The sequence below is a fragment of the Kitasatospora sp. NPDC034023 genome (assembly GCF_055575795.1).
The window spans coordinates 1-57182 of sequence record NZ_JBVIRY010000046.1; the positions used below are offsets into that span (position 1 = coordinate 1).

Annotated in this window: 49 protein-coding genes, 5 tRNA genes and 1 pseudogene (1 of these 55 running past the window's edge); 42 read left to right on the forward strand and 13 right to left on the reverse strand. The window is 72.7% G+C overall.

Annotated features, from left to right (window positions below; genetic code table 11):
• The 4 genes and pseudogenes from ACZ52R_RS38165 to ACZ52R_RS38180 form a co-directional block, all read right to left on the reverse strand.
• Positions 1-140: pseudogene (locus ACZ52R_RS38165) on the reverse strand (ATP-binding protein); the annotation flags it as partial.
• Positions 121-546, reverse strand: coding sequence for a DUF742 domain-containing protein (locus ACZ52R_RS38170; RefSeq protein WP_360510186.1), 426 nt, complete (start codon positions 544-546; stop codon positions 121-123). The pseudogene ACZ52R_RS38165 and the gene ACZ52R_RS38170, both read right to left, overlap by 20 nt.
• A gap of 164 nt (positions 547-710) precedes the next feature.
• Positions 711-1124: a roadblock/LC7 domain-containing protein gene (locus tag ACZ52R_RS38175; RefSeq protein ID WP_030248297.1), complete on the reverse strand. Its 414-nt coding sequence runs from the start codon at positions 1122-1124 to the stop codon at positions 711-713.
• A 10-nt stretch (positions 1125-1134) separates the two neighbouring features.
• The gene (locus ACZ52R_RS38180; RefSeq protein WP_465661080.1) at positions 1135-4902 is read right to left on the reverse strand and encodes a nitrate- and nitrite sensing domain-containing protein; all 3768 of its coding nucleotides are present in this window, start codon (positions 4900-4902) and stop codon (positions 1135-1137) included.
• Positions 4903-5542: 640 nt separating this feature from the next.
• Here ACZ52R_RS38180 and ACZ52R_RS38185 point away from each other — a divergent pair.
• The 8 genes from ACZ52R_RS38185 to ACZ52R_RS38220 all read left to right on the forward strand — a co-directional run bounded on the left by ACZ52R_RS38185 (position 5543) and on the right by ACZ52R_RS38220 (position 9017).
• Positions 5543-5761 (forward strand): hypothetical protein, encoded by a 219-nt coding sequence (locus tag ACZ52R_RS38185; RefSeq protein ID WP_360509523.1) that lies wholly within the window; start codon positions 5543-5545, stop codon positions 5759-5761.
• Between the two features lie 220 nt (positions 5762-5981).
• Positions 5982-6782 (forward strand): fumarylacetoacetate hydrolase family protein, encoded by an 801-nt coding sequence (locus tag ACZ52R_RS38190; RefSeq protein ID WP_465626528.1) that lies wholly within the window; start codon positions 5982-5984, stop codon positions 6780-6782.
• Complete coding sequence (gltX, locus tag ACZ52R_RS38195; RefSeq protein WP_465626526.1) at positions 6775-8274, forward strand: glutamate--tRNA ligase; 1500 nt, start codon at positions 6775-6777, stop codon at positions 8272-8274. Before ACZ52R_RS38190 ends, gltX begins: the two co-directional genes overlap by 8 nt.
• 238 nt (positions 8275-8512) lie before the next feature.
• A tRNA-Gln gene (locus ACZ52R_RS38200) sits at positions 8513-8584 on the forward strand.
• A 37-nt stretch (positions 8585-8621) separates the two neighbouring features.
• A tRNA-Glu gene (locus tag ACZ52R_RS38205) sits at positions 8622-8694 on the forward strand.
• A 27-nt stretch (positions 8695-8721) separates the two neighbouring features.
• Positions 8722-8794, forward strand: a tRNA-Glu gene (locus ACZ52R_RS38210).
• A 26-nt stretch (positions 8795-8820) separates the two neighbouring features.
• A tRNA-Glu gene (locus ACZ52R_RS38215) sits at positions 8821-8893 on the forward strand.
• Between the two features lie 49 nt (positions 8894-8942).
• Positions 8943-9017, forward strand: a tRNA-Gln gene (locus tag ACZ52R_RS38220).
• Between the two features lie 155 nt (positions 9018-9172).
• Here ACZ52R_RS38220 and ACZ52R_RS38225 read toward each other — a convergent pair.
• The gene (locus ACZ52R_RS38225) at positions 9173-9886 is read right to left on the reverse strand and encodes an IclR family transcriptional regulator (RefSeq protein WP_030246527.1); all 714 of its coding nucleotides are present in this window, start codon (positions 9884-9886) and stop codon (positions 9173-9175) included.
• Between the two features lie 233 nt (positions 9887-10119).
• Between ACZ52R_RS38225 and leuC the strand changes: the two genes are divergently transcribed.
• The 4 genes from leuC to ACZ52R_RS38245 all read left to right on the forward strand — a co-directional run bounded on the left by leuC (position 10120) and on the right by ACZ52R_RS38245 (position 13551).
• Positions 10120-11559, forward strand: a complete 1440-nt coding sequence (gene leuC / locus ACZ52R_RS38230) for a 3-isopropylmalate dehydratase large subunit (RefSeq protein WP_465626524.1) — start codon at positions 10120-10122, stop codon at positions 11557-11559.
• A gap of 3 nt (positions 11560-11562) precedes the next feature.
• Positions 11563-12159: a 3-isopropylmalate dehydratase small subunit gene (gene leuD / locus ACZ52R_RS38235; RefSeq protein ID WP_465626522.1), complete on the forward strand. Its 597-nt coding sequence runs from the start codon at positions 11563-11565 to the stop codon at positions 12157-12159.
• Positions 12160-12341: 182 nt separating this feature from the next.
• Positions 12342-12689: an SCO5555 family protein gene (locus ACZ52R_RS38240; RefSeq protein ID WP_396289940.1), complete on the forward strand. Its 348-nt coding sequence runs from the start codon at positions 12342-12344 to the stop codon at positions 12687-12689.
• 133 nt (positions 12690-12822) lie between these two features.
• Complete coding sequence (locus ACZ52R_RS38245; RefSeq protein WP_360509533.1) at positions 12823-13551, forward strand: HU family DNA-binding protein; 729 nt, start codon at positions 12823-12825, stop codon at positions 13549-13551.
• Between the two features lie 184 nt (positions 13552-13735).
• On the opposite strand, the gene ACZ52R_RS38250 is transcribed toward ACZ52R_RS38245, so the two are convergent.
• Positions 13736-13957, reverse strand: coding sequence for a hypothetical protein (locus ACZ52R_RS38250; protein WP_030257846.1), 222 nt, complete (start codon positions 13955-13957; stop codon positions 13736-13738).
• 73 nt (positions 13958-14030) lie between these two features.
• On the reverse strand, positions 14031-14723 hold the full coding sequence (cofC, locus tag ACZ52R_RS38255; RefSeq protein ID WP_465755053.1) for a 2-phospho-L-lactate guanylyltransferase: 693 nt from the start codon (positions 14721-14723) through the stop codon (positions 14031-14033).
• A 230-nt stretch (positions 14724-14953) separates the two neighbouring features.
• On the opposite strand from cofC, the gene ACZ52R_RS38260 reads away from it, so the two are divergent.
• The 3 genes from ACZ52R_RS38260 to ACZ52R_RS38270 all read left to right on the forward strand — a co-directional run bounded on the left by ACZ52R_RS38260 (position 14954) and on the right by ACZ52R_RS38270 (position 18004).
• Positions 14954-15784: a lysophospholipid acyltransferase family protein gene (locus tag ACZ52R_RS38260; RefSeq protein WP_465626519.1), complete on the forward strand. Its 831-nt coding sequence runs from the start codon at positions 14954-14956 to the stop codon at positions 15782-15784.
• Positions 15781-16785 carry an NAD(P)H-dependent glycerol-3-phosphate dehydrogenase gene (locus ACZ52R_RS38265; RefSeq protein ID WP_360262030.1) on the forward strand — a complete coding sequence of 335 codons (1005 nt, stop codon included), beginning with the start codon at positions 15781-15783 and terminating at the stop codon, positions 16783-16785. The genes ACZ52R_RS38260 and ACZ52R_RS38265 overlap by 4 nt, the downstream gene beginning before the upstream one ends.
• Before the next feature lie 73 nt (positions 16786-16858).
• Positions 16859-18004 (forward strand): D-alanine--D-alanine ligase family protein, encoded by a 1146-nt coding sequence (locus tag ACZ52R_RS38270; RefSeq protein WP_465626517.1) that lies wholly within the window; start codon positions 16859-16861, stop codon positions 18002-18004.
• 60 nt (positions 18005-18064) lie between these two features.
• Here the strand turns inward: ACZ52R_RS38270 and ACZ52R_RS38275 are convergent, their stop codons facing one another.
• Together ACZ52R_RS38275 and ACZ52R_RS38280 are read right to left on the reverse strand one after the other, a co-directional pair.
• Complete coding sequence (locus ACZ52R_RS38275; protein ID WP_465755054.1) at positions 18065-18583, reverse strand: DUF3515 family protein; 519 nt, start codon at positions 18581-18583, stop codon at positions 18065-18067.
• A gap of 115 nt (positions 18584-18698) precedes the next feature.
• A complete protein-coding gene (locus ACZ52R_RS38280) occupies positions 18699-18932 on the reverse strand; it encodes an Lrp/AsnC family transcriptional regulator (RefSeq protein ID WP_465626513.1) in 234 nt (77 codons plus the stop codon).
• Between the two features lie 209 nt (positions 18933-19141).
• Here ACZ52R_RS38280 and ACZ52R_RS38285 point away from each other — a divergent pair, with 209 nt between their 5' ends.
• From ACZ52R_RS38285 to thiD, 3 genes are all read left to right on the forward strand, one after another.
• On the forward strand, positions 19142-20107 hold the full coding sequence (locus ACZ52R_RS38285; RefSeq protein ID WP_360509545.1) for a thiamine-phosphate kinase: 966 nt from the start codon (positions 19142-19144) through the stop codon (positions 20105-20107).
• A gap of 179 nt (positions 20108-20286) precedes the next feature.
• Positions 20287-21312, forward strand: coding sequence for an ATP-dependent 6-phosphofructokinase (locus ACZ52R_RS38290; protein WP_465626512.1), 1026 nt, complete (start codon positions 20287-20289; stop codon positions 21310-21312).
• A 23-nt stretch (positions 21313-21335) separates the two neighbouring features.
• Positions 21336-22151, forward strand: coding sequence for a bifunctional hydroxymethylpyrimidine kinase/phosphomethylpyrimidine kinase (thiD, locus tag ACZ52R_RS38295; RefSeq protein WP_465626510.1), 816 nt, complete (start codon positions 21336-21338; stop codon positions 22149-22151).
• Positions 22152-22334: 183 nt separating this feature from the next.
• On the opposite strand, the gene rpmB is transcribed toward thiD, so the two are convergent.
• Entirely contained in the window at positions 22335-22520 is a 186-nt protein-coding gene (gene rpmB, locus ACZ52R_RS38300; RefSeq protein WP_014138233.1) for a 50S ribosomal protein L28, read from the reverse strand.
• A 300-nt stretch (positions 22521-22820) separates the two neighbouring features.
• Here rpmB and ACZ52R_RS38305 point away from each other — a divergent pair, with 300 nt between their 5' ends.
• The 10 genes from ACZ52R_RS38305 (at position 22821) to mutM (ending at position 32790) form a co-directional block, all read left to right on the forward strand.
• Complete coding sequence (locus ACZ52R_RS38305) at positions 22821-24452, forward strand: DAK2 domain-containing protein (protein ID WP_465661078.1); 1632 nt, start codon at positions 22821-22823, stop codon at positions 24450-24452.
• Positions 24453-24491: 39 nt separating this feature from the next.
• Positions 24492-26708 carry an ATP-dependent DNA helicase RecG gene (recG, locus tag ACZ52R_RS38310; RefSeq protein ID WP_465661076.1) on the forward strand — a complete coding sequence of 739 codons (2217 nt, stop codon included), beginning with the start codon at positions 24492-24494 and terminating at the stop codon, positions 26706-26708.
• A gap of 103 nt (positions 26709-26811) precedes the next feature.
• On the forward strand, positions 26812-27345 hold the full coding sequence (locus ACZ52R_RS38315) for a hypothetical protein (RefSeq protein WP_360504608.1): 534 nt from the start codon (positions 26812-26814) through the stop codon (positions 27343-27345).
• A 210-nt stretch (positions 27346-27555) separates the two neighbouring features.
• Entirely contained in the window at positions 27556-28137 is a 582-nt protein-coding gene (rsmD, locus tag ACZ52R_RS38320) for a 16S rRNA (guanine(966)-N(2))-methyltransferase RsmD (RefSeq protein WP_360504610.1), read from the forward strand.
• 50 nt (positions 28138-28187) lie between these two features.
• The gene (coaD, locus tag ACZ52R_RS38325; protein WP_360504612.1) at positions 28188-28679 is read left to right on the forward strand and encodes a pantetheine-phosphate adenylyltransferase; all 492 of its coding nucleotides are present in this window, start codon (positions 28188-28190) and stop codon (positions 28677-28679) included.
• 188 nt (positions 28680-28867) lie between these two features.
• Positions 28868-30043, forward strand: a complete 1176-nt coding sequence (locus ACZ52R_RS38330; protein ID WP_465622269.1) for an ATP synthase F0 subunit B — start codon at positions 28868-28870, stop codon at positions 30041-30043.
• 143 nt (positions 30044-30186) lie between these two features.
• The gene (locus ACZ52R_RS38335; protein WP_360504616.1) at positions 30187-30873 is read left to right on the forward strand and encodes a YceD family protein; all 687 of its coding nucleotides are present in this window, start codon (positions 30187-30189) and stop codon (positions 30871-30873) included.
• Positions 30874-30875: 2 nt separating this feature from the next.
• Positions 30876-31049: a 50S ribosomal protein L32 gene (gene rpmF, locus ACZ52R_RS38340; RefSeq protein ID WP_350641993.1), complete on the forward strand. Its 174-nt coding sequence runs from the start codon at positions 30876-30878 to the stop codon at positions 31047-31049.
• A gap of 20 nt (positions 31050-31069) precedes the next feature.
• Positions 31070-31861 (forward strand): ribonuclease III, encoded by a 792-nt coding sequence (rnc, locus tag ACZ52R_RS38345; protein WP_189923506.1) that lies wholly within the window; start codon positions 31070-31072, stop codon positions 31859-31861.
• Between the two features lie 50 nt (positions 31862-31911).
• Entirely contained in the window at positions 31912-32790 is an 879-nt protein-coding gene (mutM, locus tag ACZ52R_RS38350) for a bifunctional DNA-formamidopyrimidine glycosylase/DNA-(apurinic or apyrimidinic site) lyase (RefSeq protein ID WP_465622266.1), read from the forward strand.
• Between the two features lie 13 nt (positions 32791-32803).
• On the opposite strand, the gene ACZ52R_RS38355 is transcribed toward mutM, so the two are convergent.
• Positions 32804-33727: a DMT family protein gene (locus ACZ52R_RS38355; protein WP_360504620.1), complete on the reverse strand. Its 924-nt coding sequence runs from the start codon at positions 33725-33727 to the stop codon at positions 32804-32806.
• Between the two features lie 305 nt (positions 33728-34032).
• Here ACZ52R_RS38355 and ACZ52R_RS38360 point away from each other — a divergent pair, with 305 nt between their 5' ends.
• The 5 genes from ACZ52R_RS38360 to ftsY all read left to right on the forward strand — a co-directional run bounded on the left by ACZ52R_RS38360 (position 34033) and on the right by ftsY (position 41525).
• Positions 34033-35397: a hypothetical protein gene (locus ACZ52R_RS38360; protein WP_465622265.1), complete on the forward strand. Its 1365-nt coding sequence runs from the start codon at positions 34033-34035 to the stop codon at positions 35395-35397.
• A gap of 155 nt (positions 35398-35552) precedes the next feature.
• On the forward strand, positions 35553-35852 hold the full coding sequence (locus ACZ52R_RS38365; protein WP_360504624.1) for an acylphosphatase: 300 nt from the start codon (positions 35553-35555) through the stop codon (positions 35850-35852).
• A gap of 425 nt (positions 35853-36277) precedes the next feature.
• A complete protein-coding gene (locus ACZ52R_RS38370; protein ID WP_360504626.1) occupies positions 36278-36481 on the forward strand; it encodes a hypothetical protein in 204 nt (67 codons plus the stop codon).
• Between the two features lie 161 nt (positions 36482-36642).
• Positions 36643-40251, forward strand: a complete 3609-nt coding sequence (smc, locus tag ACZ52R_RS38375) for a chromosome segregation protein SMC (RefSeq protein ID WP_465755055.1) — start codon at positions 36643-36645, stop codon at positions 40249-40251.
• A 47-nt stretch (positions 40252-40298) separates the two neighbouring features.
• Positions 40299-41525, forward strand: coding sequence for a signal recognition particle-docking protein FtsY (gene ftsY / locus ACZ52R_RS38380; RefSeq protein ID WP_465622262.1), 1227 nt, complete (start codon positions 40299-40301; stop codon positions 41523-41525).
• Positions 41526-41761: 236 nt separating this feature from the next.
• On the opposite strand, the gene ACZ52R_RS38385 is transcribed toward ftsY, so the two are convergent.
• The gene (locus tag ACZ52R_RS38385) at positions 41762-42439 is read right to left on the reverse strand and encodes a bifunctional DNA primase/polymerase (protein ID WP_360504631.1); all 678 of its coding nucleotides are present in this window, start codon (positions 42437-42439) and stop codon (positions 41762-41764) included.
• A gap of 618 nt (positions 42440-43057) precedes the next feature.
• Here ACZ52R_RS38385 and nsdA point away from each other — a divergent pair.
• The 7 genes from nsdA (at position 43058) to ftsH (ending at position 53731) form a co-directional block, all read left to right on the forward strand.
• Complete coding sequence (nsdA, locus tag ACZ52R_RS38390; protein ID WP_360504633.1) at positions 43058-44512, forward strand: transcriptional repressor NsdA; 1455 nt, start codon at positions 43058-43060, stop codon at positions 44510-44512.
• A gap of 359 nt (positions 44513-44871) precedes the next feature.
• Positions 44872-46257, forward strand: coding sequence for an ammonium transporter (locus tag ACZ52R_RS38395; RefSeq protein ID WP_465755056.1), 1386 nt, complete (start codon positions 44872-44874; stop codon positions 46255-46257).
• On the forward strand, positions 46257-46595 hold the full coding sequence (locus tag ACZ52R_RS38400; protein ID WP_045700226.1) for a P-II family nitrogen regulator: 339 nt from the start codon (positions 46257-46259) through the stop codon (positions 46593-46595). Before ACZ52R_RS38395 ends, ACZ52R_RS38400 begins: the two co-directional genes overlap by 1 nt.
• Positions 46596-46739: 144 nt before the next feature.
• On the forward strand, positions 46740-49196 hold the full coding sequence (locus ACZ52R_RS38405; RefSeq protein ID WP_360504637.1) for a [protein-PII] uridylyltransferase: 2457 nt from the start codon (positions 46740-46742) through the stop codon (positions 49194-49196).
• Between the two features lie 149 nt (positions 49197-49345).
• Positions 49346-50911 carry a signal recognition particle protein gene (ffh, locus tag ACZ52R_RS38410; RefSeq protein WP_465622393.1) on the forward strand — a complete coding sequence of 522 codons (1566 nt, stop codon included), beginning with the start codon at positions 49346-49348 and terminating at the stop codon, positions 50909-50911.
• 108 nt (positions 50912-51019) lie between these two features.
• Positions 51020-51544 (forward strand): GNAT family N-acetyltransferase, encoded by a 525-nt coding sequence (locus ACZ52R_RS38415; RefSeq protein WP_396289949.1) that lies wholly within the window; start codon positions 51020-51022, stop codon positions 51542-51544.
• A gap of 93 nt (positions 51545-51637) precedes the next feature.
• Positions 51638-53731, forward strand: a complete 2094-nt coding sequence (gene ftsH, locus ACZ52R_RS38420; RefSeq protein WP_465755057.1) for an ATP-dependent zinc metalloprotease FtsH — start codon at positions 51638-51640, stop codon at positions 53729-53731.
• Positions 53732-53784: 53 nt separating this feature from the next.
• On the opposite strand, the gene ACZ52R_RS38425 is transcribed toward ftsH, so the two are convergent.
• Positions 53785-54609, reverse strand: coding sequence for a class I SAM-dependent methyltransferase (locus tag ACZ52R_RS38425; protein WP_360504641.1), 825 nt, complete (start codon positions 54607-54609; stop codon positions 53785-53787).
• A gap of 230 nt (positions 54610-54839) precedes the next feature.
• On the opposite strand from ACZ52R_RS38425, the gene proS reads away from it, so the two are divergent.
• Together proS and ACZ52R_RS38435 are read left to right on the forward strand one after the other, a co-directional pair.
• On the forward strand, positions 54840-56252 hold the full coding sequence (gene proS / locus ACZ52R_RS38430) for a proline--tRNA ligase (RefSeq protein ID WP_465622258.1): 1413 nt from the start codon (positions 54840-54842) through the stop codon (positions 56250-56252).
• A gap of 521 nt (positions 56253-56773) precedes the next feature.
• Positions 56774-57182 carry the 5' portion of a hypothetical protein gene (locus tag ACZ52R_RS38435; RefSeq protein WP_360504645.1) on the forward strand. The gene runs 170 nt beyond the window's last position, so 409 of the gene's 579 nt are visible here — the first part of the coding sequence; the start codon lies at positions 56774-56776; the stop codon falls past the right edge of the window.

Genomic DNA, 57182 nt, shown 5'->3' on the forward strand with positions numbered 1-57182 from the left:
ATGACGGCTTCGGTGCGCAGGGGGTTGATCTCGGAGACGGCGCCGACGAGCGTGGTCTTGCCGACACCGAAGCCGCCCGCGACGACGATCTTCGCCGACGTCGTGGCACGGGCGGGTCCGTTAGAGCTTGCGAAGTCCACTGAGGACCCTTTCGAGCAGCGTGACATCGGGCGTTCCGCCCGACTCGCCCGCGGCGGCGGGCTGGTGGATGGCGACGAGACCGGCCTCCGCGAGGTCGGCGACGAGAATGCGGGCGACACCGAGCGGGACACCGGCCAGTGCGGAGATCTCCGCGATGGACTTGACCTCACGGCAGAGGTTGACGATCCGGGCGTGCTCGGGCAGCAGCCCGCCGGTCCGCTCGGCGGAACCGGTGGTGGAGATCAGGGCCTCGATGGCGAGCTGGTAGCGGGGACGGGTCCGGCCGCCGGTCATCGCGTACGGACGGACCAGCGGCTGCTGCTCGTAGCCATCGGACTGCTGCCCGCCGTAGCCGCTGCCGTACCCGCTGCCGTACGAGCCGGCGGGTGTCGAGGGCGGGGTCATGGGTCCTCCTTGTGCTGCAGCCTTGAGCAGCCGGTTCCAGCTGGGGCGGTGCCAGCTGAGGCGGGATCAGCTGCCTGAGGGTAGCTGAGAGTGAGACGCCGGGTCCGGTCGGGTCGGACCCGGCGGGGAGGTGGGACGGGTGGGTGGATCCGCACGGGTTCCGGTCAGTGCAGGAGACTGCCCTGGAGTTCCGCGCGAAGTGCGGGGGTGAGGACGGCGCCGGCGCGGTCGACGAGCAGGGCCATCTCGTAGCCGACGAGGCCGATGTCGGAGTCGGGGGCGGCGAGGACGGCGAGGGCGGAGCCGTCGCTGACGGCCATGAGGAACAGGAAGCCCCGTTCCATCTCGACCACGGTCTGGTTGACCTCGCCGCCCTCGAAGATCCGGCTGGCGCCGGAGGTGAGGGAGGTGAGGCCGGAGGCGACGGCGGCGAGCTGGTCGGCCCGGTCCCGGGGGAAGCCCTCGGACATGCACAGGAGGAGGCCGTCCGCGGAGACCACCACGGTGTGGGACACCCCGGGGGTGTTGTCCACGAAGTTGGTGATCAGCCAGTTCAGGTTCTGTGCGGCCTGGCTCATCTGGTTCAACTCAACGCTCCTGGTGATCTGCGCCGTTGCCGTCGCTCCGGCCACCGAAACTATCGAATCCGGGCTGCTGGGCACCATGAGGGAAGCCCGGCTGGTTGGCGGCCTGTTCGGCCCCGGCCCGGCGGCCCTGCTGGATGCCGCGGCGCAGGTTGGTCAGGCGCCCGCGGACCTCCTCGGGGGCCCGGGAGACCTGCGGACCGGTCAGCGGCGACGACTCGGCGGTACCGGAGACCAGGTTGGCCTGCGGGGTCCGCCGGGGCAGGCCCGACATGGTGACGCCGTTGGTCGAGGGCTCGCGGACCTGCTCGGCGCGGCGCCAGCGCTCGTCGTTCGCGGACGGGCGCCAGGGCGCGTCGCCTTCGCCCGGCTGCTGGGCCTGCTGCTGCTGCGGAGCCTGCGGCTGCTGGGCATGCTGCTGGGGAGCCGGCTGGGGCTGCTGCTGCGGGGCCTGCTGCCGGGGAGGCTGCTGGGCGTGGCCCTGCTCCTGGAACTCCGGCGCAGCGGTGCCGGGCCGACGCGGCTGGTAGGACCGCGGCCGCGCCTGCTGGGCGTCGCCCTGCGGGTACCAGGGCTGCTGGTCGGCGGCCTGCTGGTCGCCGGGCTGCCGGCCGGTGGCCGCGGACGGGCCGGTCGGCAGCGCCATCGGCTCCTGGTACGGCAGCGGCTGCGGCTGCTGCGGGCCCTGCTCCTGGCGCACCGGCTCCGGACGCGCCGGGTTCGGCACGTTCGGCAGCACCGGCTCGACCAGGCCGAGGCCCAGCGGGTCGCGCGGGTCGATCTGGCTGGCCTCGAACCGCGGGCGGGCGAACTGCTGGGTGCTCTCCACCGGCGCCGGCTCGGCCGACGGCAGCGGCTGGGGCTGCTGCTGGGCCTGCTGCGGCAGCTGCGGCTGGCGGTCGCGCTGCGGCGCGTCCGGGCCGGGGCGCTGCGGACGGCGCGGACCCTGGGCACCGGGCCGCCCGGGGGCACCCGGCGCACCGGGGCCCTGACGGCCGGGGGCGCGCTGCGGCAGGCCGTCCTGCGGACGGTTGCCCGGACGGGCACCCTGCTGCGGAGCACCGGGACCGCCGGGGCGGCCGTGCTGGGGCTGCTCGCCGGTCCGGGGACCCGGACCGCCGTCGAAGTCACCGCCGGGGCGCGGCCGTTCCTGACCGGGCTGCGGCTGGCCGGGCTGCTGGCCCGGCTGCTGCTGCCCGCGGCGGGGCAGGCCGTTCGGCCCGGCCTGCGGCGGACCCTGGCGGCCCGGGGCGCGCTGCGGCAGGCCGCCCTGCGGCGACTGCTGCTGCTGCGACTGCTGCTGGGGCTGCTGCGGCTGCTGGGCCCGCTGCGGCTGCTGGGCCCGCTGCGGCTGCGCGGGCTGCCGGCCCGGGCTCTGCTGGCCCTGGTGCTGGCCCTTGCCTTGGCCCTGCGGAACCGCGGTCTCGCGCAGCGCCTTGCCGACCTGGCGGGTCGGCAGACCACCGGCGCGGCCGCCGGGCGCACCCGGACCGGCCTGGGCACCGGGACCGGCCTGCGGGCCCGTCGGGCCGCCCTGGCCGAGCTGCGGGCGGCCGCCCTGCGGGGCGCCGCCGGCCGGGCTCTGGCCGAGCGCGGCCGGACCGTTCTGGCGGGCGGGCGGCATCTGGCGCTGCTGGCGCGGCGTGGGGGCGACCCCGCGCTGCTGCTTGCCCTGGGCGGGGCCGGGGCGGCCGGCGCCGCGGCGGTCGCCGGAGTTGGTGACGTCCACCGGGAGCATGACCAGCGCGGTGGTGCCGCCGGAGTCGCTGGGGCGGAGCTGGATGCGGATGCCGTGGCGCAGCGACAGGCGGCCGACCACGAAGAGGCCCATGCGGCGGGAGACCGAGACGTCCACCGTCGGCGGGTTGGCGAGGCGCTCGTTGATCTCGGAGAGGTCGTCGGGGCTCAGGCCGATGCCGGTGTCGTGGATCTCGACCAGCACGCGGCCGTCCGGCAGCGCGTGGCCGGTGACCCGGACGCGGGTCTGCGGGCTGGAGAACGAGGTGGCGTTCTCCAGCAGCTCGGCGAGCAGGTGGACGAGGTCGTTGACGACGCGGCCGGCGACCTCGGCCGACGGCACGGCGGCGAGCTCGATGCGCTCGTACTGCTCCACCTCGGAGGCGGCGGCGCGGAGCACGTCGACCAGCGGGACGGGGCGGGTCCAGCGGCGGCCCGGGTCCTCACCGGCGAGGACGAGGAGGTTTTCGCCGTTGCGGCGCATGCGGGTCGCGAGGTGGTCCAGCTTGAAGAGGTTGGCCAGCTGGTCCGGGTCCGCCTCGCGGCTCTCCAGCTCGGAGATGAGCGACAGCTGGCGCTGGATGAGGCCCTGGCTGCGGCGCGAGAGGTTGGTGAACATCGCGTTGATGTTGCCGCGCAGGAGGGCCTGCTCGGCGGCGAGGCGGACGGCCTCGCTGTGCACCATGTCGAAGGCGTGCGCCACGTGGCCGATCTCGTCGGCGGAGTCGACGGCGACGGGTTCGACCGTGGTGTCGACGTCGTGCGGGTCGCTCTCGGAGAGGATCTTGACCAGCTCGGGCAGCCGGCGCTCGGCGACGTCCTCGGCCGCGTTCTGCAGACGGGTCAGCGAGCGCACCATCGAGCGGGCGATCAGACCGGCGCCACCGAGGGCGACGAGCAGCACCAGGGCGACCGCGACACCGATGATCAGGGCGTCCGTGTCGGCCTGGGACTGCAGGTCCTGGGCCTTGCCGTCGAGGTTCTCGATCAGCTTGCTTTCGATCCGGCGCTCGGCGGTGATCTTGGCGCTGGCCTTCTCGTACCAGTCCTTGTAGGTGACCGGCTCGGTCTGGTGGATGCCGCCCTGGGTGAGGATCGTCTGCGAGTAGCGGTCGGCGTCGGCGACCACGCCGTTGTAGCTCAGCTGGCTGCGCAGGTTGTCCAGGTCGTGCGCGGTGTAGATGTTGTTGAAGCTGGCGATCGCGTTGTCGTACGACAGGCGCAGGCGGATACCGAAGGACTCGTCACTCGGGCTGAGGTCGGGGCCCTTGACGTTGGCGAGCGCGGCGCTGATCAGGGCCCGCTGCTGCGAGGTCGCGTTCTTGGCGAGCGAGAACTGCTGCAGCGCGCGGGTGGAGACGACCAGGTCCTTGTTGTTCGACGCGAGCGCGATGTCCTGGGTGATGGACAGCAGGTCGCGGATGATCACGTCGTAGGCGGTGATCGTCGACTGGATGTTCTGGTTGTTCTGGTACGGCAGGCTGCGGGTGTCCGCAATCGAGTTCAGGTCCTTGCGGATCTGCAGCAGCAGCGCCTTTCCGCCGGACAGTTCGAGGTTCTCGAACTTGTCGGAGGACGCGGTGAAGGTGCGGCTCAGGTCGTCGGTGGCCTTGCGGGCGGCGACGATGTCGTCGTCCAGCTGGGCGTTCGGCTCGTGCGTGATCGGGCCGGCGCTGATGTCGCGCTCGGTCTGCAGCGAGTCCGCGAGGTTGGTCGCCTTCTTGGCCAGGTCGGACAGGTTGGCCATCTGGGCGAGTTGCTGCGAGTTCTCCATCGAGGTCTGGATGCGCAGGCCACCGAGGACCAGCGAGACCAGGACGGGGAGGGCGAGCAGGGCGATCAGCCGGGTGCGGATGCGCCAGTTGCGCATCGCGAGCCGGTTCAGACCGGTGGCCCGGCGCCGGGTCAGGGAGGTCCGGAGTTTGTCCCGGGCGGACTTCCGTTCCTGGCCGTCCTCCTCGGGGCGGCCGACGGTCTCGGGCGTGATCGGCTCGGCCGGGCCGCCGGGCGCCGCCGCCTGCTGGGGGGCTGCCACAGGCTCGCGCGACTCCGGGTTTCCCGCGGCGCCGCTACCCCTTTTGAAACGTCCCTGCACTGGCGTCGCAACCTCTGGACCGGGCGTCCCGCCGTGTTGCCACGGCCTGGACGGTGTCGAGTTTCCATCCGCTCCCCGGCCGGTCCGGGCGAGCGGGTCACCGGGGTGGACCACTCCCTACCCACGGTCCGTCGCATTCCAGCACAGCCGGGGAATCCCAACAAGGGCCGCAGGAAGCAGGCGTCCGACACTACCGAGTGCTTGTGCGATCTCACTGACTGTGCGGTAACCGGACCGGAATACCGCCTTTTTCGGACACTCGCCGGATACATGCCAACCCGACCCTAGATCGACAAGAGTCACAGACCTTCCGGAATGCCCGCTACGGGCTGAATGTCGGAAAATTCCGGTGCGGCGATATGTCGGATATCTGAGTTTTGCTCGGCATTTTGTGAGCAAAATCACAGGTCAATGTGTAGCTTTGGTCACGGTCTCTATGGAAAGAGATCTCGTAATCTTGGCTGTCTCCGGAGCACGGCACCGATCAGCCTGCCCAGAACCCCTCCGAATCAATCGGAATCACTCAGGCCGGTGCCGATCCGCCGCGGATCCGCCCGGCCACGACCACGAGGTGCTCTCGATGTCCCAGGCGAAGAAGGCCACCAAGTCCACGCTGTCCTGCGGCTCCACGGCGAACCCGCGCCGCACGACGCTGGCCTCGGTCGAGGACTTCAGCAAGATCCCGGGCGCCCGCAAGCCCGAGGACGTCGTGACCTACGCCACCGAGCTGCCGAACAGCACCGCGAACCCGCGCCGCGTCCAGCTGATGGTCGCCCCGGCCGTCGTCGTGGCCGACTGACCCCGTACGCGCTCCCCGGAGGGCGCCGCCGTCACACCCGTGGCGGCGGCGCCCTCCGGCGTTCCCGCCCCAACCGCACCGAACAGGGGCTAAGCGGTCGGCCGGGGCCCCACGCGATAGCCTGGAGGCCGATTGACGGGGCCGCGCCCACTGCGGGCGGGGCGCCCACCAGCGCCCGGGCGCGCCCCGGGCGGCCGACGAAGCGAGGGGTATCCCAGCCGTGCGCATTGCCAGGTTTTCCGTCCGGGAAGGGAGCCCTGCCGCCGGCAGCGTCTCCTTCGGCGTGGTGGAGGGCGACCCTTCCCAGCCCGACTCGCTGGTCGTCCACGCGCTGGCCGGCCACCCGTTCGGCCAGCCCCAGCCCACCGGTGAGAGCTACCGCTTCCAGGACGTGCGGCTGCTCAGCCCGATGCTCCCGAACAAGATCGTGGCGGTCGGCCGCAACTACGCGGCGCACGCGCAGGAGCTGGGCAACGAGGTCCCGGACGTCCCGCTGACCTTCTTCAAGCCGTCCACCGCGGTGATCGGCCCGACCGAGAGCATCGCGTACCCGCCGTTCTCCTCGGACGTCCAGCACGAGGCCGAACTCGCCGTGGTGATCGGCCGGATGTGCCGCGAGGTGCCGCTGGACCGGGTGCCCGAGGTGATCCTCGGTTACACCTGCGCCAACGACGTCACCGCCCGGGACGTCCAGCAGCGCGAGGGCCAGTGGGCCCGGGCCAAGGGCTTCGACACCTCCTGCCCGCTGGGTCCGTGGATCGAGACCGACCTCGACCCGAGCGACCTCGCCGTCACCTGCACGGTCAACGGCGAGCTCCGCCAGACCGGCCGCACCTCCCTGATGGTCCGCTCGGTCGCCGAGCTGATCGTCCACATCTCCGAGGCCATGACGCTGCTGCCCGGCGATGTCATCCTCACCGGCACGCCCGCAGGGGTGGGCCCCCTCAACGTCGGCGACGAGGTCGCCGTCTCCATCGAAGGCATCGGCACTCTCGCCAACAAGGTGATCAAGCGTGGCTAACACTGACCCGGCCGTCCGGGTTCGCTTCTGTCCGTCCCCGACCGGCAACCCCCACGTGGGCCTGGTCCGCACCGCCCTCTTCAACTGGGCCTTCGCCCGCCACAACGGCGGCACGCTGGTCTTCCGGATCGAGGACACCGACTCCGCCCGCGACTCCGAGGAGTCGTACGGTCAGCTGCTCGACGCCATGCGCTGGCTCGGCTTCGACTGGGACGAGGGCCCGGAGGTCGGCGGTCCGCACGAGCCGTACCGCCAGTCGCAGCGGATGGACATCTACGCCGACGTCGCCCGCCGCCTGCACGAGGCCGGCCACGCCTACCACTGCTACTGCAGCACCGAGGAGCTGGACGCCCGCCGCGAGGCCGCCCGCGCGGCCGGCAAGCCCTCCGGCTACGACGGCCACTGCCGGGACCTGACCGACGACCAGGTCGCGGTCTACAAGCTGGAGAAGCGCGAGCCGATCCTGCGCTTCCGGATGCCCGACAAGACCATCTCCTTCGACGACCTGGTGCGCGGCACGCTCACCTTCGAGCCGGAGAACGTGCCGGACTACGGCATCGTCCGGGCCAACGGCGCCCCGCTGTACACCCTGGTCAACCCGGTGGACGACGCCCTGATGGGCATCACCCACGTGCTCCGCGGCGAGGACCTGCTGTCCTCCACCCCGCGGCAGGTCGCGCTGTACGCCGCGCTCGCCGAGATCGGCGTCGGCGACGGCACCACCCCGCGCTTCGGCCACCTGCCGTACGTGATGGGCGAGGGCAACAAGAAGCTCTCCAAGCGCGACCCGCAGGCCTCGCTCAACCTGTACCGCGAGCGCGGCTTCATCCCCGAGGGCCTGCTCAACTACCTGTCGCTGCTGGGCTGGTCGCTGGCCGAGGACCGCGACCTCTTCGACATCGACGAGATGGTCGCCGCCTTCGACATCGCGAAGGTGAACGCCAACCCGGCCCGCTTCGACCTGAAGAAGTGCGAGGCGATCAACGCCGAGCACGTCCGCAAGCTGGCCCCGGAGGACTTCGCGCGGCGCCTGGTGCCGTTCCTCCAGGCCGCCGAGCTGCTGCCGGCCGAGCCGACCGCCGAGCAGTTGGACGTGCTCGCCAAGGTCGCGCCGCTCACCCAGGAGCGGATGGTCGTGCTGAGCGAGATCGTGAACATGGCCGGCTTCCTGTTCGTGGCGCCGGAGAAGTTCGCCGTCGACCCGGACGACGCCGCCAAGGTGCTCACCGCGGACGCCCGCCCGGTGCTGGCGGCCAGCATCAAGGCGCTGGAGGAGCTCGCGGACTTCACCCCGGAGCCGATCCAGGCCGCGCTGCGCGAGGCGCTGGTGGACGGGCTGGGCATCAAGCCCAAGTTCGCCTTCACGCCGCTGCGGGTGGCCGTCACCGGCCGCCGGGTCTCGCCGCCGCTGTTCGAGTCCATGGAGCTGCTGGGCCGGCCCGAGACGCTGCGCCGTCTGCGCTCCGCCCTGGACGCCCTGCCGGCCGCCTGACCGGGCCGCCGAGCACACCGCGGGCCCGGCTCCGTGCCGGGCCCGCGGCGTACCCGGAGGTCACCGGACGGCCGCTCGGCGGCTGCCTGGGGTTATCGATTTTGGAGCCAGGGCAGACGTCGGGTAATGTTCTTTCTGCGCCGCCCGGGAGGGAACGGACGAGGGAGCGAAAGCCCCCCGCCGGGACCGAACGAGAGGCGCAACGCCTGAGAAGATCCCGACGAGGGTTCAACTCTGGTGGGGTATGGTGTAATTGGCAGCACGAGTGATTCTGGTTCATTTAGTCTAGGTTCGAGTCCTGGTACCCCAGCGCAGTACGCAAGTACAGCAGTACAAATGAAGATCAAGCCCCCGTTGTGTAGCGGCCTAGCACGCTGCCCTCTCACGGCAGTAGCGCCGGTTCGAATCCGGTCGGGGGTACGGATCCCGCAAGGGATCACCTGGAAAGCCCCCGTTGTGTAGCGGCCTAGCACGCTGCCCTCTCACGGCAGTAGCGCCGGTTCGAATCCGGTCGGGGGTACGGATCCCGCAAGGGATCGCCAGGAAGCCCCCGTTGTGTAGCGGCCTAGCACGCTGCCCTCTCACGGCAGTAGCGCCGGTTCGAATCCGGTCGGGGGTACTTCAGGGCAGGAAGCCGGTGGGTTCGCCCATCGGCCCTTGCTTTGTGTTGGGGTATGGTGTAATTGGCAGCACGAGTGATTCTGGTTCATTTAGTCTAGGTTCGAGTCCTGGTACCCCAGCCAGAAAAGGAAGACCCCGGTTCCCGGGGTCTTTTTTGCTTTTCCCGCACACTTTTCCCGCACAGTGGACAGCGAAGGGCCCCGCTCGGTTTCGAGCGGGGCCCTTTCGGATTCTCGGTGGGGGAGGGGGTGGGGGATTTCCCGCGGGCGGCCGGGGGTCAGCTGCGGCGGAGGGCCTCGGTGAGCCGGTTCGCGGCCTCGATGATGGCCTGGGCGTGCAGGCGCCCCGGGTGGCGGGTCAGGCGCTCGATCGGGCCGGACACCGACACGGCGGCGACCACGCGGTTGGAGGGACCGCGGACGGGCGCGGAGACGGACGCGACGCCCGGCTCGCGTTCGCCGATCGACTGGGCCCAGCCGCGCCGCCGGACGCCGCTCAGCGCGGTGGCGGTGAAGCGGGCGCCCTGCAGGCCGCGGTGGAGTCGCTCGGGCTCCTCCCAGGCGAGCAGGACCTGGGCGGCCGAGCCGGCCTTCATCGGCAGGGTGCTGCCGACCGGGACGGTGTCCCGCAGACCGGAGAGCCGCTCGGCGGCGGCGACGCAGATCCGCATCTCGCCCTGGCGGCGGTAGAGCTGTGCGCTCTCGCCGGTGACGTCGCGCAGGTGGGTCAGGACCGGGCCCGCGGTGGCGAGCAGTCGGTCCTCGCCCGCCGCGGCGGAGAGTTCGGACAGGCGGGGACCGAGGATGAAGCGTCCCTGCATGTCTCTGGTGACCAGACGGTGGTGTTCGAGTGCGACGGCGAGTCTGTGGGCCGTGGGGCGCGCCAGACCGGTGGCGGCGACCAGCCCCGCCAACGTGGCGGGGCCCGACTCCAGTGCGCTCAGCACCAGAGCGGCCTTGTCGAGAACGCCGACGCCGCTAGTGTTGTCCATGCCCTAAGACTGCAGTCTCATTCCGCGAGACGCAAGTTCAATCTTCCGAGAAAAGCGCCACTCTGGATGCAGCAGCCCGGGAGACATCCAGGATGGGGCCTCGTCCGAGTGTCCGCATCGTGGACAGCGATCCGGCGTGCAGGTCTCGCGAACGCGTCCCCGCAGGGGGCGGCGCACGCAGCGACCTCGACGACACGAGAAGGCCGGCAACGCGGCCGGCTGGAGGGAATCCGATGGGACGGACACTCGCAGAGAAGGTCTGGGACGACCACGTCGTGCGGCGTGCGGAGGGCGAGCCCGACCTCCTGTTCATCGACCTGCACCTGCTCCACGAGGTCACCAGCCCGCAGGCCTTCGACGGACTGCGACTGGCCGGGCGCCCGGTCCGCCGCACCGATCTGACGATCGCCACCGAGGACCACAACACCCCCACCCTGGACATCGACAAGCCGATCGCCGACCCGGTGTCCAAGGTGCAGTTGGAGACCCTGCGCCGCAACGCCGCCGAGTTCGGCGTCCGGATCCACTCGCTCGGCGACGTCGAGCAGGGCGTCGTGCACGTCGTCGGCCCGCAGCTCGGCCTGACCCAGCCCGGCATGACCGTGGTCTGCGGCGACTCCCACACCTCCACCCACGGCGCCTTCGGCGCGCTGGCGTTCGGCATCGGCACCAGCCAGGTCGAGCACGTGCTGGCCACCCAGACCCTGCCGCTGGCCCCGTTCCGGACCATGGCGATCACCGTCGAGGGCGAACTGCCCGAGGGCGTCACCGCCAAGGACCTGATCCTGGCCGTCATCACGAAGATCGGCACCGGCGGCGGCCAGGGCTACGTCCTGGAGTACCGCGGTTCGGCGATCCGGAGCCTGTCCATGGAGGCCCGGATGACCATCTGCAACATGTCGATCGAGGCCGGCGCCCGGGCGGGCATGATCGCCCCGGACCAGACCACCTTCGACTACCTGCAGGGCCGCCCGCACGCCCCGCAGGGCGAGGACTGGGACGCCGCCGTCGCGTACTGGAAGACCCTGGGCACCGACGAGGACGCGGTCTTCGACCACGAGATCTTCATCGACGCGAGCGAGCTGAGCCCGTTCGTCACCTGGGGCACCAACCCCGGCCAGGGCGCCCCGCTGGGCTCGAACGTGCCGGACCCGGCCTCCTTCGCCGACCCGCAGGAGCGCGCCGCCGCCGAGAACGCCCTGGCGTACATGGGCCTGGAGGCCGGCACCCCGCTGCGCGAGGTGAAGGTCGACGCCGTCTTCGTCGGCTCCTGCACCAACGGCCGGATCGAGGACCTGCGGGCCGCCGCCGCCCTGCTGGAGGGCCGCCGGGTCGCCGACGGCGTACGGATGCTGGTGGTTCCCGGGTCCGTCCGGGTCGCGCTGCAGGCCGTCGAGGAGGGCCTTGACAAGGTGTTCACCGCGGCCGGCGCCGAATGGCGCCACGCGGGCTGCTCGATGTGCCTGGGCATGAACCCCGACCAGCTGGCCCCGGGGGAGCGCTGCGCCTCCACCTCGAACCGCAATTTCGAGGGCCGACAGGGCAAGGGCGGCCGCACCCACCTGGTCTCCCCGCAGGTCGCCGCCGCGACCGCGGTGCTGGGCCGCCTCTCCTCCCCCGCCGATCTGAACGCCGCCGAGCCGGCGAACCCCGACGTTGCCGTGGAGGCCTGAGCCATGGAGAAGTTCACCACCCACACCGGCCGGGCAGTCCCGCTGCGCCGCAGCAACGTGGACACCGACCAGATCATCCCGGCCCACTGGCTCAAGAAGGTCACCCGGTCCGGTTTCGAGGACGGACTGTTCGAGGCCTGGCGCAAGGACGAGTCGTTCATCCTCAACCGGCCCGAGCGGCAGGGTGCCACGGTTCTGGTGGCCGGCCCCGAGTTCGGCACCGGCTCCTCCCGCGAGCACGCCGTCTGGGCGCTGCAGAACTACGGCTTCCACGCGGTCATCTCGTCGCGCTTCGCCGACATCTTCCGCGGCAACTCCCTGAAGAACGGCCTGCTGACGGTCGTCCTGCCGCAGGAGACCGTGGAACGGCTCTGGGCGCTCACCGAGAGTGACCCTTCGGCCGAGATCACCGTTGACCTGGAAGCCCGCGAAGTGCGGGCCGAGGGCGTCACCGCGGCCTTCGAACTGGACGACAACGTCCGGTGGCGGCTGCTCAACGGCCTGGACGACATCAGCATCACGCTGCAGAACGAGGCCGACATCGCGGCCTTCGAGACGACCCGCCCGGCCTTCAAGCCCCGTACTCTGCCGGTCGCCTGAGTTCCCCTCAGAACAAGCATTCTGACGATCCGCCGCATGGCCCGCGCCCCCCTCGGGGGGGCCGGGCCATCCGTCGTTCCGGAGCACGAGTTAGCGCCGCGGCCCGCCCCGGATTGCCCATTTGGCTTTGCGGGAGAGGGCCCCGCGCAAGTACAACTGCGGGTAGATGGCACAATCAGTACATGCACCGGCACCATGAACCTCCGTACGCGGGCGGCGAACCCGCAGCTGAGGACTCCATGGGCCGGCCATCCGAACGCCGAATTGACGATCGGCCGGACGTCACCTCCGCGCCAGCTGAGGGGCCGGACGACCAGGAAGTCGTAGCGCTCTACGCGCTTGTGGCCGAGCGGTTGAAGCAAGCTCACGCCCGCGTGCATGCGCTGAACGTGTCTGCCGATGCAAAGACCGCTCTCACCCGTCAACTCCTCATCGTCACCGAGACCGCCAAGCGCGATCTTCCGGAGGCGGCAAGGCGGTTGAGTCGCTTTGTACATGACCTCGACGAGGGGCGCCCGCCGCTCGGCTGAGGTCGCCGACGCGCAAATCCATTGCGACACTAGGGTGATTCGCGCGTTTGGTAATTGAAAGTCCGCAGATACATACCTAACGTGCGAAAAGAACGGATGGAATCATCCGGCGCCCGTTTCCGAAGGGGAAGACGTGAACAAGGCTCAGCTTGTCGAAGCGGTGGCCGAGCAGCTGGGCGGTCGCAAGGCTGCCGCAGAGGCCGTCGACGCAGTGCTCGACACCATGGTCCGTGCCGTCGTGGCCGGTGACCGGGTCTCGGTCACCGGGTTCGGCACCTTCGAGAAGGTGGAGCGCTCCGCGCGCTTCGCCCGCAACCCGCAGACCGGCGAGCGCGTCAAGGTCAAGAAGACCTCGGTGCCCCGCTTCCGCCCCGGCCAGGGCTTCAAGGACCTGGTCAGCGGCAGCAAGAAGCTGCCGAAGGAAGGCCCCTCGGTGAAGAAGGCCCCCAAGGGCTCCCTCACCCCGGGCAAGACCGGTGTGGCCGCCACCCCGGCCGCCAAGCGGGCCGCCACCAAGCGTGCCGCCACCGCTGCGGCCGCCGCCGCCCCGGCCACCAAGAAGGCCGCCGCCAAGAAGACGGCCACCACGGCTGCCGCCAAGAAGACCACGGCCACCGCCGCGAAGAAGGCGACCACCGCCAAGAAGACCGCCGCGAAGACCACCGCCGCCGCCGCCAAGAAGACGGCCACCACGGCTGCCGCGACCAAGAAGACGGCCGCCGCCAAGAAGGCGACCACCACGGCTGCCGCCAAGAAGACCACGGCGACCGCCAAGAAGGCGACCGCCACGGCCAAGAAGACGGCTCCGGCGAAGAAGACCGCCACCCGCAAGACCACCGCGCGCAAGACCTCCGCCAAGTAAGTCCCGCGCGACCGTCCTCGGACGGCCTTCGGCCAAGAGCCGCGGCACCCCTTCCGTGAATTCGCGGAGACCGGTCGCCGCGGCTCTTCCGATTTCCGGGCGCTTAGTCAGGATTCGACGGCGTGCCCGGGGAACGGATGGTCCGTGGTCGGAGGAGGCCTGCGGGCAGCCGCCCCGCGAGGGCTCAGCCCTCGGCGGGGTCGGGGAAGGTCTGCAGCGTCACGAAGACCACCCGGCGGGCCTCGCCGGTGCCCTCGGTGCGGATCCGCACCCGCTGGCCGGGCCGCAGCAGCCGCAGGCCGCCGGCGTCGAAGGCGGCCGCGTCGAACGGCACCGGGGTCCCGTCGTCGAGCAGCACGGAGCCGGCCCGGGTAGCGGGGTCGAAGGTGAACGCGGTGGCCTGCATGTCAGCAGCATAGCGAGCGGGTCGGCACACCCCCGGGACCCGGCCCGGGACCGGGCACAGCCCCGAGCCGGGGTCAGGACAGGCTCAGCCGGGCGAACAGCGCACCGGTGTGCGGGCCGAGGCCGAGCGCAGCGGCCTCGCCGAGGTCGGCACCGGTGTCGACGTCCCGGCGCACCGACTCCACGTCCGGGAGGCGCAGTTCGAGCGCCCCGCCGGCCGCGTGCCGGGCCCGCGAGCCGTCCCCGAAGGCGGGGGAGAGCGGACGGCCGGGGGCGCAGGCGAGCAGGGTGGTGCCGAGGCCGGGGGAGTCCGGCAGGAAGGCCCGGCCGTCCGGCGGCACCGCGCCCAACACCCGGGCCAGTTCGGCCGGACGCAGGGCCGGCAGGTCCGCCGAGAGGGCGGCCAGTGGCGCCGCCGGGGCGAGCGCCAGGGCGGTCGACGCGCCGTGCGCCAGCGCCCGGTTGAGGCCGCCGCCGGGCTCGTCGGCGACCACCAGCGCGCCCAGCGCGGCCAGTCGGACACCGGCCTCGGCGTCGCGGGTGACCACCAGGACGCGGCCGACGCCCGGGGTGGCCAGCGCGGCGGTGACGGTGTCGAGCGCGAAGGACATCGCCAGGTCGGCCCGGTGCGGCCCGGCGTACGGGGCGAGTCTGCTCTTCGCCAGCGCGAGCGGCTTGAGCGGAAGCACCAGCGACCAGCCGGCGCTGGGTGCGGCGGGCGCGGCGGGCGCGGCGGGGCCGCTGGGGCGTACGGTGTCCTGGGTCATCGGCGTCATTGTGTCGCCGGTCCCGGAGCCCTCGCCAGGCCGTCCGAACTGTGCGGACGTGCGTTTGATCACGCCCGCCCGGCGGGTTGGCGCGCCCGCTCGACAGCCGGTGAGCGGGCGGGCGACACTGTTCCGCGCCCGTGGCCCGGGCACCGCTGGCACCGGTGCACGGCACCGGGAGGCCATGACCGCGGCACTCCGGGTGCCGCATCGGATGAGAAGGAGCTGGGGTGGCCCGCCGCTCGTACGCCAAGTTCGGCAACGCCGACTACGGCATCTGGTACCGCTTCGCGGCCGTGCTGGTGAAGCCGGTGACGACCGCCCTGGTGAAGCCCGACTGGCGGGGCTGGGAGCACCTTCCGAAGGAAGGCGGCTTCATCGCCGCGGTGAACCACAATTCGATCATCGACCCGGTGATCTACGCGCACTGGCAGTACAACAGCGGTCGCCCGCCGCGCATTCTCGGCAAGTCCTCGCTGTTCTCGATTCCCTTCATCGGATTCATGTTGCGCAAGACCGGCCAAATTCCGGTGTTCCGTGAGTCGACCGACGCCGCGCAGGCGTTCCGGGCCGCGATCGACGCCGTCAACAGCGGCCAGTGCGTCCAGTTCTATCCGGAGGGAACGCTCACCCGGGATCCGGACCTGTGGCCGATGACCGGCAAGAGCGGCGTCGCCCGGGTCGCGCTGATGACGGGCGCGCCCGTCATCCCGGTCGCCCACTGGGGCGCGCACGAGATCATCCCGCCGTACGGCCGGCCCGGTTTCGGGAAGGGCAAGTTCAACCTCTTCCCGCGCCACAGGGTGACCGTCGCGGCCGGTCCGGCGGTGGACCTGAGCAAGTACCAGGGCCAGGAGCTCACCACCCAGGTGCTCACCGACGCGACCGAGGACATCATGACGGCGATCACCGCCGTGCTGGCCGAGGTCCGCGAGGAGGAGCCGCCCGCCGAGCGCTACGACATGCGCAAGGCCGCCCGGGAGCGCGCCGCGACGGCGCTGGCCGAGCGCCGGCGCGCCAAGGGCGCGCCGGGCACGGGCGTCGAGGAGGCCGGCAAGTGACCCGCTGCGCCGTGATGGGGACCGGCTCCTGGGGCACCGCGTTCGCGATGGTGCTCGCCGACGCGGGCTGCGAGGTCGTGCTGTGGGCCCGCCGCCAGGAGCTGGTGGACGCCGTCAACTCCACGCACGAGAACCCGGACTACCTGCCGGGCGTCCGGCTGCCCGACACGGTGCGGGCCACCACCGACGCCGCCGAGGCGCTGGCCGGCGCCGACTTCGCGGTGCTGGTGGTGCCCTCGCAGACGCTGCGCGACAACCTGGCCGCCTGGACGCCGCTGATCGAGCCGCAGACCGTCCTGGTGAGCCTGATGAAGGGCATCGAACTCGGCACCGCCAAGCGGATGAGCGAGGTGATCGACGAGGTCACCAAGGTCGGCCCGGAGCGCGTCGCGGTGGTCAGCGGGCCCAACCTGGCCAAGGAGATCGCCAATCGGCAGCCCGCGGCCAGCGTCGTCGCCTGCTCCGACGAGGCGGTCGCCAAGCGGCTCCAGGCGGCCTGCCACACGCCGTACTTCCGGCCGTACACCAACACCGACGTGGTGGGCTGCGAACTCGGCGGCGCGGTCAAGAACGTGATCGGCCTGGCGGTCGGCATGGCGGCCGGGATGGGGCTCGGCGACAACACCAAGGCGACGCTGATCACCCGCGGGCTGGCCGAGACCACCCGGCTCGGCGAGGTGCTCGGGGCCGACCCGCACACCTTCGCGGGGCTCGCCGGGATGGGCGACCTGGTCGCCACCTGCTCCTCGCCGCTGTCCCGCAACAACACCTTCGGCATGAACCTGGGCCGGGGCATGTCGCTCGCCGAGACCATCGCGGCGACCCGCCAGACCGCCGAGGGCGTCAAGTCCTGCGAGTCGGTGCTGGACCTGGCCCGGCGCAACGGCGTCGACATGCCGATCGTCGAGGCCGTGGTGGACGTCGTGCACAACGGACGGCCGACCCAGGAGGCGCTGCAGACGCTGATGTCGCGCTCGGCGAAGGCGGAGCGGCGGCGCTGACGGCCAGGGAAGGCGTGGTCGCCGGGGCGGTTGACGTCCCGGAAACACGTCGCACGGTAGTCTCAAACCCGATATGAGCATCGAACAGTCCTCCCCGAACCCGTCCGCCCCGAAGCCGCGCGTCGCGCTGGTCTTCGGCGGGCGCAGCTCCGAGCACGCCATCTCGGTCTCCACCGCGGGCAGTGTGCTCAGGTCGATCGACCGCGACAAGTACGACGTGCTGCCGATCGGCATCACCCACGAGGGCCGCTGGGCGCTGACCAGCGACGAGCCGGCCCGGATGGCCATCACCGACGGCCGGCTGCCGGACGTGGCGCACGTCGCCGAGTCCGTCGACGCGCAGGTCGCGCTGCCGGTCGCCCCGGGCAACCGGGAGGTGCTGCTGAGCGAGCCGGGGAGCGCCCCCAAGGCCCTCGGCGAGGTCGACGTGGTGTTCCCGCTGCTGCACGGCCCGTGGGGCGAGGACGGCACCCTGCAGGGCCTGCTGGAGCTCTCCGGCGTCCCCTACGTCGGCAACGGCGTGCTGGCCAGCGCGGCCGGCATGGACAAGGAGTTCGCCAAGCGGATCCTGGCCTCGCACGGCCTGGGCGTCGGCCGCTACACCATCGTGCGCCCGCGCGACTGGGAGACCGAGGCGGGCCGCGCCGCGGTGCGCGAGCGGGCCGCCGAGCTGGGCCTGCCGCTGTTCGTGAAGCCCTGCCGGGCCGGCTCCAGCATCGGCATCACCAAGGTGAAGGACCTGGCCGACCTCGACGCCGCGATCGAGGAGGCCCGTCGGCACGACCCCAAGCTGATCATCGAGGCGGGCGTGACCGGCCGCGAGATCGAGTGCGGCGTGCTGGAGTTCGAGGACGGCCCGCGGGCCAGCGTGGCCGGCGAGATCCTGGTCGGCGACGGCTTCGACTTCTACGACTTCGAGGCCAAGTACATCGACTCCTCGGACGTGCAGATCCCGGCGAAGCTCACCGCCGAGGAGCTCGCCGAGATCCAGCGCCAGGCGATCGAGGCCTTCGAGGCGCTCGGCTGCGAGGGCCTCGCCCGGGTGGACTTCTTCCTGCTGGAGGACGGCACCTGGATGATCAACGAGGTCAACACCATGCCCGGCTTCACCCCGATCTCGGCCTACCCGAAGATGTGGGAGGCCAGCGGGGTCTCGTACCCGGAGCTGATCGACCGGCTGCTGCAGACGGCGCTGCGGCGCTCGACCGGGCTGCGCTAGCCGGTCCGTACGGCGGAGGGCGGGCCGGGAAGCTCCCGGTCCGCCCTCGGTACGTCCGGTTCAGCCGGGGATGTTGGCCTTGACCAGCGGGGTGAGCGCGGCCGCCGGGTCCAGCGGGCTGCCGTAGACGCCGGGCGGTGCGACCACCTCGACGTAGGCCGCGCGCATCGTCGCCACGAAGCGGTAGCTCCCGTCGTCCAGCTTCTGGGACCACCAGGTGAGGTCGTCGACGGTCGGGGACAGGTCCTTGGCGTGCTCCCCGTCCAGCTCCTCCGGCCGGTCGACGCCGCAGCGCAGGACCGTCCGGGGCGAGCTGTCCCAGACGGCCACGTACGGCGAGGCGGGCGACGGGTCCTTGCGGGCGTGCCCGAGCAGCTCCTGCGGCAGCGCGGCGGCCAGGGCCCGGCAGTAGTCGGCCGCCTTGCCGCTCGGGTGCGGGACTTCGATCTTCCGGTCGTCCGACCCCCAGCTGCCGACCAGCACGACGACCGTGCAGGTCAGCGCGACGGGCACGGCCAGCCAGCGGATCGGCGCCGGCAGGGCGGTCAGCGCCTCGGGGACGCGGAGTTCTCTGGCCACCCGCCGATGGTAGCCGGGCCTCGGAACCGGGCCTCGGTGACAGTGGGGCCCGACCGAAGCCGGGCGCTACCGAGGCCGGGCGCTACCGAGGCCGGGCGCTACCGGGAGCCGGGCCTCAGAGGTGGACCACGGGGCAGGTGAGGGTGCGGGTGATGCCGTCGACCTTCTGGACCTCGGCCACCACCATGCGGCCCAGGTCGTCCACCGTCTCGGCCTCGGCTTTGACGATCACGTCGTAGGGGCCGGTGACGTCCTCGGCGGTGAGTACGCCGGGGATCTTGGTGATCAGCTCGGCCACCGCGGTGGCCTTCCCTACTTCGGTCTGGATCAGGATGTATGCCTGTACCACGGGGACCTCCGGCGGCCGGTTACGGGGATCGCCGCCGTGATCGCCCGGTCAGGCGTCGGGGGGTGGAAACGGGCTCACCGGCAGTCTGATCACCACGCTACCGCGCAGCGGGCCGGGGAGGGGAGACTTCTGCACCCCCGAAGGGCGTACGCTGCGCGCGGGGGAGCGCGACGGGGACCGGATCGGATGAAAACGCGAGAGGACGGCAGATGCAGGGGACCGTGGGCGAGCTCGGCGAGTTCGGCCTCATCAGGGAGCTGACCGCCCGGGTACCGCTCACCGACGCGGTCGACCTCGGCCCGGGAGACGACGCCGCGGTGGTGCGGGCTCCGGACGGTCGGGTGGTGGCGACCACGGACGTCCTGATCGAGCACCGGCACTTCCGCCGGGACTGGTCCACCGCCTACGACGTGGGCCGCAAGGCCGCCGCCCAGAACCTCGCCGACGTGGCCGCGATGGGGGCGGTGCCGACCGCGATACTGCTCGGCCTGGTCGCCCCCGCCGACCTGCCCACCACGTGGGCGACCGAGCTGATGGACGGGCTGCGCGACGAGTGCCAGGTCGCCGGGGCGACGGTGGTCGGCGGTGACGTGGTGCGCGGCGACACCGTCACGCTGGCCATCACGGCGCTCGGGGACTTGCAGGGGCGTGCGGCGGTGACGCGCGCCGGTGCGCAGGTCGGCGACGTGGTCGCGGTGACCGGCTGGCTGGGCTGGTCGGCCGCCGGGCTGACCGTGCTGCAGCGCGGCTTCCGCTCCCCGCGCGCCTTTGTCGAGGCGCACCGCCGGCCCGAGCCCCCGTACCACGCGGGCCCGGCGGGGGCCGAGTTGGGCGCGACCTCGATGATCGACGTGAGCGACGGGCTGGTCGCCGACCTCGGCCACGTGGCCCGGGCCAGCGAGGTGGACATCGACCTGAAGGCCGCGGACTTCGACGTCCCGGCGCAGATGGCGGACATCGGCCAGGCGGTCGGGGTGGACCCGCTGGTCTGGGTGCTCTCCGGCGGCGAGGACCACGCGATCGTCGCGACCTTCCCGCGCGGCATCCAACTCCCGGCCCGCTGGCGGGTGGTGGGCGAGGTGACCGGGCGCCCGACGGGCAGCCGCAGCGGCCGGGTCACGGTGGACGGCGCGCCCTGGGACCGGGTCGGCGGCTGGGACCACTTCGCCGAATAGCCTACGGAGTACGGCCGATGGGCCCTGGACGCCGCGGCGACGCATGACGGACCGGGCGTGCGGCGGACGGGCTTCGAGGGTGCGTTTTGCGTAGGCTTGCGGCATCCGAGCCCGCCCGCCACTCACGCACTCCGTCCGGCGCGGGCGGCCCGAACCCTGCGAGCGGGAGCACAGCTGACATGCGCATCGGTGTACTGACCAGCGGCGGCGACTGCCCCGGCCTCAACGCGGTGATCCGCTCGGTGGTCCATCGCGGCACGGACGTCCACGGCGACGAGATCGTCGGCATCCTGGACGGCTTCCTCGGCCTGATCGAGAGCCGCACCAGGACGGTCTCGCACGACGACGTCACCGGCCTGCTCACCCTCGGCGGCACCATCCTGGGCTCGGCCCGGGTGCGGCGCGACCGGATCGCCTGGGCGGTGGAGAACGCGAAGGTGCTGGCCCGGGAGATCGGCATCGACGCGCTGATCGCGATCGGCGGCGAGGGGACGCTGACCGCCGCCCAGCAGTTCAGCGACGCCGGACTGCCGGTGGTCGGGGTGCCGAAGACCATCGACAACGACATCGAGGCCACCGACGTCACCTTCGGCTTCGACACCGCCGTGCACGTCGCCACCGAGGCGATCGACCGGCTGAAGACCACCGCCGAGTCCCACCAGCGGGTCATGGTGGTCGAGTTGATGGGGCGTCACACCGGCTGGATCACCCTCACCGCGGGCATGGCCGGCGGTGCGCACGGCATCCTGATCCCGGAGAAGCCCTTCGACATCGAGGCGTTGGCCCGGATGGTCGAGGACCGCTTCGCCCGCGGCAAGAAGTTCGCCATCATCGCCGTCGCCGAGGGCGCCACGCCGATGCCCGGCACCATGCGCTTCGACCACGGCGAGGTCGACCAGTACGGCCACCGGACCTTCGGCGGAATCGGCAACCGGCTCGCCCACGAGCTGGAGAACCTGCTCGGCAAGGAGGCCCGCCCGGTCATCCTCGGCCACACCCAGCGCGGCGGCACCCCGACCGCCCGGGACCGGGTGCTCGCCACCCGCTTCGGCTGGCACGCGGTGGAGGCCGTCCACCAGGGCGCGTTCGGGCACTTCACCGCGCTGCGCCGGACCGGGATCGAGCTGCTGCCGATCGGCGACGCGGTGACCCGGCTGAAGACGGTGCCGCCGGACCGCTGGGCGGAGTCCGAAGCCGTGCTGTGAACCGTCAGGGGTAGGTTGACCTCATGGTTTCGACTGCCCATCCTCCCCGCGTGGCCCCTCCCCGCGTGCTCACGATCGCCGGTTCCGACTCCGGTGGCGGCGCCGGCATCCAGGCCGACCTCAAGGCGATGCTCGCCCTCGGCGTCCACGGCATGAGCGTGATCACCGCCGTCACCGCGCAGAACTCGCTCGGCGTCCAGGGTTACTGGGAACTGCCCGCCGAAGCCGTCCGGGCGCAGTTCCGCAGCGTGGTGGACGACATCGGGGTGCAGGCCGTGAAGACCGGCATGCTCGCCTCGGTCGAGCTGGTCGAGACCGTCGCCGGGCTGCTGGCCGGGGTGGACGCCCCGGTGGTGGTCGACCCGGTCGGCGTCTCCAAGCACGGGGACGCGCTGCTGGTCGCCGAGGCCGTCGGCACCCTCCGCGAGAAGCTGCTGCCGGTCGCCACCCTGGCCACCCCCAACCTGCACGAGGTGACGCAGCTCACCGGCCGGACCGTCGAGAACGAGGGGCAGATGCTGGACGCCGCCAAGGCGCTGCTCGACCTCGGGCCGCGCTGGGTGCTGGTCAAGGGTGGCCACCTGGAGGGCGAGGCCGCCGACCTGCTGTACGGCGGGCCGGGGGAGGCGCACTGGTACCGGGCGCCGCGCTACGACAACCGGCACACCCACGGCACCGGCTGCACCCTGGCCAGCTCGATCGCGGCCGGCCTGGCCAAGGGCGAGGCGCTGCCGGAGGCGGTGGGCTCGGCCAAGGAGTACATCACCGGCGCGATCGCCGGGGGTTTCGCGCTGGGCGCCGGGATCGGGCCGGTCGACCACGCCTGGCGCTGGCGCTGAGGGGTCCGGGAGGACCGGCGCCGAGCCGAGAGGTCCGGGAAAAGCAGTGGTGGGGGGGGCCCCAGGGGAGCCCGCCCACCACCGGTGAGACCGGAAAGCGGCGTAGCCGGCCGCGAAAACAGTGAAGCCGGTCCATCCGAGGATGAACCGGCTCACTGGAGGACCGGCATGCCGGTCTGCGCGTCAGCGCGAGACCTTACCGGCCTTGATGCACGAGGTGCAGACGTTGAGCCGCTTCGGCGTCCGCCCAATCACAGCGCGCACCGTCTGGATGTTGGGGTTCCAACGACGGGGGGTACGGCGGTGAGAGTGGGAGATGCTGTTGCCGAAGCCCGGCCCCTTGCCGCAGACGTCGCAGTTGGCAGCCACAGGAGTCACTCCAAGACTTCAGATCAGATACTTTCGAAAACCCCACTCACCCACCGGAAACACTCGCGTGAACCGGGCCGGACAAGGGGGTGAGCCTGGACGGTTCCAGGCAACCGGAAGAGCATACATCGCTTGCTTCCGTCCCACGAAACTACCATGACCGGCCGAGTGATCGCTCCGGTCGCCGGTCCGAACGGCCCTCCCCGCCCCCCGATAACCTGCCGGTATCACCCCTCGCCGCTGCCCTGAAGGTGTTGCCGCCCCACAGGCCGTCGCGGCGTCCCATCCGGAGGAGACCTGGTGCTGCACACGCTCGACGCCCCGGCCGTGCGCACCTGGTGTCAGCTCGCCCTGCGCGCCCTCGGCCAGGCCCGCGAGGAGATCGACGCGCTCAACGTCTACCCGGTCCCGGACGGCGACACCGGTACCAACCTCTACCTGACCGTCGAGTCCGCCGCCGCCGAGGTGGAGAGCCGCTTCGCCGACCCCGCCGCCGAGCCGGCCCCCGGCCTGGCCGACGCGGTCCGCGCGATGGCCCGCGGCGCGCTGGTCGGCGCCCGGGGCAACTCCGGCGTGATCCTCGCCCAGTGGCTGCGCGGCACCGCCGAGACGCTGGCCGAGGGCGGCGGCGCCGAACACCTGCGGGCCGCCCTGCAGCGGGCCGCCGACTCCGCCTACCAGGCCGTCGCGGAGCCCGTCGAGGGCACGCTGCTGACCGTCGCCCGGGTCGCCGCCCGGGAGGCCGTCCGGGCCGGGGACGGGCTCGCCCAGGTCGCCGACACCGCATACCGGGCCGCCCGGGACGCGCTGCGGCACACCCCCGAGCAGCTCGCCGTACTGGCCGAGAACGGCGTCGTGGACGCCGGCGGGCGCGGCCTGGTGGCCGTCCTCGGCGCGCTCGCCGACGCCGTGGCCGGGCAGCAGCCGATGGGGCCGGTCGCGCTGCGCGGGGACGTCCGGGCCGTCGAGAGCTGCGAGGTGCACGTGCGGCCGCCCGGGCCCGGGCACCCCGCCTTCGAGGTCATCTACCTGCTGGACGCCCCCGACGAGGCGCTGCCCGCGCTGCGCGAGCGGCTCGCCGGGCTCGGCGACTCGCTGGTGATCGGCGGCGGCGACGGCCTGTGGAACGTGCACGTCCACGTCGACGACGCGGGCGCCGCCGTGGAGGCCGGGGTCGGGGCCGGGCGACCGCACCAGATCCGGATCACGCACTTCGCCGAGGCCGCCGCCCGGGCCGGCAGCGCCGCCGAGCGCGGCGAGCGCGAGGAACGGGCCCGCGCGGTGCTCTCGGTGGTCTCCGGCGAGGGCCTGGCCGACCTCTGCGAGCAGGCGGGCGCCGTCGTCCTGCACGCCGACCCGGACCGCCCGCCGGCCAGCGCCGAACTCGCGGCCGCCGTGCGCCGCTCGGCCGCCCGCGAGGTCGTCCTGCTGCTCAACGACCCGGAACTGCGCGCCGCCGCCGGGGCCGCCGCCGACCAGCTGCGCGAGGAGGGCGTCCGGATCGCCGTCCTGCCCACCCGATCGCCGGTGCAGGGCCTGGCGGCGCTCGCGGTGCACGAGGGCGGCCGCCGCTTCGACGAGGACGTGGTCGCCATGACCTCCGCCGCCGGGGCCACCCGGTACGCCGAACTCGCCGTCGCCGAGGGGGAGTCCTGGACGATGGCCGGGGTCTGCCAGGCCGGGGACGTGCTCGGGCTGATCGACGGCGACGTCGCGGTGATCGGCACCGGACTGGAGGAGGTCGGCGGGAGCGTGCTGGACCGGATGCTCGGCGCGGGCGGCGAACTCGTCACCCTGATCCTCGGCGAGGGCACCGACGAGGCGCTCGCCGAACGGCTGGTCGCGCACGTGCGGCACCGGCGGCCCGAGGTGGACGCGGTGGTCTTCCACGGCGGGCAGGAGTCGGCGCCGCTGCTCATCGGGGTCGAGTAGCCGCCGCTCTGTCCGTCCCGTGGTGTAAACAGGGCCGTGATGGGCGCTCTCGATGAACCACTGACCAAGCTCGTCGGCGACCGCACCGCGAAGGTGCTCGCCGACAGCCTCAAGCTGCGCACGGTCGGGGACCTGCTGCACCACTACCCGCGCCGCTACGTCGAGCGCGGCCAGCTCACCAGCCTGGACGAGCTGGAGGTCGACGAGCACGTCACCGTGCTGGCCCGGATCGAGAAGGTCACCCTGATCCCGTTCCGCGGCCGCAAGGGCGACCGTCTGGAGGTCGTCGTCACCGACGGCCGCAGCCGGCTCTCGCTGGTCTTCTTCAACCAGGGCTGGCGACAGAAGGACCTCAAGGCCGGCGCCCAGGGCCTGTTCGCGGGCAAGGTCGGCGTCTTCAACCGCACCCGCCAGCTGGTGTCGCCCGACTACCAACTCCTCGACGAGGAAGCGGGGTCGGACGCCGCGCAGCAGTTCGCCGGGCGGCTCATCCCGGTGTACGGCGCCAGCGCGCAGATGCCCAGCTGGAAGCTGTCGATCTGCGTCGAGACGGCCCTCACCAAACACCTCGGCGACGTCGGCGAACCGCTGCCCGCCGAACTGCGCGAGCGGCACGACCTGATCCCGCTGCCCGAGGCGCTGGAGCTGGTCCACCGCCCGCGCGGCCAGGCCGACCGCGAGCGCGCCCAGAGCCGGCTGCGCTGGGACGAGGCCTTCGTCCTCCAGGTCGCCCTGGCCCAGCGCCGGGCCGCCGATTCCGCGCTGCCCGCCAAGCCGCGAAAGGCCCGCGCGGGCGGCCTGCTGGACGCCTTCGACGCCCGGCTGCCGTTCACCCTCACCGAGGGCCAGGAGAAGGTCTCCGCCGAGATCGCCGCAGACCTGGCGACCGAGCACCCGATGCACCGGCTGCTCCAGGGCGAGGTCGGCTCCGGCAAGACCCTGGTCGCGCTGCGCGCCATGCTCGCCGTGGTGGACGCGGGCGGCCAGGCCGTCCTGCTGGCGCCCACCGAGGTGCTCGCGCAGCAGCACCACCGCTCGATCGTCGAGATGATGGGGGACCTGGCCGAGGGCGGGATGCTCGGCGGCTCGGACCTCGGCACCCGGGTGGTGCTGCTGACCGGCTCGATGGGCGTGCCCGCCCGCCGCCAGGCGCTGCTGGACATGGCCTGCGGGGACGCCGGGATCGCCATCGGCACCCACGCGCTGATCGAGGACAAGGTCCGGTTCCAGGACCTCGGCCTGGTCGTGGTCGACGAGCAGCACCGCTTCGGCGTCGAACAGCGGGACGCGCTGCGCGCCAAGGGCGAGCAGCCGCCGCACCTGCTGGTGATGACCGCCACCCCGATCCCGCGCACCGTCGCGATGACCGTCTTCGGGGACCTGGAGACCTCCGTCCTGGACCAGCTGCCGGCCGGCCGCTCGCCGATCTCCACCCACGTCGTCCCGGCGCTGGAGAAGCCCAACTTCCTGGCCCGGGCCTGGGAGCGGGTCCGCGAGGAGGTGGCCAAGGGCCACCAGGCGTACGTGGTCTGCCCCCGGATCGGGGACGAGGAGCCCGCCGACCCGAAGACGAAGAAGAAGCGCCAGGCCTCCGCCGCCGAGGACGACCTGGAGGACGTGGGCGCCGGGAGCGACGAGCGGCGGCCCCCGCTCTCCGTGATCGAGACCACCGAGATGCTGGTGAAGGGCCCGCTGGCCGGGCTGCGGGTGGAGATCCTGCACGGCCGGCTCGCACCGGAGGCCAAGGACGACGTGATGCGCCGGTTCGCGGCCGGCGAGGTGGACGTCCTGGTCGCCACCACGGTCATCGAGGTCGGCGTCAACGTCCCCAACTCCACCGCGATGGTCATCATGGACGCCGACCGCTTCGGCGTCTCCCAGCTGCACCAGCTGCGCGGCCGGGTCGGGCGCGGCAGCGCGGCCGGCCTGTGCCTGCTGGTCAGCGACATGCCGGCGGCCAGCCCCGCCCGGGCCCGGCTGGACGCGGTGGCGGGCACCCTGGACGGCTTCGAGCTGTCCCGGATCGACCTCGAACAGCGCCGGGAGGGCGATGTGCTGGGCCAGGCCCAGTCCGGGGTGAAGTCCTCGCTGAAGGTGCTCTCGGTGCTGGAGGACGAGGAGGTCATCCTCACCGCCCGGACGGAGGCCACCCGGCTGGTCGCCGCGGACCCGGAGCTGGCCGCCCACCCGGAGCTGCGGACCGCGCTGGAGAGCCTGATCGACGAGGACCGCGCGGCCTACATGGAGAAGGGCTGAGGGCCGGCCGGGCCCCTGGATTGTCAGACCCCCGCGAGAGAATGTAGTTGTTCAGGGCGCACCCCCAAGGTGCGTACCTGGCGCGACACTTGGGGGTCCTGCCATGGCATTCCGTCATCTCAACGAGCTCCCGCTCGGCGACAAGGTCTTCCGGATCGAACTCGCCAGCGACGACGACCGCGAGGTCACCCTCACCCTGACCGGCTGGCGCGAGGGGGCGGCCGCCACGCCGCTCGCCTCGGGCAAGCTCCGCCTGCCGGTCGAGGACGTCGCCTCGCTGCGGATCGCGCTCAACCGCGCGCTCCGGGCGCTGGCGATCGTCGCCGACGTCTCCGAGCCCATCCCCGACCGCGACGTGCTGCGCGAGCTGTACCCCGGCCACGGCGCCCCCTGGGTGCCGCAGCACGAGGAGGAGCTGGTCCGGCGCTTCCACGACGGCGAGACCATAGCCCGGATCGCCGCCCGCTTCGGCCGTACGCCCGACTCCGTCCGGACCAAGCTGCGCGAGCTCGGGCACGATCCGCGCCGCCCCGAGTTCTGCCCGCCCGACGGCTGCCTGTCCTGGTCCCGCTACGCCTCGCCGGCGCTGCTCGGCGCGGCCGTCCCGGCCCAGGGCGCGGCGGCGGACGCGAGCTGATGCGCTGACCCCGGGGCCCCACCGACGCGTCGGTGGGGCCCCGGCTGTGACTCGCCCGCTCGCCTCCGGGGCGCTCGGGTCCGGTGCCGACGGTCGGCGTTCCCTCGCTCGCGCCTCGCTCGCTCGCTTCTCCCTTTCGGCACCGGCGCGCCCCTTCGGCTCGGGGCGGGATAGCGTGGTCGGGCAGCGACGAAAGGACCTTCCACCACCATGACCCGCGTGATCGCCGGGGCGGCCGGCGGCCGCCGACTGGCCGTACCGCCCGGCCGGGGCACCCGACCGACCTCCGACAAGGCCCGCGAGGCGATGTTCTCCACCCTGGAGGCGCTGCGCGGCACCCTGCACGGGGTCCGGATGCTGGACCTGTTCGGCGGATCGGGCGCGGTCGGGCTGGAGGCGCTGTCGCGCGGCGCCGAGCACGTCCTGCTGGTGGAGGCGGACGGGCAGGCGGCCCGGGTGATCCGGGAGAACGTCCGCGCGATCGGCCTGCCGGGCGCCGAGGTGCGGGCCGCGAAGGCGGAGCAGGTGATCGCCGGCCCGCCCCCGCCGAGCCCGTACGACCTGGTGTTCCTCGATCCGCCGTACGCCGTGACGGACGAGGAACTCCGCGAGATGCTGATCACACTCCTGGCCGGGGGGTGGCTCGCGGAGGACACACTCGTCACCGTGGAGCGCAGCACCCGTGGCGGCGAGTTCGGCTGGCCCGAGGGTTTCGAGGGGCTGCGCTCCCGCCGCTACGGCGAGGGCACGCTCTGGTACGGTGCCGCCGCCGCGGCCGACCAGCAGGAGTAGCGGGCCGCGGGCCCGCACGAGCCGTCACCCCACGAGGGAGCACACACGCCATGCGCCGAGCCGTCTGTCCCGGGTCGTTCGACCCGATCACCAACGGTCACCTGGACATCATCGAGCGGGCCTCGAAGCTCTACGACGTGGTGCATGTCGCGGTCGCGGTCAACCGGAACAAGCAGGGCATGTTCACCATCGAGGAGCGGATCGAGCTCATCGAGGAGACCACCGCCAAGTACGGCAACATCGTGGTCGAGTCGCACCTCGGCCTGCTGGTGGACTTCTGCCGGGAGCGCGGCATCCCGGCGATCGTCAAGGGCCTGCGCGCCGTCAGCGACTTCGACTACGAGCTGCAGATGGCCCAGATGAACCACGGGCTGACCGGCGTCGAGACGCTGTTCCTGCCGACCTCGCCGACGTACAGCTTCCTCTCCTCCACGCTGGTGAAGGAGGTCGCGTCGTACGGCGGCGACGTCTCCCACCTGTTGCCCGAGACGGTGCACGGCCGGCTGGTCGAGCGGATCGCGGAGCGCAAGGCCGAGCAGTAGTCGGCAGCTTGTCCTTTTCTGCCGGTTCGTCACGCCTTGTCCGATGGGCGGGAGGCCGGTTCGGTTCGGGCGTTGTGACCCTGCCCCACGGTGGCCGTACAGTCTGTATCCCTGCCCTGCGGTGAGGTTCACCGCGTCGGGCCTGCCTCCGCCGGACCGTCGGCGGCACACGGAAAGACGAAGCCCCCGTGGACGTGCAGAACAAGGTCGACGAGATCGTGGCGGCGGTCGAGAACGCCCGCTCGATGCCGATGTCGGCCTCCTGCGTGGTGAACCGGGCCGAGCTGATCGGCCTGCTCAACGACCTCAAGGCGGCCCTGCCCGCCGAACTCGCCCAGGCCCAGTCGATGATGGCCGACCACGAGCAGGTGGTGGCAGGCGCGCAGGCCGAGGCCGAGCGGATCATCCAGGGGGCGCACTCCGAGCGCGGCTCGCTGATCTCGGACACCGAGGTGGTCCGCCAGGCCCAGTCCCAGGCGGACCGGATTGTCGCCGAGGCGCGTACCGAGGTGGAGGCCAAGCGGGCCGAGGCCGACGACTACGTGGACAGCAAGCTCGCCAACTTCGAGGTCGTGCTGACCAAGACGCTCGGCGCGGTCGGCCGCGGCCGCACCAAGCTGCGCGGCGACGCCGGTGTCTTCGAGAGCGAGCACGAGGGCGACGGCGACGGCGAGGAGTTCCGGCCGCAGCGGATCAGCCCGAGCCCCGAGGTGGACGAGTACGTCGATGTGAAGCTCGCCACGCTGGAGAACGTGCTGAGCGCCACCCTGGAGGCCGTCGGCAAGGGGCGCGACAAGCTCCTCGGCAAGCGGCCCATCGACGAGCTGGGCGCCTACCTGGCCGCCGCCGACGAGGCGCAGCAGGCCAAGGAGCGGGCCGAGGCGGTGGCGGCGGGCTTCGCCGGCGACGCCGACGGCGCGGACATCGCCTGGTACCGCGAGGACGTCCCGCAGCAGCAGACCTGGCCCGAGCAGGCCCCGGCCGCGGCCGGCTGGCAGGACCAGGGGACCGACCGGTACGAGGCCGCCCAGCAGCCCGGCGGGCAGTACGCCGAGGTGTACGGCGGCGGCTTCGACCCGGCCGGGCAGGGCGACCCGTACAACACCCAGTGGGGCCAGCAGCAGGCCGGCGGCTACCAGCAGCAGCAGCAGGGCTACCCGGCCCAGCAGCAGGACGGCTACGGCTACCAGCAGCAGGGCTACGGCGCGCAGCCGTACGACGGCTACAACTACCCGCAGCAGCCCGCCGCGCCGCCGGCGCTGCCGCCCGCCGTGCCGCAACAGCAGCAGGGCCTGGACGAGACCAGCTTCTTCGACACCAGCATGATCGACATGACCAGGCTGAGGGAGCTCGGCGGCCGCTGAGCGGACCTCCGCGGAGTCTCCTGACGGGACCGAAGTTGGGCCTGACGGGAGACTCCGGTAGTCTGACCACTCCGGCATCCCCATGTCCGGTTGTCGGCTTGCCCTCGCGACGCCGACGTGACGGAGACGCATCGATCATCCCCATGGAAGTGCAGGACACCGTGAACCGCCTCGACCACCGCGACCCCCTCGTGTTCGACACGCACGAGCTGGGTCGTCGCGCCGGTGGGATGCGCAAGGTGACCCGCACCCTGGAGGCCCCCGAGGGCTTCGGGATCATCGATGTGATCGGCGTTCCGGAGAAGAGCCCGATCGAGCTGGAGCTCCGCCTGGAGTCCGTGGTCGAGGGCGTGCTGGTCACCGGCACCGCCGAGGCCCACGTCGAGGGCGAGTGCGTGCGGTGCCTGGAGCCCGTCGACTTCGACATCGACGTGGAGTTCCAGGAGCTGTACTACTACCCGGAGTCCGACGAGCGCCATCGCGCCCGGACCACGGGGACCGAGGACCTCGAAGAGGACTCGGAGAACGAGACTTACCGTCTGGAGGGCGATTACTTCGACCTCCGGCCGGTGCTGCGTGACGCGGTGGTGCTCGCACTGCCGTTGCAGCCGGTGTGCCAGGAAGACTGCCTGGGCCTGTGCTCCGAATGCGGAGCGCGCCTGAGCGACGACCCGGCGCACCACCACGACGCCGTCGACCCCCGGTGGGCGGCACTGCAGGGACTCTCCGCCACCCCCGGCGACGAGGCCCGCGGCGAAGTCGCTAACGGGCGGCGGGGAACTAAGAACAGCGGTACCCGTGAGGGTCTCGCCGAGAACCAGGAGAAGTAGCCGTGGCTGTTCCGAAGCGGAAGATGTCGCGCAGCAACACGCGCCACCGTCGGTCCAACTGGAAGGCCGTCGTTCCGGCCCTCGTGGCGTGCGACCGCTGCCACGAGCCGAAGCTGGGCCACCTCGCGTGCCCGAGCTGCGGCACGTACAACCGTCGCCAGGTCCTCTCGGTCTGATCGGCGGGGTGCACGGATCGATGTCGGACGGTAACTCCACCCGCAAGGCGTCCGCCGCCCCGAAGGGTTCCTCTTCAGGCGGTGGCAAGGCCGGCGGGCCGGCTTCGACCGAATACGACGTCCTGGAAGGGCGCCTCGGGTACACGCTCGAGCGCGCCCTTCTGGTACGTGCCCTGACCCACCGCTCGTACGCGTACGAGAACGGGGGTCTGCCCACCAACGAGCGCCTGGAGTTCCTCGGCGACTCGGTGCTGGGCCTGGTGGTGACCGACACCCTCTACCGCGTCCACCCGGACGTCCCGGAGGGCACGCTCGCCAAGCTGCGCGCCGCGGTGGTCAACTCCCGCGCGCTCGCGGACGTCGGCCGGGGCCTTGAGCTCGGCACGTTCATCCGGCTCGGCAAGGGCGAGGAGGGCACCGGCGGCCGTGACAAGTCGTCGATCCTCGCCGACACCGTCGAGGCCGTGATCGGCGCCGTCTACCTGGACCAGGGTCTGGACGCGGCCACCGAGTTCGTCCACCGGCTGTTCGACCCGCTGATCGAGGAGTCCTCTCAGCTGGGCGCGGGACTGGACTGGAAGACCAGCCTCCAGGAGCTCACCGCGTCGGTGGGCATCGGGGTTCCCGAGTACGTGGTCATGGAGTCCGGTCCGGACCACGAGAAGACCTTCACCGCAGCGGCCCGGGTGGCCGGCGAGGACTTCGGCAGCGGCGTCGGCCGCTCGAAGAAGGAAGCCGAGCAGAAGGCCGCCGAGAGCGCCTGGCGCGCGATCAAGGAGAAGTACGCCGACCGGCTGCCCGCCGGCGCGTGACGGCGCAGTAGCCTTCTCCTGCCGATCGATTCCGCAGGAGGCGTTTTCCCGTGCCCGAACTCCCCGAGGTCGAGGTCGTCCGCCGTGGTCTGGCCAGCTGGGTCGCCGGGCGGACCGTCGCCGACGTCCAGGTGCTGCACCCGCGCGCGGTGCGCCGCCAGCCGGCCGGCGCGGTCGACTTCACGGCCCGGCTGACCGGCACCACCCTCGGCACCGCGCAGCGGCGCGGCAAGTACCTGTGGGTGCCGCTGTCCGGGACCGGCGCGGGCTTCTCACTGATCGGCCACCTCGGGATGAGCGGCCAACTCCTCGTCCAGGACCCGTCGGTGCCGGACGAGACGCACCTGCGCGTCCGCCTGCGCTTCGCCGACGGCGGGCGCGAACTGCGCTTCGTCGACCAGCGGACCTTCGGCGGCCTGGCGGTCGAGGAGGCCGAGGACGGCGACCCGGAGGGCACGCCCGTCTCCATCGCGCACATCGCCCGCGACCCGCTCGACCCGCGCTTCGACGACGAGGCCTTCGTGGCCGCGCTGCGCGCCAGGCGCACCACCGTCAAGCGCGCGCTGCTCGACCAGACGCTGATCAGCGGCGTCGGCAACATCTACGCCGACGAGGCGCTGTGGCGCTCCAAGCTGCACTACGACCGCCCGACGACGACGTTGACCCGCCCGCAGGCCGCCGTCCTGCTGGCCCACGCCCGGGACGTGATGACCTCGGCGCTCGCCGTCGGCGGCACCAGCTTCGACAGCCTCTACGTCAACGTGAACGGCGAGAGCGGCTACTTCTCCCGGGACCTGGACGCCTACGGCCGTGAGCACGAGCCCTGCCGCCGCTGCGGCACCGCGATCCGGCGGGCGGCCTGGATGAACCGCTCCAGCTACTTCTGCCCCCGCTGCCAGCGCGTGCCGCGGGCCCGCAGCGGGGGCTGAGCCGGGCCTGGCCCTACTTCCGGCCGGCGAGTTCGGGCCGCTCGGCGTCCGCGTCGCCGGGCGTGCCGTGGGTGTCCTGGCCGAAGTAGGCGACCCCGACCGCGGACACCACCGCGAGCAGGAAGCCGAGCACGCCGAGCCAGCCCAGGCCGGCCTTGGAGGAGTCGCCGAGCCAGAGCACGCCGACCGCGCCGGGCAGCACCGTCTCGCCGACCACCAGCGCGGCCGTCGCGCCGTTCACCGAGCCGATCTGCAGCGCCACGGTGTGGATGTACATGCCGCCGAGGCCGCCGACCAGGATCGCGTACAGCGCCGGGTCGGAGAGCAGCGAGCCGAGGTCGAACGGCTCGACGCCGTTCAGGATGCGCACGCCGACGCCCAGGGCGCCGAAGCCGAGACCGGAGAGCAGACCGGCGACGATCGCGCCGCTCGCGCCCATCCGCCGCACCAGCAGGCTGCCGCCGGCCAGCAGCACGATGGTGATGATCAGCAGCCACCAGTGGAAGGACATCGCCGCGTGGTGGCCGCCCTCCGGGCCGGCCGAGACGGCCAGCAGCACCAGGGCCGAGCAGAGCACGCCGATCGAGGCCCACTCCAGCTGCTTGAGCCGGATGCCCAGCAGCTTGATGCTGAGCAGCGCGGTGATCACCAGGTTGGCGCTGATGATGGTCTGGGAGAGGAACAGCGGCAGCAGCCGCGCGGCCAGCGCGCCGAGCCCGAAGCCGATCAGGTCGAGCACCGTGCCGAGGATGAACTCCCAGGTGACGGCGGCCTTCGCGGTCGAGGACAGGCTCGGCCCGCCGTGCTCGGTCGTCGAGGTGGTGGCGCCCTTGGCGGCCTCCTCCCGGGCGGAACGGCGGGATCCGACGGCCTGCAGGACCGAGCCGGTGCCGTAGCAGGCGGATGCCGCCACGGCGGTGACGAGGCCGATGATCACCGAGTGCTCCGATCGGGAGTTGGGTCAAGAACAGGTCATGGGACCGACGGTCCGGGACTCACTATGCCCGTTCGCGCGGTACGGTCGGCACGCCCCCTCGGGCGCCCCGGAATCGGGCCGGACCCGCCGGGACGTACGCCCGGGCGCCTCCTGCGGTTCCCACGTGCCACCCGCATCAGGGTCGGCTGGGGGAAACATCATCCCCGAGAAGGGGAGCGGCCCCGGCGGACGGCGGGGACCCCCGCTATTACCAGTATGCGAAGGGTATGGCGTGCTCCGACGCCACTCGCGGTAGCGTCGGGGGCATGAGAACCCTTGCACGACGTTCCCGGGGCGCCGGGCCGCTTGCCCTGGTGGCGGCGCTGCTCGGGCTGCTGCTCCTGTTGGCGCCGGCGGCCTCGGCCGCGGGCGGGCTGAGCGACGCCTCCGGCACCCTGAAGAAGGGCAAGGTCTACGTCGACCCGGCGATGACCAGCCGCTTCAGCCAGGCCCAGGCAGACGCCCTGACCAAGAAGATCGACAAGGCCGACAAGCCGATCTTCATCGCGGTGGTCCCCGACTCGCCGGCCTACGGCAAGGACACCGTCTTCAAGGACCTGCGCACCCTGGTCGGCATCGACGGGGTCTACGGGATCTGGCGCGGCAACCAGTTCCTGGCCCACGCGGACCGCGGCGCGATGGGCGCCGGCATCCCGGAGCGGGTCTCCGGCGCGGCCTTCCGCTCCCACGACGGCGACATCGACGCCACCCTGAACGACTTCGTCGACCAGGCGGCCCCGCAGACCAAGGGCCAGGGCGTCAACCACAGCACCTCGATCGCCTGGGTCGTCATCCCGCTCGTGCTGGTGGCCCTGGCCGGCGCCGGGGTCTTCCTCCTCTTCCGCCGCGCCAAGAAGCGCAAGGAGGAGAAGGCCCGGGCCGAGCTGGAGCAACTGCGCCGGGTGGTGGACGAGGACATCACCGCGTTCGGTGAGGAGCTGGACCGGCTCGACTTCAACCCGCGCGCGGGGGACGCCGACGACGCCCAGCGCGCCGACTACGCCCACGCCCTGGACTCGTACGAGAAGTCCAAGCGCCTGATGGACGAGGCCAAGCGGCCCGAGGACGTCAAGCAGGTCACCGAGGCGATCGAGGACGGCCGGTTCGCGCTGGCCACCCTGAGCGCCCGGCGGGAGAACCGCCCGCTGCCCGAGCGCCGTCCCCCGTGCTTCATGGACCCGCGCCACGGCCCGTCCGTGAAGGACGTCGACTGGGCCCCGGCCGGCGGCTCCGCCCGCTCCGTCCCGGTCTGCCAGGCCGACGCGGACCGGGTGGCGGCCGGCCTCGACCCGGCCGTCCGCACCGTGGACACCGAGCACGGCCCGCAGCCGTACTGGAACGCCGGCCCCGCGTACGCCCCGTACGCGGGCGGCTACTACAGCAGCTTCGGCGGCGGCCTGCTGCCGGGCCTGCTGGTCGGCACCATGCTCGGCTCGATGATGAGCACCCCGGCCTACGCGGCGCCCATGATGGACGGCGGCCACCAGCACGGCTACCAGGACCAGTACGACGGTGGCGACTACACCGGCGGCGACTTCAACGGCGGCGACTTCGGCGGCTTCGGTGGCGACTCCGGTGGCGGGGGCGACTTCGGCGGTGGCGGCGACTTCGGCGGCGGCGGGGACTGGTAGCCCCAGGCCCGAGCGTTCGATCGCCACGCCACTCCCCGCGACTCCCCACGACTCCACGCGGCCCCGCCGGTTCCTCCGGCGGGGCCGCTCCCGTGCGCGGCCCCGGGCCCCGGACCCGAGCGGTGACCGGGCGCGCGGGCGGCTAGGGTCGGGGCATGCACGGTCGCGACGCCCACAGTGAGGAACCGGTCCGGGTCACCGCCTGGGTCCGGGGGAAGGTCCAGCAGGTCGGGTTCCGCTGGTGGACCAGGGCACGGGCGCTGGAGGTCGGCCTGACCGGCTACGCGAGCAACCTCGGCGACGGCCGGGTGCAGGTGGTCGCCGAGGGACTCGCGGCCGACTGCGAGCAGCTGCTGGCCCTGCTGCGCGGCCCCGGAACCCCGGGGAACGTCAGCGGCGTGACCGAGATCTGGACGGCCGTCGGCCCTGGTTACGAGGGTTTCGAGATCCGCTGAGCCGCCGCCCGGGGGCCCGCCGCGGGCCCGCCGCCGGGTCCACCGGGAAAAGATCCGGAACGGTCGGTGTCACGAGGTTGCCATCCGGGCAGACTCGTGGTTGACTCCGCATCGAACGATGATCCACGAGCACGTGGTGGACCCGTCCCGACGACCCCCCAGGCGTGACCACACCGCCGGGCAGGTGACAGGGGCGCGGTAGCGTGCGGTGATCGTGTTGACCCTTTCCGTCTTTGGTGAGACGCTGGAAACCCGCGCACACGACCGCGTTTTCCCGGCAGGCGCATGCCCTCGTGAGCCCAGCTCACAGTGCGTGTGCCGAAGTGCCCAGCCAGCACTTCCGGTGACGCGCCGCGCGTGCGTCCCCCTTCCCCCTAGACCTGGACCGTTCCGGTTCGGTCACTCAGCGTGGAGGACCATACATCATGGCAAAGGCGCTTCTCGGGTACGTCGGCGGCCCCGACCCGCGAATGCTCTCCGAGATGCGACGGCTTCAGCAGCGTGTCCAGGACCTCGAAGACGAGCTCCTTCGGATGCAGGCTGAGAACGACGCTCTCACCGCTGTCGCTGACGAGCACTCGCTGCTCAACAGCATCGATCTGGATCAGCGGGAGCCGGCTCTCACCTGAGTCCCGCCCGGTCCTCGCAGATCGACGCCGCTGTGCACTGAGCCGCCCCGAAAGGGACGCAGCTTGCAAGGGACGCCCTGATGTGGCGTCCCTTCGTCGTGTCCGGCGCCGGATACAGTCGCACGCTGGGGGCCCTGGCGAGCGACGAGGAGACCGGCCGCGTGCACCTGAAGAGTCTGACGCTGCGCGGGTTCAAGTCCTTCGCCTCCAGCACCACCCTGCGCTTCGAGCCGGGCATCACCTGCGTCGTCGGCCCGAACGGCTCCGGCAAGTCGAACGTGGTCGACGCGCTGTCCTGGGTGATGGGCGAGCAGGGGGCCAAGTCGCTGCGCGGCGGCAAGATGGAGGACGTCATCTTCGCCGGGACCAGCGGGCGCGCACCGCTCGGCCGCGCCGAGGTCAGCCTCACCATCGACAACAGCGACGGCGCCCTGCCGATCGACTACTCCGAGGTGACCATCACCCGGACCATGTTCCGCAACGGCGGCAGCGAGTACGCCCTCAACGGGGAGACCTGCCGCCTGCTGGACATCCAGGAACTGCTCTCCGACTCCGGCATCGGCCGCGAGATGCACGTCATCGTCGGACAGGGACAGCTGGACTCCGTCCTGCACGCCGACCCGATGGGCCGGCGCGCCTTCATCGAGGAGGCGGCCGGCGTCCTCAAGCACCGCAAGCGCAAGGAGAAGGCGCTGCGGAAACTGGACGCGATGCAGGCCAACCTCAACCGGGTCCAGGACCTGGTGGCCGAGCTGCGCCGCCAACTCGGACCGCTCGGCCGACAGGCCCGGATCGCCCGCCGGGCCGCCGGAATCCAGGCCGACCTGCGCGACGCCCGGCTGCGGCTGCTCGCCGACGACCTGTCCACCCTCCGCCGGGCCGTCGAGGCCGAGGTCGCGGACGAACTGGCGCTGCGGCTGCGCCGGACCACCGTCGAGCAGGAGCTGGCCCGCGCGGTGCAGCGCGAACGCGTCCTGGAGGCCCAGGTCCAGCAGCTCGGACCGAGCCTGGAGGCCGCCCGGCAGACCTGGTACCGGCTCTCCGCACTCGCCGAACGCACCCGCGGCACCGTCGGGCTGGCCGAGGCCCGCGCCCGACACGCCGCCGCCGGGGGCCGGGTCGAGGAGCGGCGCGGACGCGACCCCGAGGAGCTGGAACAGGAGGCCGAGCGGGTCCGCGAGGACGAGGCCGCGCTGACCGAGGCACTGGAGCAAGCGCGGTACGCGCTCGCCGAGGCGGTCGAGCGCAAGGGCGAACTGGAACGGGAACTGACCGCCGAGGACCTCCGGCTGCGGGACGCCGCCCGGGCCATCGCCGACCGCCGGGAGGGCCTGGCCCGGCTGCAGGGGCAGGCCGCCGCCGCCCGCTCCAAGGCCGCCGCGGCCCAGGCCGAGATCGGCCGGCTCGCCGAGGCCAGGGACGAGGCGCTGCTGCGCGCCGAGGCCGCGCAGGGCGAGCTCGACGACCTCCAGCACCGGGTGGACGGAGCGGCCGGGGACGACGAACAGACCGAGGCCGGGTACCGGGAGGCACGCGAGGGGCTGGCCGCCGTCGAGCGGGAACTCGCCGCCGCCCGGGAGGCGGCCGGCGCCGCCGAGCGCGAGCGGGCCGGGCTCACCGCGCGGCACGAGGCGCTCTCGCTCGGGCTGCGCCGCAAGGACGGCACCGGCGCGCTGCTGGCGGCAGGCGAACGGCTGGGCGGGCTGCTCGGCCCGGCGGCCGCCCTGCTGCGGATCGAGGCCGGGTACGAGGTGCCGGTGGCGGCGGCGCTCGGCGCCGCGGCCGACGCGGTGGCCGTCGACTCGCCGTCCGCCGCCGCCCGAGCGCTGCGGCTGCTGCGGGCGGACGACGCCGGGCGGGCCGCGCTGCTGATCGCCGGTGCGGCCGAAGTGCCGCACGAGCCGGGGGAGTTGCCGGACGGGGCGCGCTGGGCCACCGAACTGGTGGACGGCCCGGCCGAGTTGCTCGCCGCCGTACGGCGGCTGCTGGCCGGGGTGGCGGTGGTCGCGGACCTGGACGCGGCGCTGCGGCTGGTCACGACGTGCCCCGGACCGTCCGCCGGGCACCCCGGATTGACCGCCGTCACCGCCGATGGCGACCGGCTGGCCGCCGGCTTCGCGCACGGCGGCTCCGGCGGCGCGCCGAGCCTGCTGGAGACCCAGGCGGCCGTGGCCGAGGCGGCCCGGGCGATCGGGCAACTCACCGCCCGCTGCGCCGAGTCGGCCGAGCTGTTGGCCGAACTCACCGAACGGCGCCGGGAGTCGGCGGCCGAGCTCGAGCGGCTCGGCGAGCTGCGGCGGCAGGCGGAGAAGGAGCGGGCCCGGGTCGCGGGCGCGCTCGGCCGCCTCGCCGGGCAGGCCCGCGCCGCCGCCGGGGAGGCCGAACGGCTGTCCGCCGCCGCCGCGCGGGCCGAGCAGGGCCTGGCCGATCTGCTGGCCGCGGCCGAGGAGTCGGCGCAGCGCCTGGCCGCGGCCGAGGAGTCGGCGGACGCGGGGGAGGACGAGCCGGACACCGCCGAGCAGCAGCGGCTGGCGGAGGCCGCGAGCGCCGCCCGGCAGGCCGAGCTGGAGGCCCGGCTCGCGGTGCGCACCCACGAGGAGCGGGTCCGCGCGCTGACCGGGCGGGCGGACCAGCTGGACCGGGCCGCCCACGCCGAGCGCGAAGCGCGCGCCCGGGCGGCCGAGCGCCGCCGCCGGGCCGAGCACGACGCCGGGGTGGCGAACGCCGTCGTGGCGGGCGCCCGGCAGCTGCTGGCCTGCCTGGAGGTGTCGCTGGCCCGGGCGGACGCCGGGCGGGCGGCCGTCGAACAGGCGCGCGCCGAGCGCGAGGAGGAGCTGCGGGAGCACCGCGAGCACGGCCGCGGCCTCAAGGAGGAGCTGGACAAGCTGGTCGACGCCGGGCACCGGGACGAGGTGCTGCGGGCGGAGAAACGGCTGCGGATCGAGCAGCTGGAGTCCCGCGCGCTGGAGGAGTTCGGCATCGACGGCGGCGAGCTGCTCGCCGCGTACGGACCGGACCGGCCCGTCCCGCCCGCTGCGCCGGAGGAGGGTCGGGAGCCGGGGGAGCCGTACCCGTACGTCCGGGCCGAGCAGGAGAAGCGGCTGAAGGCCGCGGAGAAGGCGTACCAGCAGCTCGGCAAGGTCAACCCGCTGGCGCTGGAGGAGTTCACCGCGCTGGAGGAACGGCACAGGTTCCTCGGCGAGCAGCTGGACGACCTCAAGCGCGGGCGGCGCGACCTGCTGGACATCGTCCGGGACGTGGACCAGCGGGTCGAACAGCTGTTCGCCTCGGCGTACCACGACACCGCCGCCCAGTTCGAGGGCGTCTTCGCCCGGCTCTTCCCCGGAGGGGAGGGCCGGCTGGTGCTGACCGACCCGGACGACATGCTCGCCACCGGGGTGGAGGTGGAGGCCCGCCCGCCGGGCAAGAAGGTCAAGCGGCTGTCGCTGCTGTCCGGCGGCGAGCGCTCGCTGACCGCGGTGGCGCTGTTGGTGGCGATCTTCAAGGCCCGGCCCAGCCCGTTCTACGTGATGGACGAGGTGGAGGCGGCGCTGGACGAGACCAACCTGCGCCGGCTGGTCGGGATCATGGAGGAGCTGCGGGAGAGCTCCCAGCTGATCGTGATCACCCACCAGAAGCTGACCATGGAGTCCGCCGACGCGCTCTACGGCGTGACGATGAAGGGCGACGGCATCTCGCAGGTGATCAGCCAGCGGCTGCGCGCGGAGCACCGGGAGCGGCCGAAGGCGGTACGCGCCGCATCGGTGTAGGGCGGCTGCGGTCCATCCGGGCTCCTGTCACGGATACTGGAGCCGTTATGGGATACGTGATTCTTGCCGTTGTCATCGCCGTGGTCGCCGTCGGCGCGATCGCAGGCCTCGTCGTTTCCGGCAGACGACGCCAGCAGCTGCCTCCGAAGTCGCAGGCGCCGGTCATCACGGCGCCGAAGCCCACCCCGCAGGAGCCCCAGGTCGGCGAGGAGTCCGCGCCGCCGACCGAGGAACCCCGCCGCACCGTCGAGGAGGTGCAACTCCCGGCGGAGCCCGAGGCCCCCGAGGCCCCGGAGGCCGTCGAGGTCGCGCCCGCCGAGGCCGAGGCGGTTCCCGCCGTCGAGGTCCCCGAGCCCACCGCCGGCCGGCTGGTCCGGCTGCGCTCGCGGCTCTCCCGCTCGCAGAACTCGCTCGGCAAGGGCCTGCTCTCGCTGCTCTCCCGGGAGCACCTGGACGAGGACACCTGGGAGGAGATCGAGGAGACCCTGCTCACCGCCGACGTCGGCGTCGCCCCCACCCAGGAGCTGGTCGAGCGGCTGCGCACCCGGGTGAAGGTGCTCGGCACCCGTACGCCCGGGGAGCTGCGCGCGCTGCTGCGCGAGGAGCTGGTCGAGCTGATCGGCAAGGACTCCGACCGCACCGTCCGCTCCACCAAGCACGAGGAGGGCCCGGCGGTGGTCCTGGTCGTCGGCGTCAACGGCGTCGGCAAGACCACCACCACCGGCAAGCTGGCCCGCGTCCTGGTCGCCGACGGCCGCAGGGTGGTGCTCGGCGCCGCCGACACCTTCCGCGCCGCCGCCGCGGACCAGCTGCAGACCTGGGGCGAGCGGGTCGGTGCGCGCACCGTGCGCGGCCCGGAGGGCGGGGACCCGGCCTCGATCGCCTTCGACGCGGTCAAGGAGGGCATCGCCGAGGGCGTGGACACCGTCCTGATCGACACCGCCGGCCGACTGCACACCAAGACCGGCCTGATGGACGAGCTGGGCAAGGTCAAGCGGGTCGTCGAGAAGCACGGCCCGGTGGACGAGGTGCTGCTGGTGCTGGACGCCACCACCGGCCAGAACGGCCTGATCCAGGCCCGGGTGTTCGCCGAGGTGGTCGACATCACCGGCATCGTGCTGACCAAGCTGGACGGCACCGCCAAGGGCGGCATCGTGGTCGCGGTCCAGCGGGACCTGGGCGTGCCGGTCAAGCTGATCGGTCTGGGCGAGGGCGCGGACGACCTGGCGCCGTTCGAGCCGGGTGCGTTCGTGGACGCGTTGATCGGGGACTGAGGCTCCCCGCCGGTCTCCCGCAGGCCGCTCGTACGAAAGGTCCGCTCGACCGCTTGGCTTCGAAGGCTTGGCTCGAAGGCTTCGCTGGAAGGCTTGCTCGAAGGGTCCGCTCCGCTAGGGGCGGGCCCTTCCGTATGCCCGGATCCGGGCGGGCCCGCGCGGATCACCGCCCGCGCCCCTTCGGCTTGGGGACGAGAGGGCGCGAGGGCGAGAGGGCGCGGGGGCGAGAGGGCGAGTTACGAAGCGGCCCAGGCGGGCTCGGCGGTGCGCTCGCGGCCGCGGTGGCAGGCGTAGGCGAGGGTGCCGAGCAGCAGCCGGGCCTCGGGCGGGCAGCCGGCGTTGTCGCGGGTGGGGCGGCGCAGCCAGCGGACCGGGCCGAGGGCGCCGAGGACGGTGGGCGGGGCGGCGACGTAGCTGCCCTCGCCGTGGCAGGTGAGGTCGAGCGCGGCGTCGTCCCAGCCCATCCGGTACAGCAGGTCGGGCAGGCGGCGGGCGGTGCCGGCAGCGACCAGGAACTGCAGCCGGCCGGTGGGGGCAGCGAGCACCGGGCCGACCTGGGTGCCCATGCGCTCCAGCCGGACCAGTGCCTGCAGGCCGGCCTGCTCGGGGACGTCCAGGACGTCGAAGGCGCGACCGGTGGGGAACAGCACTGAGCCCTCGGCGCGGTCGGCATGGGCCCGGCCCTCGCAGCCCGGCACGGGGTGCAGGCCGGGCGCGGCGCAGCGGCCGGCGCCGCAGGGACAGCGGGTCGGGGCGGTGGCGCCAGTGGCCGGGGCGCCGGTGGCGACCGCCCAGCCCCAGCGGCCGGTGTACTCCGCGGCGGCCCGGGACGCGGTGACCTTGGTGCGGCGGCGCGCGCCCAGCGGTGCCAGCCGTAGGTGCCCCAGTCGAAGTTCGCCGAACAGGTTGTCCATGCCTCCCCCAACAGGTTCTCGTTGCCGATGGTTACGGGATGGTGACTGTGTGTCGATTGTCAGGTGTGTGGTGCGTAGTGCGGTGGCGGCGCGCAGCGCGTGGTGTGCGCCTGTTTCGATGGTGCGCCTCGGGCGCCGCCTTGCGAGGGCGACGCGGATGCCGGATCGTCGGGTGCGCGAAACTGTTGCCGCCCGGAGTGGGTGGTGAACTCGCTTGTGACTGCGGTGGATTGCGGGTTCTGCCGGGTCTACCGGGACGAGCCGGGCGACTTGGCGGCCCGCATATGCCGGACCGTCGGGACTACCCAGTGAAGCGTCTGCCCCCTGACTTCGGTTCACTCCTGGGGGTGGCGAAAGGTGGCGTTTCGCCAGGGTCGCTCCCACGGGCACCTCGCGGGGCATTACGTTCAGCACGCGGATGTCGCCGTGATCCCGCTCCGGGCCGCCGGAGAACGGGAGTTGGGAATCTGACGGGACGTCCGCGACGATGGCACACCAGTGCGAGGGCGCGGTACGGCACCACCTCAGGCACGGCAGGCACGTCTGGCAAGAGCCCGCAACCGTCGGGCGGTCACGATCGGGGGCCCCGCGAGGGGCCGGGCGGGATGGGACGTTCCCATGGCAGAGAAGCAACCCAATGAGAAGCTGACCACGTGGTTCACCCGCAGCGGTTGGTCCAAGGGCGAGTTGGCCCGCCAGGTCAACCGCCGGGCCCGGCAGATCGGCGCCCACCACGTGTCCACCGACACCTCGCGGGTGCGCCGCTGGCTCGACGGCGAACAGCCCCGCGAGCCGATCCCCAAGATCATGTCGGAGCTCTTCTCCGAGCGCTTCGGCTCGGTGGTCTCGATCGAGGACCTCGGCCTGCGCGCCGCGATCCCGGTCTCCACCGTGGGCGGCGGCGTCGACCTGCCGTGGAGCGGCCCGCAGACCGTCCAGCTGATCAGTGACTACTCCCGCAGCGACCTGATGCTCAACCGCCGGGGCTTCCTCGGCACCTCGCTGGCGCTGACCGCCGGCGCCGCGCTGATCGAGCCGATGCAGCGCTGGCTGACCCCCGGCCCGACCGGCATCCCCACCCCGATCCTCACCGCAGCCAACGGCGGCGAGGCGTTCACCGGCCGGCTCTCCGAGCCCGAGCTGGAACTGCTGGAGCAGACCACGGTCATGTTCCGCCAATGGGACGCGCAGAACGGCGGCGGGCTGCGCCGCAAGGCCGTCGTCGGCCAACTGCACGAGGTCACCGACCTGCTCCAGGAGACGTACACCGAGGACACCACCCGGCGGCTGTTCCGGCTCACCGCCGAGCTCGCCCACCTGGCCGGGTGGATGTCGTACGACGTCGGGATGCACCCGAGCGCGCAGAAGTACTACGTGCTGGCCCTGCACGCGGCCAAGGAGGCCGGTGACCGCCCGTTCGGCGCGCTGATCCTCACCGACATGAGCCGCCAGATGATCCACCTCAACCGGGGCGAGGACGCCCTGGAGCTGATCCACCTGGCGCAGTACGGCAGCCGTGACACCGCCACCCCGCGCCAGCAGTCCCTGCTGTACGCGATGGAGGCGCGCGCCTACGCCACCATCGGGGAGATCAACCGCTGCGCCCGGGCGATCCGGCTGTCCGAGGACACCTTCACCGACATCCGTGAGGGCGACGGGGACCCGGACTGGCTGAAGTTCTTCTCGCCGGCCGAGCTGAACGCCGAGAACGCGCACTCCTTCCGCGACCTCGCCTACCACTCGGACAACGCCGAGCTGTACGCCTCGCTGTCGGCGCCGGTGATGGAGCGCGCGGTCGACCTGTTCCGCCAGGACGGCGACCACGTGCGCTCGTACGCCTTCAACCTGATCGGCATGGCCAGCGTGCACCTGCTGCAGAAGGAGGCCGAGCAGGCGGCGGTGATGGCCGAGCAGGCGGTGGACATCGCGACCAAGGTGCGCTCGGAGCGGCTGAACTCCAGGGTGCGCAAGACCACGGAGGCCGCGGCGGCCCGGTTCAAGGGCGTGGACGCCGTCAGCCGGCTCAAGGAGCGGGTCGTCCAGGACATCCCGGAGTACCTCTCGGTGGTCTGATCACCGCTCCGCCCCGACTCCACCACCCGCCCCGACTCCACCACCCGCCCCGACTCCACCACCCGCCCCGACTCCACCACCCGCCCCGACTCCACCGCCCGTGCCGGCCGCCGCCGTCGCGGGCGGTGGCTCCTCCGCGCCGGGGCCGGGCCGTGCGGCGGCACGGTAGCCCCTCCGGGCGGCCGCGGGGCCGCGGTTCACACAGCCGTAACCCGCGCGTCGCACGCGTCACGGCCGCGAAACAACCGGCCGCATTGGCCGAAACCAGCCTTCGGCACGCTCCTCTTCATCGCCGACACCCCGGGTGGCACGGGACAGGTACCCGGGTGCGGATCGGCTTGGACGCAGAGGAGACGCCGATGCCGGACGGCTTCAGCGCGGGCGACACCGCCTTCGTGCTCATCAGTGCGGCCCTGGTCATGTTGATGACCCCGGGCCTGGCCTTCTTCTACGGGGGCATGGTCAGGGCCAAGAGCACACTCAACATGCTGGCGATGAGCTTCCTCTCGCTCGGCATCGTGACCGTGCTCTGGGTCCTCTACGGGTACTCGCTCAGCTTCGGGCCCGACGCCTTCGCCGGCCTGATCGGCAACCTGGACTTCCTCGGGATGCGCGGCATCGGCCTGAACGAGCTGACCGGGAGCATCCCGATCACCGCCTTCGCGGTCTTCCAGCTGATGTTCGCGATCATCACCCCGGCGCTGATCAGCGGCGCCATCGCGGACCGGGCCAAGTTCGCCGCCTGGGGCCTGTTCATCGCACTCTGGGTGACGATCGTCTACTTCCCGGTCGCGCACTGGGTGTTCTTCTTCGACGGCGGCCACGGCGGCTGGCTGGGTGACAGAAACGGCGTGATCGACTTCGCCGGCGGCACCGCCGTGCACATCAACGCCGGTGTGGCGGGCCTCGCGCTCTGCCTGGTGCTGGGCAAGCGGGTCGGCTTCAAGAAGGACCCGATGCGCCCGCACAGCCTGCCGCTGGTGATGCTCGGCTCCGGCCTGCTGTGGTTCGGCTGGTTCGGCTTCAACGCGGGTTCGGCGCTGGCCGCCAACGGGGTCGCCGCGATGGCGGTGGTCAACACCCAGGTCGCCACCGGCGCGGCGCTGGTCGGCTGGCTGATCTACGAGAAGCTCAAGCACGGCGCCTTCACCACGCTGGGCGCCGCCTCCGGCGCGGTGGCCGGACTGGTCGCGATCACCCCGGCCTGCGGCTCGGTCAGCCCGCTCGGCGCGGTGGCGATCGGCCTGGTCGCGGGCGCGGTCTGCGCCGCCGCCGTCTCGCTCAAGTACCGCTGGGGCTTCGACGACTCGCTCGACGTGGTGGGCGTGCACGCGGTGGGCGGGGCGATCGGCTCGCTGCTGATCGGCCTGTTCGCCACCGGCGGGGTCGGCCAGACCGCCAAGGGCCTGTTCTACGGCGGCGGGCTGGGGCAGCTCGGCAAGCAGGCGATGGGCGTGGCCGTGGTCGCGGCGTACTCCTTCGTGCTCTCCTGGCTGCTGGCCAAGGCGGTCGACAAGCTGGTCGGCTTCCGGGTCGCCGAGGAGGTCGAGGTGGCCGGCATCGACCAGGCCGAACACGCCGAGTCCGCCTACGATTTCAGCGCTGTCGGGGCGGGCCTGGCCCGGGCCCTGCCGGGCCTGGCCGCGGCCGCCGCGTCGGCCGGATCGTCCGCCGGTTCGTCCGCCGAGAAGCCCACCGAGAAGGCCGCCGGAAAGGCGGCCGAGAAGACCGAGGTCGACGCCTGATGAAGCTCATCACCGCCGTGATCAAGCCGTACCGCCTGGACGAGGTGAAGGCCGCCCTGCAGGCCTTCGGGGTCCACGGCCTGACCGTCACCGAGGCCAGCGGCTACGGCCGCCAGCGCGGTCACACCGAGGTGTACCGGGGCGCCGAGTACACCGTGGACCTGGTGCCGAAGGTCAGAATCGAGGTCCTCGTCGAGGACGAGGACGCCGACGACCTGATCGAGGTCCTGGTGAAGGCCGCCCGGACCGGGAAGATCGGCGACGGCAAGGTCTGGAGCGTCCCGGTCGACACCGCCGTACGGGTCCGCACCGGCGAGCGTGGCCCGGACGCCCTGTAGCCCCCGCCCGTCGGCGGGCCTGTGATCCCCCGAGGGGACCACGGGCCCGCCGACGGCGTACCCCGCTCGGCCGAACCGCGCCGCACCGCATTCCCGGCGCACCGTGGCACGGCCCACCCCGCACGACGGACGGGACCCCAGCGCATGACCACCGAGACCAGGCCCTCCGACCCCGCCGACCCCGCCGCCGCCCGGGCCGCGCTGCTCGCCGACCCCGGCCCGGTCGGCCGCCCGCGCCGCGAGGCGCTCGCCGGGCTCACCGACGACTGGCTGGCCGCCCTGCTCGCGGCCGCCGGTGCCCCGCCCGGGGTCGCCCTGGTCGCCGTCGGCGGCTACGGGCGCGGCGAGCTCTCCCCGCGCAGCGACCTGGACGTCCTGCTGCTGCATGACGGCCCGATCGCCCGCGAGCTGCCCGAGCGGATCTGGTACCCGGTCTGGGACGCGGGCGCCAAGCTCGACCACTCGGTGCGCACCGTCGCCGAGGCCCGGGCGGTCGCCGCCGCCGACCTCAAGGCCCAGCTCGGCCTGCTGGACGCCCGCCACCTCGCCGGGGACCCGGCGCTCACCGCCGAGCTGCGCGCTGCGGTGTTCACCGACTGGCGCGCGAGCGCCCCCGCGCGCCTGCCCGAGCTGCGCGAGCTGGGCCGCGAGCGGGCCGAACGACACGGCGAGCTGTCCTTCCTGCTGGAGCCCGACCTCAAGGAGGCCCGCGGCGGCCTGCGCGACGTGGTCGCGCTCAACGCCGTCGCCGCCACCTGGCTCGCCGACGCTCCCCGGGACGGCCTGGACGCCGCCGCGCTGCGGCTCGCCGACGTGCGCGACGCGCTGCACCTGGTCACCGGCCGGGCCACCGAGCGGCTCAGCCTGCAGGACCAGGACCAGGTCGCCGAGCGGCTCGGCGTGCTGGACGCCGACACCCTGCTGCGCCAGGTCTACGAGGCCGCCCGGACCATCGCGTACGCGAGCGACGTCACCTGGCGGGCGGTGGACCGGGTGCTCGCCGCCCGGACCGGCCGGGGCCGCCGGGCGACGCGGCGCGCGTTCCCGTTCACCGCGCCGTTCACCGCCCCGTTCACCGGCGCCGGGCGCGGCGCGGGCGCGGTGGCCCGGGGCGCGGTCGAGCGCCGCCCCCTCGCCGAGGGCGTGGTCGAGCAGGACGGCGAGGCGGTGCTGGCCCAGGGCGCCCGCCCGGCCGCCGACCCGGTGCTGCCGCTGCGCGCCGCGGCCGCCGCCGCGCAGAACGGGCTGACCGTCTCGTACGCGACGGTGCGCCGGCTGGCCGCCGAGTGCCGTCCGCTGCCGGTGCCCTGGCCGGACGAGGCGCGCGAGCAGCTGGTCACCCTGCTGGGCGCCGGCGAGGCGGCCGTCCCGGTGTGGGAGGCGCTGGAGGCGGAGGGGCTGGTCACCCGGCTGCTGCCGGACTGGGAGCGGGTGCGCTGCCGTCCGCAGCGCAACGCCGTGCACCGCTGGACGGTGGACCGGCACCTGGTGGAGACGGCGGTGCGGGCCGCCGCGATGACCCGCCGGGTGGCCCGGCCGGACCTGCTGCTGGTCGCCGCGCTGCTGCACGACATCGGCAAGGGCTGGCCCGGGGACCACAGCGAGGCCGGCGAGGTGATCGTCCGCGACCTCGCCCCCCGGATGGGCTTCAGCCCCGAGGACACCGAGACCCTGGCAGTGCTGGTCCGCCACCACCTGACCCTGGTCGACACCGCGACCCGGCGCGACCCGGACGACCCGGCCACCGTCGAGGCGATCACCAAGGCGATCACCACCCTGCCGGAGCTGGAGCTGCTGCACGCGCTCACCGAGGCGGACGCGCTGGCCACCGGCCCGGCCGCGTGGAGCAGCTGGCGGGCCTCGCTGGTGGCCGGCCTGGTGGACCGGGCCGCCGACCGGCTGGCCGGGGCGGCCACGGCACCGGTGGAGGCGGCGCCGACCGCCGAGCAGGAGCGGCTCGCGGTCGAGGCGGCCCGCACCGGTGAGCCGGCGCTGTCGCTGCGGGCCCAGGCCGCGGGCGCGGACCCGGGCACCGAGCCGATGGGCGTGGAGCTGACCCTGGCCGTCCCGGACCGCCCGGGGCTGCTCGGCACCGCCGCCGGGGTGCTCGCGCTGCACCGGCTGACCGTCCGCTCGGCCGGGCTGCGCGAGCTGGACCCGATCGGTGCCGGGCCGGTGCTGCTGCTGTCCTGGCGGGTGGCCGCCGAGTTCGGCGAGCTGCCGGAGGCGGCCCGGCTGCGAGCCGACCTGCGCCGGGCGCTGGAGGGCTCGCTGGACGTCGCGCGGCGCCTCGCCGAACGGGACGCCGCCGCCCCGCGCCGCAAGGGCATCCCGACCCCGCCGCCGCTGGTCGCGGTGGCGCCCGCGGTGGCCTCGGCGACCGCGACCGTGCTGGAGGTCCGCGCGCACGACGCCCCCGGACTGCTGCACCGGATCGGCCGGGCGCTGGACGGGGCCGGCGTACGGGTGCGCACGGCGCACGTCTCCACGCTGGGCGCGGAGGCCGTCGACTCCTTCTACCTGACCGACCCGGAGGGCCGTCCGCTGGCCGCCGGGCGGGCCGGGGAGGTGGCGGCCGCGGTCCGGGCGGCGCTGGGCTGAGGAAACCCCGGGAAGTAGCGGCTGAGCAGCCCCGGGAGCAGGGGCGGAGGAGCTCCTGGAGCAGGGGTGGAGACCTTACCCGGGGCGGCCGGATACCCTGGGGGACGACGACCGTACCGTTACCGATGCCGCAGAGGACCCGCGACGACGTGTTCGACACCCTTTCCGATCGCCTCGCAGCGACGTTCAAGAACCTCCGGGGCAAGGGCCGCCTGAGCGAGGCGGACATCGACGCCACGGCCCGCGAGATCCGTATCGCGCTGCTGGAGGCGGATGTCGCGCTGCCTGTCGTCCGGGCCTTCATCAAGCAGGTCAAGGAGCGGGCGCTCGGTGTCGAGGTCTCCGGCGCGCTGAACCCGGCGCAGCAGATCATCAAGATCGTCAACGAGGAGCTCATCGCGATCCTCGGCGGCGAGACCCGCCGGGTGCGGTTCGCCAAGAGCGGCCCGACGGTCATCATGCTCGCCGGTCTGCAGGGCGCCGGTAAGACCACCCTCGCGGGCAAGCTCGGCCACTGGCTGAAGAAGCAGAAGCACACCCCGCTGCTGGTGGCCTGCGACCTCCAGCGCCCCAACGCGGTCAACCAGCTCCAGGTGGTCGCCGAGCGCGCCGGCGTGGCCTTCTACGGCCCGCAGCCGGGCAACGGCGTCGGCGACCCGGTGCAGGTGGCCAAGGACTCGATCGAGTACGCCAAGCAGAAGCAGTACGACGTCGTCGTCGTCGACACCGCCGGCCGCCTGGGCATCGACGCCGAGCTGATGCAGCAGGCCGCCGACATCCGCGCCGCGGTGAACCCGGACGAGGTCCTGTTCGTCGTCGACGCGATGATCGGCCAGGACGCGGTCACCACCGCGCAGGCCTTCCTCGACGGCGTGGACTTCACCGGTGTCGTGCTCTCCAAGCTCGACGGCGACGCCCGCGGCGGTGCCGCCCTGTCGGTCGCCCACGTCACCGGCCGGCAGATCATGTTCGCCTCCAACGGCGAGAAGGTCGACGACTTCGACGCCTTCCACCCGGACCGGATGGCCTCGCGCATCCTCGGCATGGGTGACGTCCTCTCGCTGATCGAGCGGGCCGAGCAGACCTTCTCGCAGGCCGAGGCGGAGAAGATCGCCGCCAAGCTGCGCGGCGGCCCGAAGGCGTTCACGCTGGACGACTTCCTGTCGCAGCTGGAGCAGGTCCAGAAGATGGGCTCGATCTCCAAGCTGCTCGGCATGCTGCCCGGCATGGGCCAGATCCGCGAGCAGATCAACAACATCGACGACAAGGACGTCAACCGGGTCGGCGCGATCATCAAGTCGATGACCCCGACCGAGCGCGCCGAGCCGGAGCTGATCAACGGCTCCCGCCGGGCCCGCATCGCCAAGGGATCGGGCGTCCAGGTCGGCGAGGTCAAGAACCTGGTCGAGCGGTTCTTCGAGGCCCGCAAGATGATGTCCGCGATGGCCTCCGGCAAGGGCATGCCCGGCATGCCGGGGATCCCGGGCATGGGCGGCGGCGCGAAGAAGTCCGGCAAGAAGGCCCCGCAGGCCAAGGGCAAGCGCAAGAGCGGCAACCCGCTGAAGCGGGCGCAGGAGGAGGCCGCGGCCGCCGAGCGCCGCGCGCTCGGCCCGGGCGCCGACCAGGCTCCGGCGGACGGCGGGGCGTTCGGCCTCGGCGCGGGCAAGGGCCCGGCCGACTTCGAGCTGCCCAAGGAGTTCAAGGACCTGCTGTAGTCCTTGAGCGTCCGGGGCTGGTCTGTGATCGGCCTTGATCGATTTCGCTCGGCCCGTCGTCCGGTATTTCCGGGCGGCGGGCCGATCGCGTGTCCGATGATGGGGGACATGCGAGTGATGATCAGGGCCCCGAGGGCCGAGGACGCGGTTGCGTACGCCGAGGCGGTCCGGCGGTCCGCCGAACACATCGGGCGGTGGAACCCGGTCGAGCCGGACGGGCTGCCCGAACTGCTGGAGCGCCAGGGGGCCGGCCTGCGCACCTTCCTGATCCTCGACGGGAGGACCGGCGGGCTGGTCGGCAAGGTGAACATCGCCAACATCGTGATGGGCCGGTTCTGCAACGCGACGATGGGCTACGACGCGTACCTGCCGTTCGCCGGCACCGGGCGGATGACCGAGGGCATGCGGCTGGTCCTGGACCGCTGCTTCGCCCCGCAGTCGGCCGGCGGGCTGGGACTGCACCGGCTGGAGATCAACGTGCAGCCGGACAACGAGCGTTCGGTCGCGATGGCCAAGCGGCTGGGCTTCCGACGCGAGGGCTTCTCGCCGCGGATGCTGTTCCTGCAGGGCGACTGGCGCGACCACGAGCGGTTCGCGCTGACCGCCGAGGAGTGGCCCGGCGCTTCGGCATAACCGCTGGTGGGAGGCGCCCGGCGGGACCGCGCGGGCGCTCGGGCGCGGCGTTGCGGTTGGCCCGCCCGAGCACCTGTCCGTATCGTCCGATGGGTGACCGAACCCGTGCCGCCGCGTCAGACCCCCGACCAGCCCTGGCGCTCCGAGGGCGCCCCGCCCCCGCCCCCGCCCCGCCGCAGGATGCCCGGCGGCTGGACCGGCCTCGTCCTCACCGCCCTCGTGGTGTTCCTGATCTCCGACGTGCTGCTGTCCTACTTCGGCAACGAGGGCGCCACCACGATCTCGTACACCGAGTTCAACAACCAGCTGAACAAGGGCAACATCACCAAGATCTACGCCAAGGGCGACGCGATCGAGGGCACCCTCAAGAGCGCCCAGCCCAAGCCGGACGGCGGCAAGGGCGACTACACCGAGTTCGACACCCAGCGGCCCTCGTTCGCGGGCGACAACCTGTGGACCACGCTGCAGCAGCAGGGCGTCGAGGTCACCGCCACCTCGCCGGTCCAGCAGCGCAGCTTCCTCACCAACCTGCTGCTCTCGCTCGCCCCGATGCTGCTGCTGATCTTCATCTGGGTGCTGCTCGCCCGCCGGATGGCCGGCGGCCTCGGCGCCGGGCCGCTCGGGCGCAAGGCACCGCCCAAGCCGGTCACCGCCGAGCAGGGCACCCGCACCACCTTCGCCGACGTGGCCGGAATCGACGAGGTCGAGGCCGAACTCACCGAGGTGGTCGACTACTTGAAGAACCCGGAGCGGTACCGCAAGCTCGGCGCCAAGATGCCGCGCGGGGTGCTGCTGAGCGGCCCGCCCGGGACGGGCAAGACCCTGCTGGCCCGGGCCGTGGCCGGCGAGGCGGACGTGCCGTTCTTCTCCGCCTCCGCCTCCGAGTTCATCGAGATGATCGTCGGCGTCGGCGCCAGCCGGGTCCGCGAACTGTTCGCCGAGGCCCGCAAGGTCGCCCCGGCGATCATCTTCATCGACGAGATCGACACCATCGGACGCCAGCGCGGCGCGGGCGGCGGCATGGGCGGGCACGACGAACGCGAGCAGACGCTCAACCAGATCCTCACCGAGATGGACGGCTTCAGCGGCTCCGAAGGCGTCATCGTGATCGCCGCGACCAACCGGGCCGACGTGCTCGACCCGGCGCTGCTGCGCCCCGGCCGCTTCGACCGGCGGATCACCGTCAGCCCGCCCGACCGGGAGGGCCGGGCCGCGATCCTGCGCATCCACACCCGCACCGTCCCGCTGTCCGGCGACACCGACCTCACCCGACTGGCCAAGGTCACCCCCGGGATGACCGGCGCCGAACTCGCCAACCTGGTCAACGAGGCCGCCCTGCTGGCCGTCAAGCGCGAGCAGGACGCGGTCAACGAGCGGGACCTCTCGGACGCCCTGGAGAAGGTCCAACTCGGCGCCGTGCGGCCGCTGGTGATGCCGCAGGAGGAGCGCGAGCGGACGGCGTACCACGAGAGCGGGCACGCGCTGCTGGGCATGCTCCAGCCCGGCGCGGACCCGGTCCGCAAGATCACCATCGTGCCGCGCGGCCGGGCGCTCGGTGTCACCCTCTCCACCCCGGAGAACGACCGCTACTCGTACACCGAGCCCTACCTGCGCGGCCGGATCATCGGCGCGCTCGGCGGCATGGCGGCCGAGCAGGTGGTCTACGGAGTGATCACCACCGGCGCGGAGAGCGACCTGGAACAGGTCACCAACATCGCCCGCGGGATGGCCGGGCGCTGGGGGATGAGCGAGCGGGTCGGCCGGCTCACCGCGGTGCCCTCCGACCCGCAGGGCGCGTACGGGCTCTCCGCCGCGCCGACCACGCTGGACGCGGTGGACGAGGAGGCCCGGCGGATCGTCGCCGAGTGCTACGACGACGCGGTGCGGCTGCTGACCGAGCAGCGGCACCGGCTGGACGCGCTGGCGGCGGCGCTGCTGGAGGCGGAGACGCTGGACGAGGAGCAGGCCTACCGGGCGGCGGGGGTGCCCCGGGAGGGGGCCTCAGAGGGCTCCGGCGGGTCAGGCGGGTCCGGCAGCTCCGGCGGGTCCGGCAGCTCTGGTGGGACCGACAGCTCCGGTGCTTCGGGTGGTCCCGGTGGTTCTGACGGTTCCGCCGGTTCCGGTGGCTCCGACATTGCCGGTGGTTCCGAGGACGGCCCCGGCGGGAGGTCGCTCGACCAGGCGTGAACCGGTTGCCGGGGGCGCCCGCCGTGGTGGCGGGCGCCCCCGGTTCGCGTCTCCTAGCGCGGCCGCTCGGCGACCAGGTAGCGGAACACGTTCTCCATCCGGACCGAGCCGTCCGCGCGCAGGTACGGCTGCAGCGCCTCCTCCAGCTCCTTGGCCACCAGTGAGGCGCCGGAGAACTCCTCCGCCGCCTCGAACAGGCCGGTGGAGAGCAGTCCGCGCACCGCGCTGTCGAGGTCGGCGTAGGCGAACGGGCAGCCCACCCGGCCGCTGCCGGCCGGGCGCAGGCCGGCCGGGGCGAGCAGGTCCTCCAGCGCTCCGGGCGCGCTCAGCTCGAACGGGTCGCGCGCGGTGGTGCGACCCGCCATCCGCCGGGCCACGTCCAGCAGCGCGGCGCTCTCGCAGCGCTCCGGCGGGCCCCAGACGGCGAGCACCACGTGCCCGCCCGGGAGGGTGAGCCGGGCGGCCTCGGCCACCACCGCGCAGGGCTCGGCGGCGCCGGGCAGCTGCTCGAAAACCGTCACCAGCGAATGGGCCGAGCGGGCGACGTCGGCGGCCGGCCGGGCCCCGGCGCACACCCGCAGGCGACGGTCGCGGGCCAGCTCGCGCAGCTCGTCCCGTGGCTCCTGCCCGGAGACCTGGGCGCCCCGTCCGGCGGCGAGCAGCAACGCCAGTCCGGACCGGCAGCCCAGGCCCAGCACACTGCTCGCCGGGCCGACCTCCAGCCGGTCGTAGACCGCCTCGTAGAGCGGCACCAGCATGCGTTCCTGGATCTCCGCCCAGTCGCGCGCCCGCACGGGCCCGGCGGCCCCGGGCTGCGGGTGGTGCGCGCGTGCGCCCGTTGGTCGTTCGGTTGTGCCGGTCGTCCGAGCTGAAGCCATCGCGGCCTCCCATCCGGTCCTTCGGTGTGCTGCTACGGCTCCCCCAAAGTCCCGCCCTACTCCAGCGAACAGCGGGTCGGGCCCGGCGTCCAGAGGGGTGCAGGGTGGTGCGCGCGTGTCGCGGTAGTGCGCCCCCCGTCCTTCGGCCCGTTCCGCGGCCCGGTCCGTCACCGGCCGGGGGTGTGATACCGATTCGAAGTCAGGGGGTCGCTCCCCGTACCATTCGCCCCATGGCTAAGGCACCCGTTCTCACCCCTCAGGCGGAAGACTTCCCGCGCTGGTACCAGGACCTCATCAACAAGGCCGAGCTGGCCGACAACGGTCCGGTGCGCGGCACCATGGTCATCCGACCGTACGGCTACGGCCTGTGGGAGCGGATGCAGCAGGAGATGGACGCCCGGATCAAGAAGGCCGGCGCGCAGAACGCCTACTTCCCGATGTTCATCCCGCAGTCCTACCTGACCAAGGAAGCGGAGCACGTCGAGGGCTTCGCACCCGAACTCGCGGTGGTCACCCACGGCGGCGGCAAGCAGCTGGACGAGCCGGTCGTCGTCCGGCCCACCTCCGAGACGATCATCAACGAGTACTTCTCGAAGTGGGTGCAGAGCCACCGCGACCTGCCCCTGCTGATCAACCAGTGGGCCAACGTGGTCCGTTGGGAGCTGCGCCCGCGCGTCTTCCTGCGCACCACCGAGTTCCTCTGGCAGGAGGGCCACACCGCCCACGCCACGTACGAGGACGCCCGTGCGTACGCGGCGATGATCCACACCCAGGTCTACGGCGACTTCATGACCAACGTGCTCGGCATCGACGTCGTGCTCGGCCGCAAGACCGCCAAGGAGCGCTTCGCCGGCGCCATCAACACCCTCACCCTCGAGGCGATGATGGGCGACGGCAAGGCGCTGCAGATGGGCACCAGCCACGAGCTGGGCCAGAACTTCGCCAAGGCGTTCAACACCACCTACCAGCTGCAGGGCGCCGAGCGCGAGCACGTCTGGCAGACCTCCTGGGGCGTCTCGACCCGCATGGTCGGCGGCCTGATCATGTCCCACGGCGACGACAACGGCCTGCGGGTTCCCCCGCGCCTGGCCGCCGTCCAGGCCGTCGTGCTCGCGATCAAGGGCGACGACGCGGTCATCGCCAAGGTCCGCGAGATCGGCGCGCAGCTGGAGGCCGCCGGCATCCGGGTCGTGGTCGACGACCGCACCGACACCCCGTTCGGCCGCCGCGCCGTCGACTGGGAGCTCAAGGGCGTTCCGCTGCGCATCGAGGTCGGTCCGCGCGACCTGGAGAACGGCACCGCGATGCTGGCCCGCCGCATCCCGGGCGGCAAGGAGCCGGTCTCCATCGACGCCCTGGCCGCGCTGCTCCCGGGCGTGCTGGAGGAGGACCAGGCGCTGCTGCTGCGCCAGTCCCGCGAGCGCCGAGAGTCCCGCACGGTCGACGTCAAGACCATCGACGAGGCCGTCGAGGCCGCCGCGACCGGCTGGGGCCGGATCTCCTGGGCCGACCTCGGCGCGGAGGGCGAGGCCAAGCTGGCCGAGCAGGGCGTCACGGTGCGCTGCATCGTCGCGGCCGACGGTTCGGTGCCGCAGTCGGACGACCAGGACGGCAATATCGCGATCGTCGCCCGCGCGTACTGACATCGATCCGGTTCCGACACCCGTTCCCGGTTCGCACCCGTGTCCGGTTCCGGGTTCGATCCGGGGTTCGGTTCAGGCGGCCGTTTCGCGGGTCTTCCGCGATCCGGGATGTCCGCCGGTTGTCTGTTACCTGTAGGTAATGACCGTTGGCGGCGACATTTGCCCGTAATGCGGATGGGTAAGAATCCGGTAACTCCTTCGGGGGACTCCCGGCAGCGGACATCCCTACTGGCCGGTCAACTCCCGGTATTAACGGAATAGCGGTACGGTGTACGGCCCGTGGCCCTGTCAATCAGGCGGGACCACGGGCCGTACGTCCTGGGGGCGACAGCCCGCCGCCCGGGGCGGAATTCACCAGGCCCGCCGACCGTGGGACGGGCCGAAACCGGCAGGGGGTTGGTCTTGCGTCAGATCCGGAGCGTGCAATTCGCGCGCCGCCTTGCATTCCTGGGAGTTCCCTGTGAATTCCCGGAGGACGGAAACATGCGGAACATCGGCTCGCACTCCATCGTTGGTCTAGCGTGAGCACGACACAGCCCCTCGTCCTCGCGGCCGAACTGGCCGCCGCCTGGAGCGACATCCAGGCCTACCACCAGGATCTCCCCGACCTGGCCTCGCCCGAGGCCCTGATCGGCGAATCCTCCTCGGCCTGTGGCACGCGGCTCGGTTTCGAGCGGCTCCTCCACGAGGCTGCCCACGGTCTGGCCGCGGCCCGGGATATCCGGGACACCTCGCGGGCCGGCCGCTACCACAACCGGCGCTTCCTGATGCTCGCCTCCGAGCTGGGCCTGGCGCACCCGGTGGAGCCGCACGCGAGTAGCGGCTTCTCCCAGGTGACCATGCTCAAGGAGACCCAGGAACGCTACGCAGGAACCATCGAGCGCCTGGACCGCGCCCTCGGCGCGCACCAGGAAGCGGTGGCCGGCGACG

Bases quoted from the DNA above. Each gene is read 5' to 3' on its own strand.
- ACZ52R_RS38385 (WP_360504631.1), bottom strand. From the start codon at position 42,439: ATGGACAACCTGTTCGGCGAACTTCGACTGGGGCACCTACGGCTGGCA.
- ACZ52R_RS38175 (WP_030248297.1), bottom strand. From the start codon at position 1,124: ATGAGCCAGGCCGCACAGAACCTGAACTGGCTGATCACCAACTTCGTG.
- ftsY (WP_465622262.1), top strand. From the start codon at position 40,299: ATGGGATACGTGATTCTTGCCGTTGTCATCGCCGTGGTCGCCGTCGGC.
- ACZ52R_RS38315 (WP_360504608.1), top strand. From the start codon at position 26,812: ATGGCATTCCGTCATCTCAACGAGCTCCCGCTCGGCGACAAGGTCTTC.
- ACZ52R_RS38225 (WP_030246527.1), bottom strand. From the start codon at position 9,886: ATGGACAACACTAGCGGCGTCGGCGTTCTCGACAAGGCCGCTCTGGTG.
- ACZ52R_RS38370 (WP_360504626.1), top strand. From the start codon at position 36,278: ATGGCAAAGGCGCTTCTCGGGTACGTCGGCGGCCCCGACCCGCGAATG.
- coaD (WP_360504612.1), top strand. From the start codon at position 28,188: ATGCGCCGAGCCGTCTGTCCCGGGTCGTTCGACCCGATCACCAACGGT.
- ACZ52R_RS38360 (WP_465622265.1), top strand. From the start codon at position 34,033: ATGAGAACCCTTGCACGACGTTCCCGGGGCGCCGGGCCGCTTGCCCTG.
- leuD (WP_465626522.1), top strand. From the start codon at position 11,563: ATGGAGAAGTTCACCACCCACACCGGCCGGGCAGTCCCGCTGCGCCGC.
- ACZ52R_RS38270 (WP_465626517.1), top strand. From the start codon at position 16,859: ATGAGCATCGAACAGTCCTCCCCGAACCCGTCCGCCCCGAAGCCGCGC.
- ACZ52R_RS38290 (WP_465626512.1), top strand. From the start codon at position 20,287: ATGCGCATCGGTGTACTGACCAGCGGCGGCGACTGCCCCGGCCTCAAC.
- ACZ52R_RS38285 (WP_360509545.1), top strand. From the start codon at position 19,142: ATGCAGGGGACCGTGGGCGAGCTCGGCGAGTTCGGCCTCATCAGGGAG.
- ACZ52R_RS38185 (WP_360509523.1), top strand. From the start codon at position 5,543: ATGTCCCAGGCGAAGAAGGCCACCAAGTCCACGCTGTCCTGCGGCTCC.
- cofC (WP_465755053.1), bottom strand. From the start codon at position 14,723: ATGACCCAGGACACCGTACGCCCCAGCGGCCCCGCCGCGCCCGCCGCG.
- nsdA (WP_360504633.1), top strand. From the start codon at position 43,058: ATGGCAGAGAAGCAACCCAATGAGAAGCTGACCACGTGGTTCACCCGC.
- proS (WP_465622258.1), top strand. From the start codon at position 54,840: ATGGCTAAGGCACCCGTTCTCACCCCTCAGGCGGAAGACTTCCCGCGC.
- ACZ52R_RS38250 (WP_030257846.1), bottom strand. From the start codon at position 13,957: ATGCAGGCCACCGCGTTCACCTTCGACCCCGCTACCCGGGCCGGCTCC.
- ACZ52R_RS38425 (WP_360504641.1), bottom strand. From the start codon at position 54,609: ATGGCTTCAGCTCGGACGACCGGCACAACCGAACGACCAACGGGCGCA.
- ACZ52R_RS38400 (WP_045700226.1), top strand. From the start codon at position 46,257: ATGAAGCTCATCACCGCCGTGATCAAGCCGTACCGCCTGGACGAGGTG.
- thiD (WP_465626510.1), top strand. From the start codon at position 21,336: ATGGTTTCGACTGCCCATCCTCCCCGCGTGGCCCCTCCCCGCGTGCTC.
- ACZ52R_RS38395 (WP_465755056.1), top strand. From the start codon at position 44,872: ATGCCGGACGGCTTCAGCGCGGGCGACACCGCCTTCGTGCTCATCAGT.
- ACZ52R_RS38365 (WP_360504624.1), top strand. From the start codon at position 35,553: ATGCACGGTCGCGACGCCCACAGTGAGGAACCGGTCCGGGTCACCGCC.
- ACZ52R_RS38240 (WP_396289940.1), top strand. From the start codon at position 12,342: ATGCACCGGCACCATGAACCTCCGTACGCGGGCGGCGAACCCGCAGCT.
- leuC (WP_465626524.1), top strand. From the start codon at position 10,120: ATGGGACGGACACTCGCAGAGAAGGTCTGGGACGACCACGTCGTGCGG.
- ACZ52R_RS38170 (WP_360510186.1), bottom strand. From the start codon at position 546: ATGACCCCGCCCTCGACACCCGCCGGCTCGTACGGCAGCGGGTACGGC.
- rnc (WP_189923506.1), top strand. From the start codon at position 31,070: ATGTCGGACGGTAACTCCACCCGCAAGGCGTCCGCCGCCCCGAAGGGT.
- ACZ52R_RS38405 (WP_360504637.1), top strand. From the start codon at position 46,740: ATGACCACCGAGACCAGGCCCTCCGACCCCGCCGACCCCGCCGCCGCC.
- ACZ52R_RS38415 (WP_396289949.1), top strand. From the start codon at position 51,020: ATGCGAGTGATGATCAGGGCCCCGAGGGCCGAGGACGCGGTTGCGTAC.
- rsmD (WP_360504610.1), top strand. From the start codon at position 27,556: ATGACCCGCGTGATCGCCGGGGCGGCCGGCGGCCGCCGACTGGCCGTA.
- recG (WP_465661076.1), top strand. From the start codon at position 24,492: ATGGGCGCTCTCGATGAACCACTGACCAAGCTCGTCGGCGACCGCACC.
- ACZ52R_RS38335 (WP_360504616.1), top strand. From the start codon at position 30,187: ATGGAAGTGCAGGACACCGTGAACCGCCTCGACCACCGCGACCCCCTC.